This is a genomic window from Nocardia altamirensis NBRC 108246, from assembly GCF_001612685.1.
In the GTDB taxonomy this organism is placed as follows: Bacteria; Actinomycetota; Actinomycetes; order Mycobacteriales; family Mycobacteriaceae; genus Nocardia; species Nocardia altamirensis.
Map to the genome: position 1 here is coordinate 115,344 of NZ_BDAY01000007.1, position 57,671 is coordinate 173,014.

The window sequence follows — 57,671 nt, forward strand, 5'->3', positions numbered from 1 at the left end:
GGGTCGAATTGGCAAGGGCGCGGGTGCGCTTGCTCGGTCGCACCATCGCAGGGGTCGGCACCGGGATCGCGTTCGGTGTGCTCGGCCTGCTGCTCTACCTCGGTGCGCTGCCCCTGGCCATGGCGGGCGCCGCCGTGGTGGCGATGCGCATGGCGACGGCCGCGCTGTCGCAAACCATGGCCGGTGTCAACAACCTCTACGAGAACCTGCTCTATCTCGAGTTCTACGCCAACCTGCTCGAGCAGACCGAGCGACGCACCCGGCCGCCCGCAGTCACGCTGGCACCCGCTGATCCGCGCGAGATCACGCTACATTCGGCCTCGTTCACCTACCCGGGGCAGGACGAACCCGCGGTCCGCGGTGTCGATCTCACGCTACGCCGCGGCGAAGTGGTGGCGCTGGTCGGTGAGAACGGCTCGGGCAAGAGCACATTGGCCAAACTGATCACCGGCCTCTACCTGCCGACGCAGGGCGCGGTGTGCTGGGACGGCGTCGATCTCGCCACGGTCGACGAGCAGTCGATCTATCAGCACATCGCGATGGTCATGCAGGATCCGGCGCGCTGGCCGATGACCGCGCGGGACAACATCCGCATCGGCCGGTTCGAGCGTCCCGATCAGGACGGCAGGCTGATCGCCACGGCGGCAAGGGAATCCGGGGCCGATGCGGTCCTCGACGGGCTGCCCCATGGTGACCGGACCGTGCTGTCCCGCCGTTTCGCCAAGGGCCGGGATCTCTCCGGTGGGCAGTGGCAGCGCATCAGCGTGGCCCGCGGGCTCTATCGTGACGCGCCGATTCTGGTGGCCGACGAGCCGACCGCCGCGATGGACGCGCGCGCCGAGCACGCGGTGTTCCGCTCGCTGCAGCACCTCAGCCGCCACCACGGTCGTGGCACGGGCAATCGCACCACGATCCTGATCACGCACCGGCTGGCCAACATTCGGCACGCGGACAAGATCGTGGTGCTCGAGCACGGTCGGATCGTGGAGATCGGCACGCACGCCGAACTGATGGCGCTGGCGGGGAGCTACGCCCAGCTGTTCGACCTCCAAGCTGCCGCGTATCAGTTCGAGCCGAGCATCTGAGATCCGCTTTCCGCGAACGGTATTAATTTGCAATTCGAGCACGGTGTGCGAAACATACTTTGGTGGAACAGAACTCGTTATCAAAAGCGTCTTGCTCCGTTACGATAACGACGTATTTGATCTGTAACCACTTGTCCGACAATGCAATTCGTTGACACCGACCCCTCCTGAATTGTCATTAATTGACATACGTCGATTCCGGAGTTGCCGCGTCGTCGAATGGATCGGACGAGCTCGGCAATTGCGTGGAATTGGAGCTTCGCCATGCCCTTGTTACGTAGCCTGTCGATCATCGCGGCAGGCACCTTGATTTTCGCCGGATTGTCTTCGGCCACCGGGTCGGCCGCGCCGACCGAGGAGCGGGAAGTGTTCGCGCCGGACGGCACCATCAGCCGCGTTGTCGTGCCCGTCCCGCAGCAGCCGCCGGCCCAGCGGTCGGCCGTGCAGGCCGACGTCGTGACCATCCAGCAGACCGGGCCGTCCAGTGAGCGGTTCGATCTCGTCTTCGTCGGTGACGGGTACACCTCGAGTGAGCTCGGCACCTACAAGCAGCACGCGATCAACCGGTGGAACGAGATCGCCCAGCTCGAGCCGTTCAAGTCGCACAAGAACTCGTTCAACGTGTGGGCGGTCAACGTCGTGTCGCAGCAGTCCGGCGTGGACAACGATCCGCGCGGAACAATGCGAAACACCGCCTTGGACATGACTTTCTGGTGTGGCGGCACCGAGCGGCTGCTGTGCGTCAACGAGACGAAGGCGCAGCAGTACGCGCGCCTGGCGCCGCAGGTCGACCAGGTGATCGCGCTGGGCAACACCACGAAGTACGGCGGTGCGGGCGGCAAGGTCGCGACGTCGTCCGGCGGTAACGCGCAGGCGGGACAGATCGTGATGCACGAACTCGGGCACTCGATGGCCGGGCTGGCCGACGAATACGACTACCCCAACGACCGCTACACCGGCAGCGAGCCGCGCGAGGTCAACGCGTCGAAGTACACCGAGGCGCAGATGCGGGCCAACCGCACCAAGTGGTACCAGTACCTGGGCAAACAGTCTCCCGACGGTGGCGTCGTCGGCACCTACGAAGGCGCGGTCTACCACAAGCGCGGCGTCTACCGGCCGACGGAGAACTCGCTGATGCGTGCGCTCGGCCGGGAATTCAACTTGATCGGCCTCGACGCGATGAAGGCAGCGATCAAGCGCAAGAGCCCGGGGGTCGACGCCGCGGCTTCGGATCAGAGCACTGGGGCAGCACGATGAGAACCTTCCGACATGTCCAGCGCGCTGCCCTCGCGGCCGCTGCCACCGCACTACTGCTGACCGGCGTGCCCGCCGCGATGGCGGAACCGACTGCGGGGCAAGTTGTTTCCGGTGGCGAGGCCCAGCCTACGTTCAGCGCCGCCGCACCGGTCCGGCAGGATCTGTGGGTGCGCGCGCCGATCGACAGCGACGCTGACGGCAAGGATGACGAGGTCCACGTTCAGGTGGTCCGCCCGGCAGGCGCCACCGGCAAGCTTCCGGTGGTGTACCAGGCGAGCCCGTACTTCTCCGGCGGCAACGACGTCACCAATCATGGTGTGGACGTTGAGCTTTACGTGCCTGGCGGCGCCGATACGCGAATGGCCAAGCCGCTCGGTGTCACTCGCGGACGCGCGGCCGAGGAACTCGCCGCGGCGGGCATCACCCTGAACGCGGGCCAGATCAGTTGGGCCTACGAGGAGTATTTCCTGGCTCGCGGCTACGCCGTGATGTACGGGGAGTCGCTCGGCACCGGCACCTCGACCGGCTGCCCGACCTCGGGTGCGCGCAACGAGACGATCGGCGCGCGCGCCCCGATCGACTGGCTCAACGGCCGCACCAAGGCCAGGGACGCACAGGGCAAAGACGTTGCGGCGCAGTGGGCCAGCGGCAAGGTCGGCATGATGGGCGTGTCCTACAACGGAACGCTGCCCACCGCCGTCGCCAGCACCGGCGTGCCCGGTCTGGAAGCCATCGTGCCGATTGCCGCGATCAGCAGCTGGTACGACTACTACCGCGCGGCGGGCGCGGTGGTCGCGCCGGGCACCTACCAGGGTGAAGACACCGACGTGCTCGCCAAGTACGTCTACACCCGCTCCGATCGGGCGATCTGCAAGAAGGTCATCGACAAGCTCGAGCAGGACCAGGACCGGGTCACCGGCGAGTTCAGCCAGTTCTGGAACGAGCGCAACTACCTCAACGACGCGGGCAAGATCAAGGCCGCGGTGCTGGCCGTGCACGGGCTCAACGACTTCAACGTCAAGACCAAGCACGTCGACCAGTTGTACAGCGCACTCAAGAAGTCCGGTGTGCCGCACAAGATCTGGCTGCACCAGTCGGGTCACACCGATCCGATCGGGCTGCGTAAGGACGAGTGGCTGCGCACGGTGAACCGGTGGTTCAGCAAGTACCTGCTCGGCCAGAACAACGGGATCGACCGGGAGCCGAAGCTCACCATTCAGCGCGAGGACAAGTCGTGGGTGAATGAGCCGGACTGGCCGACTCCCGCCGCATCGAACGCGACCGCGGTGTTCCAAGCGGGCGGCAACAAGATCGGTGGCTTCGTCCCCGGCGGTAACCGTCCCGGTCCGGCGGTCACCGAGTCCTTGCAGGACGACGCGACCAAACTGGCCGCCGACTTGGTCGCCGCGCCCAGTTCACCGAACCGGCTTGCCTACCTCTCCAAGCCTGCCGCGACCTCACTCCGCGTGAGCGGCACCGTCGATGTCGACTTCCGCATGTCCTTCCAGCGCCCCGCCGCCAACGTCACCGCGTTGCTCGTTTCGGTGGGTCCTGACGGCAAGTCCCGCATCGTCACCAGGGGCTGGGTGGATCCGCAGAACCGCGATTCGCTGAACAAGCCGACCCCGATCACCCCGGGTAAGGAGTACGCGATCAAGGTGTCCATGCAGCCGCACGATTATGTGGTGCCGCGCGGACATCGCCTCGGTGTGGTCGTGCTGTCCAGCGACAACGAGTACACCCTTCGGCCCAAGCCGGGCCCGGGCTTCGCGGTGAACCTGAGCAGCACCCGCGTCACCCTCCCGGTGGTCGGCGGCCAAGCGGCGCTGAACGCCGCGATCTCGCCCAACCCGCGCTAGTTCCACGGGTAGCACTCGGCACCTGATCACCTCGGTGGTCAGGTGCCGAGCTGCGTCAGCCAGGCGCGAACGGCGTCGGCCAAGGCGACGGGCGCGTCGTATTGCATGAGATGGCCGGCGTTCTCGATCAGCGAAAGGGTGGAGTCCGGGATGAGCTCGTGCAGTCGGCGGCCGATGTCCGCCGGGATCCACGCGTCGTCGGCGCCCCAGAGGATCCGGACCGGGATCTCGATCGTGCCGAGGCGCTTCTCGTTGTCCACCAGATAGGTCTCGTCGTAGTCGGCGATCTGCCGGTAGAACGCAGGCCTGCCCTCGTCGCCGAGCCATGGTGCGACGAGTTCGTCCAGGTCGTCCGCGCGCAGGCCGCGGTGACTCGCGCCCTGAATATAGGTCCGCACGAGGGCGGCGTGGATGTACTCGGGAAGCTCGGCGAGCACATCGGGATGTGCCTGCACGAACTTGAAGAAGAGCGAGCCGCTCGGCGGAATCGCCACCACGTCGACCAGCAGCAGCGACGCGTAATCGACCTCGCCGAACAACAGTGCGTGCAGGCTGACCGCCCCGCCGAAATCATGGGCGACGACGTGCGGGCGCTCCAGCCCCCAGTGCGTGAGCAGCGCCTCGAAGGTGCGGGCCTGCGTGCCGAAATCGGTTGTCTGCCCTGGATTCTTGCTGGACCGGCCGTACCCGGGCATGTCCCACAGATACACGGTGAAGTCCGCTGCCAGCGCCTCGGCGAACGGTCGCCATACCGCCGACGAGAACGGTGTCCCATGACAGAACACCACCGCAGGCCCCGTCCCAGCCTTCCCCCAGGAAATCCGCCGCCCTTGCCACTCGAAAGTCTCAGTCAGCTCCATGATTTCGACGGTAGTCGCAACCACGAAGTGTCGGACGGTGGTTACGGTCGCGGTCTAACCCATAGGAACGTAAGCGGTTTGGATGGTTTCCTCGCTGATTCGATTCACCAGAATCCCGCGGCCGGGTGGCATCGGCTGCGGGCGCACCGCACCCCACAGCATGCCCTCGTCACGACTGCCACTCATGATCAGCGCGGCGGACCCGAGCTCGCGCATCCGTCCGATGATCGGATCGTAGAGTGCCCGGCTGGCGCCGCCCGAGCGACGGGTGAGGATGACATGGAAGCCGAGATCGCGGGCGTGCGACAGGTGTTCCAACAGTGGATGCATCGGACTACCACTGGATGTCGCCACCAAGTCGTAGTCATCGACGATGAGGAACATCTCGGGGCCGTGCCACCAGGACCGGTCTCGCAGTTGCTGAGGTGTGACGTCGGTACCCGGCTGCCGTTGCTCGAGCCACTTCGCCAACTCCGCGGCGGACTGGGTGAATGTTATTGCGGAACTGGCATATCCGGCGATGTATTCGTCCGGGAGATGGTCGAGCAAGGTGCGACGATAGTCCGCGACAAGGATCCTTGCTTGGTCCCGAGTATTCGACGCACAGATACTCTCGATCACCGATCGCAGCAGGGTTGTCTTGCCCGACTCGATGTCGCCGAAGGCGATGAGATGCGGGCTCGCCGTGAAATCGAGATAGACCGGCGCCAGCTCGGATTCGTTGATGCCGATCGGGAACCGCAGACAAGGCCGGTCGGAGTCCGGCGCAGGCGGCCAGTCTTCGACATCTTGCAACAGCGCTGCGCGGTGCAACCGCTCGGGCAACATGCGCACCGCCGGCGCACGGTGTCCTGCGGCAAACCGTTGCACGAGCGAAACAGCGTCGGCCACACCGTCGCGGAGTGTTGCCGGGTCGGACCGGCCGTCGATCCGCGGTAGCGCTGTCAGCATGTGCAGTCGGTCCGACGTCATGCCGCGCCCTGGGCGGCCTCGCGGCACCTGTGCTGCCACCTTTCGGTCCAGGTCCGAGTCCAGCGGGTCCGCCAACCGCAGTTCCACGCGGGAAGTGAAAGAGTCCTTCATGGCCGGGCGCAGCTCAGCCCACCGATTCACCGCGACGACAATGTGGATGCCGTAGGAAAGGCCTTGCGCTGCAAGGTTCATGATGTCTTGCTCGAGCGTCTCGAAGTCCTGCCGGATGGATCCGAAACCATCCACCACGAGGAAGACGTCGCCATACGGGTCCTGCTGCACACTCTCGGCGACCGTGTCGGCGGCAGGATCCGTCGCGCGCAAAACCCGGAACTGAGCCATGGATTCGATGCCGAGCTCAGCGAACTGGGTTTCGCGTCGACGCAGCAGCGCGGTCATCTCGGCGACTGTCCGCCGCACTCGATCGGTGTCCAACCGCCCGGCTATCGAGCCGGTGTGTGGCAGTTCGCCGAGTCGGCTCAACGAGCCGCCCCCGAAATCAAGGCAATAGAACTGCACTTGTTCGACGGTGTGGGTCAACGACATTGCCAGGATCAGTGTGCAGAGGAGTGTCGACTTGCCGGACTGGGGGCCGCCGACCACGGCCACATGTCCGGACGCACCGGCAAGGTTGAGTATGAGCGTGTCGAGCCGATGCTCATACGGCCGGTCGACGATGCCGACAGCTGCCAACAAGGGGGCGACAGTGCCGTAGCCGCCGGTCAGGATCGACGTCGACGGTTGGAAGAGCCGGTCCAAGGTCGGTGCGGCATCCAACGGCGGCAGCCAGATCGCGCGCGCTCGGCGACCGTGCTTACGCAGTTGTGCGACAACAGTTTCGAGCAGTGTGCGATCGACTGCGTCGGCCTCGGAACGCACGGTCCTGGATGGATCGGCCCGGGACGGATGGACTGCCTGGAATCGAATTATCTCGGAGCCGGTCCGCAGATATCCGGCACCGGGCGTGCTCGGAAGCAGGTAGGCATCCTTTGTGCCTAGTGCGGCCCGTGATTCCTCCGCCGAATGCACCCGAAGGGCGAGCTGGTACGACATGTGGGATTCGAGCGCACGCAACTTGCCGGTGTCGAGCCGCTGCGTGCTGAGCAACAGGTGCATCGCGAGCGATCGGCCCAACCGACCGATCATGACGAGCAGTTCCTCGAAGCGGGAACTTTCCGCCGCGAGGCTGGTGAATTCGTCGACAACGATCAGCAGGGTCGGCATGGGCGGCAGGGCAGCCCCGGTGGCTCGGGCCCGCTCGTAATCCGTCACATTCGCGAAATTGCCTGCTTCCCTGAGTACTTCCTGCCGACGATTGGCCTCACCGCTGAGTGCCTCGACGATGCGTTCGACGAGGGGAAGGTCTTGGGTGACGTCGGCAATGTTCGAGGACACGTGCGGCAGCGGACTCAGCTCCCGAAAGGTTCCGTGCCCGTTGACGTCGACCAGGAAGAAATTCAGCATCTCCGGCGAATGCGTGAGCGAAAGCCCGACCACGATTGCCTTGAGCAGCTCCGACTTTCCGGACCCGGTCGCGCCGACCAGCAGGCCGTGCGGTCCCATGCCGTTCGCAGCGGATTCCTTGAAATCCAGTTCCACCCGTTCACCGGTGGTAGGGACAGTCCCGATCGGAATACGCAGATGGTCGCGGCCATTTCGCGGCTGCCACAACGAGTCTGTGTCGAGCCGCACCGGCACATCGAGGCCGTACAACGCGGCGAAGTCGGGCGTGGTGTTCAGTGCCGCTCGACCAGCCGAATACCCTCCCGACGGCTTCGACCAGCCCTCGGCCACCTGTGCCACCAGATCAGCGGCGCCATCGGCCATATCCGACACCATCATCGACTCGTCGATGAATTCTCGAATGTCCGGCAGCGCAATGCGAAACGCCCGCTGATTGAGCAGCGCCCAACCAGGGCTGTCCGGCAGGCGCGCGGCCCGTTCCGGGTTGACTCGCGATTCGGCAGGACGGTGCAGCCGCAACTCGATATGGGCAGGGAGCAGGTCGGCCAGCCAGTCGGGCGCCTCACTCCAGTCGCGCGCCGTCGTCACCACGTGGACCGCGTATTCCGGGCCAGCGCTGGCGATGTGCCGGATCGTGTTCTCGAATTCCGGGAGCTGATTCGAGAAATCGGACCACCGATCGAGAATCAAGAACACATCCGGAAACGGGCCCTCGGCCAGCACCGAACGGACCGCGCGCAGGCTGGTCGGCGAATCGATGTTGTGTTCGCGATACAGCTTCTTCCTGCTGCGTATCTCGTCGACGATCGTCTGCAAGGTCAGCTCGACCTGCTCGAGTTCATCGTCTCCGACGACACCGACCAGATGGGGAAGACCACGCATCGAGCCGAGCCGGTTGCTCGACTCGAGTACATAGGCTCGCGCCTCTTCCGGCGTGTGGGTGAGGGCCATCGCGCCGACGAACGTGCGCAACAAGGTGCTCTTCCCCGACCCGGCCCGGCCGACAATCAGCAGGTTGCCGTCGGCACGCGCCAGATCGAGCCACATCACCTCGCCGGGGGTGCCGTCCGAGCGCCGTTCCTGGCCGATCGGTATCCGCAATTTGCCGGTGCCCCACCAGCTTTCCGCACGGAGGCCGGTGGCTGGATCGAGCTCGAGTCGCCCGAGCAGGTCGCCGAGTTGCACGCGGTCGCCGATCTCGACCAGGGCCGGGGTGGCGCGGCGGGCCCGCGCGACATACACCTCGTCGCGCAGCACACCGTAGTGACTCGGTGTTTGTCGAACGGTACGGCTGCGCACCTCGGTGCTCACGTACGTCCACAGGTCGTGGGTGCTGATTCGTCCGCTGCCGTTGTCGGCGAGCCCGGTGCCGATGCCCTTCACCATGGCTGCCGTGAATACCGACAGCGGCGCTGATCGGTCCGCGTTGCCGTCCTCGGCGATTTCGATCGCGGTCGACGCGGTCAGTACACAGATCCCGTCCCCGGTGGCGAGATCATGGCCGACATCGTCGAAGTTGGGCATCGCCTTGATGGCGTCGTTGCCGAGAAATGCCCCGCTGTAGCAGCAGTCGAGCAGGATGATCTTCGCTGCGGCGTCCGACTCCCGAATCAACTCCTTGATGAACGCGGACGACACAGCGGAGCTGCTGATCAGCGGCAGCTCGGTGTTGCTCGTTGCCAGATACAGGTTCTGTCGAGTCCGGATGCCGTGGCCGGAAAAGTAGAACAGCACAACATCTTCGGGTCCTGCGCCGCGGAACAACCGCTCGATGTTGCGTTCTATCTCCGCCTTTGACTCGTTGACCAGCAGCTCGGTCGGCTGGAACGCGCCGATTTCCGGATCGCGCAACAACTCTCGCAACTGGTGTGCGTCGGAAACCGGTGCGTGCAGGCGCGCGATTCCGGGCGAGTGGTACGTGTCGTTGGCTACGAAGAGCGCGTGGCGTCGTCCGGCCGGGTCAGTCATCGTTCAGGACGTCGCGCAGGCGTTCTACGACATCTTCTACCTGCTTGTCGGCGGGCCGCACGATGGTGACCTCACGGTCCCCGTTCTTCACCGTGATGGAGGTGGCGCGGGTGCGGTCCAGGAACTTGTAGATGACGTCCCGGATCACCCAGGCGGCCGTGCCGAGCGCGCCGCCCGAGGCGAGGAGCTGGCCGATCTCCACCGCCGCAGTCGATTTCGCGTCGCCTGCTGCGCTGGCCGGCTTGGTGATCACGAGGCCGTTGATCTCGCGTAGGTCGTCCGCCAGCTCGTCGGTGATCCGGTCCAGCCGCTCGGGGTCAACGCGGATGTCGCCTTCGATGGCCAGTAGTACCTCGGACATGCTGGTTGCCCCCTCCTCGATCGACCGCGCTCGCACCGTAGCAACACTGTAGTCGCGGCTCCGGCGCGCAGGCACGGAGTTGCGGCATCCCGCGGCGACCCGGAGTCTCGGTCAACTCCATGAATTCGACGGTAGTGGGGTGTGGTCGGGCATGTCGTGATCTTGTTCGTACTGGTCGGTCTTAGGATTGGGACGGACGTCTGGGTTTGATACGCGCGGAGCTGATCGACCCGTGCCGGGTGGTCTGCCGCGGTGGAGATCAGGAGACCGCTCATGACCTTGCGTGTGCAGTTCGGCCGACGGTTGCGTCGGGTGGGGATGCGGATCGGCGCGGTGGGGGCGGTGGCGGTGCTTGCGGTGGGGCCGATGGCGGCTTCCGCGGCGCCGGGGGAGGTGACGCTCGGACTGAAGACGCTCGGGTTGGGGAAGTCGTTGACCTTTCCGGGAGCGGCGCATGAGGTGTCGCTGACATTGCCGCTGTTGCCGGGGCTGGTGCCGACAGCGATCGTGGGGACGGTGCAACTACCGCCGCACGTGGGGCGCGGGGCAATGGAGGTGCATTCCGGGGAACGGCTGCTCGATCGGGTGGAGATTCCGGTGGCGCCGCGGGCGCCGATTCGGCTCGGGTTGGCCGGGGCGGAGGTCGTCGACAACGCGATTTCGGTGACGTTGGCGTCGTCGCTGATCTCGGATGCCGGGTTCTGTGTCACCGACTGGCTGGGGCGGCCGTTGGCGCTGACCGAGGTCGGCGTCGTGTACAGCGGCGAGGAGGTGCAGCCGACGACGGTGGCCGATTTTCTGCCGCCGGTATTGCAGCGGTTGACGATCTATCTTCCCGCCGATCCAGCGGAGGTCGAGAGCGCTGCGGCGATGACGTTGAGCGCCGCGGTGATCGCGCGGTACGGCAGTCAGCCGGTGACAGTGGCTGTTCGGCCGATCCCCGCGTCAGGGGAGATCCCCGACGACCCCCTGGATCTGCTGGAACGGCAGGTCGTGATCGGCGAATCACCCAATCCTGGACTGAGATTGAGCCCCGGTCCGAAGCCGAGGTTGACGATCAACGGTGAGAAGAAGAGCTTGCCGGACCAAATGCGGTTGCTCGTCAGTGATTTGACGAAGGTGGCGATCTCCTCGGCGGCGACGGCGGTCGCGCTACCGCAGGCACCGATCATCGCGCCGGAGCGCACTACGCTCGGCGAGCTCGGCCAGACGCAGCTCACCTCGACTGCGCTCGGCGCGGTCCGCGTCGATGTCGGCATCGATCAGTCCCGGCTGGGCAGGCCGTCCAAGGATGTGCGAGTTCGCCTGCACGGCAGCTACACCCCGCTGCCGAACACCTTGAACGGGCAGCTCACGGTGACCGCGGGTGACATCCACATCGACAGCTGGCCGGTGGATGCCAGCGGGCGCTTCGATCGGTGGATCTCCGTCCCGAACTCCGTACTCGGCCGGTTCACCACGCTGTCGGTGACCTTTCATCAGGCGGGTCTCACCCACGGCTGCGGACTCGAGCAGCCACTGACCTTGACCATCGACCCGAGCAGCGAAGTCACCAGCAACGCCGCGAATCCGCCCATCCCCTCGGGTTTCGGCGCACTACCGCAGGCGCTGCTGCCGGACGTCCAAGTCGGTTTGCGCACCCCAGGATTCGCTGACACGGCCCGGGCCGTCACGGTACTCACCGGGTTGCAGCGCTTGACCGCCATCCCGATGCGGCCGGAGCTGGTGCCGTTCGATCAGGCGGTGCAGAGCAAGACCCCTGCGGTCCTCATCGCGGCGAACGGTGATGTGCCCGAGTCGATCCGGTTGCCGCTGACCCAAACCGACGCCGGGCTGGCGCTGACCGATACCGAAGGGAAGCCGATCACCAGGATCACCATCGACCCGACCACCCCGTTCGCGTCGCTGCAGAGCACGTGGTCCGGTGGCCGCACGGTGGTGGTCGGCACGTCGAGCAACGCACCGGAGCACTTCAACCGCATCCTCGAATGGCTCGACGCCGACCTGGACCGGTGGTCACGGCTGCACGGATCGGTGCTGTTCCAGGCCGACAACCGCGCGCCGGAGTTCGTCGACACCGACACCATGGCGACGCCAGCGCCGTCGACCGCCGAAATGGACACCGTCGCACGGATTCTCACGGCGGCGGGCGCTGCCGTCGTCCTGGTCGGCGTGCTGGTCGGGATCGGCATCCTCGTTCGGCGCGGCAGGCGGTAGATGACCACCGAGCGGGAGCGGCTGCGCTGCATCGTCACCAGAATCGTGGCGCGGGCGGCGCTGGTTCTCCTCGCCACGGCGGCCGCGTTCTGGACGACATGGGTCCGGCTCGCGCACGACGCGTCGACCGGTTCCAGCATCGGATACGTCTACGTGCTCCCGATTTTGGCAATCTTCGCCGCGATCGGCATCACGGTGCGGCGCGGCACCGAGCTGCCCATCCACGACCGGCAGACCGATCTCATCGTCGGGTTGATCGGGCTCGGTCTGTCTGCATGCACCTTGGGCCTGCTGACCCCGCGCTATCGGTATCTCTACGAGATGCTGCACCTGGACATCTTGGCGGCGTGGCTGTTTCTGGTGTCGGCGTGCATCCTGATGTTCGGCTTGCGGCCGGTCTCGCGGTACTGGCCGTGCTGGCTGCTGCTGCTTGCCGCGTTCCCGCCCCCGTATCGAGCGCTGCGCGTGGCGCTTGGCGGCGACGCTGTCGCCGCGGGCGTGACGATGCTGGTGCTGGCGGCGTTCGCCGCGGCCATCGCGGCGGGGCGCACCCGGACTCGCGGCTTGGTCGGCGCCGCACTGGCATTCGTGATCGGTGCAGCCATCCTCGCGGTCATGCGGATCCGGTTTCCGGACGCCTCCGTCACCGCCTATCAGGCGATTCCGTCGATCGCCGCCGTCTGGGTCGTCGCGGCGGTGATGTACGTGGACTGGCGGCGCAGGCGCGGCCTCTCACTGAAACCGTTGGACCGCGCGGTCGATCCGCTCACCGCGGCCCAGTCCTGGAGTGCGGCGGCCACGGTGGCCCTCGCGGGCATTCTGATCGCGATCATCCCGATCCCACCCGACTACAACCGCACCTTTCCTGTCGTGCCGGGACTCGTTGTCACCCAACCGCATACCGTGCCACTCGGCTGGACGGAGCTGAGCGAGCATCGATACCCCTGGGTGCAACACTATTTCGGGCCTGGCACCTCGATGACCAGGCAGCTGCTTCGGGCCGATCAGCATGTCCCGGAGTGGGACAACGAATCCCGCCGTCGGCGCATCGTCGTCGACACCGTGGAATCCGACGACCAGTACTCGATCGACCGCTACCCGGAGTTCGTGCTCTACAACATGGCCCAGCCCCGCATCAGCCCGCCGACCCGAATAGACCTGGGCCACGGCATCTTCGCCCGCCTCAACACCGTCCTCGACGACCGCAGGCTGCTCAGCTGGACCTGGCTGACCTGGAACTGGAGCGGCGCAACGGGCGCCGAACGGATCAGCCTGATCGCCGCGGACAACCACGAATGGAACGCGGCCTTCCCGGAGCCACAACCCTCGATGCTCGGGATCTTCGAGAACGTCATGCATCAATTCCTGCGCGGCAGGGCGGTGGTCCTCGACTCCGAATCCACCGACGTCGACTCCGATTCCGAGCACAAGGATCGCGACATGCTGATCAAGGTCGCGCAGGCGATCGTGGCCGGGGTCGAGTCGTGACCGGCGGACCGTCCGGCCCGGCACCGGGATCGGCCAGCGCCGAGGCGCTGCACATCGCGGTGCACGGGCTGCGCGAGGCCGACCCGATGGCCTCGGCCTCGGTGGCATTCCTCCCGTGGCAACGCAATACGGCATTGGCCTGCCTCGCCATCGTGGTGGCCTGCGCGGTGTTCTTCCCGGTGCTCACCTGCACGGTGCTGGTCGCCCTCTGCACCGCAGGCTATCTCGCCGCGATGGCCGATCGGGTCTTGATCTTTCAGCGCGGCATGGCAAGGGACGCGATCATGACCGTCGCGGACGAGCGGGCGCTTGCGCTCACCGACGCGGAGTTGCCGCCCTACACGATTCTGGTTCCGGCCTACGGGGAACCGGAGGTGGTCGGCGACCTGATCGGCGCGATGACCGCGCTCGACTATCCGAAGGACCGGCTCCAGGTGTTGCTCCTGCTGGAGGAGGACGACACGCCGACCATCGAGGCGGCCAGGAGCGCGGGCATCGGGTCGAACCCCACCGTCGATCACGTCACCATCGTGCTGGTCCCCGAGGCGCAACCGCGCACCAAGCCGAAGGCCTGCAACTACGGACTGCGTCAGGCGACCGGCGGCATCGTCACGATCTACGACGCCGAAGACATTCCAGATCCGCTCCAATTGCGCAGGGTGGTGGCGGCTTTCGCCGAGTTGCCGCCGTCGGTGGTGTGCATCCAGGCCAAGCTCGCCTTCCACAACGGCCGCCAGAATCTGCTCACCGCCTGGTTCACCGCGGACTACGGCCTGTGGTTCGGGTTCCTGCTGCCCGGTCTGATGCGCAGCAAGGCGCCGATTCCGTTGGGCGGCACCTCGAATCATTTCAAGCGCGACATCGTGACCGATATCGGCGCGTGGGATCCCTACAACGTCACCGAGGACGCCGACCTCGGCGTGCGCATCGCGGTGTCCGGCTACTCGACCGCGGTGATCGACTCGACCACTCTGGAAGAGGCGAACCCCGACCCGATCAACTGGATTCGCCAGCGCTCCCGCTGGTACAAGGGCTACCTGCAGACCTGGCTGGTGCACACCCGCCGCCCGATTCAGTTGTGGCGCAGCATCGGCACCGTCAGCTTCATCCGCTTCACGCTGATTCTGGCGGGCACCCCGATCATCGCCTGCCTGAACCTGGTGTTCTGGTTCATCACGCTGTCCTGGATTCTCGGGCAGCCCGCCGCGATCGGGCAGCTGTTCCCCGCGTTCGTCTACTTCCCCTCGCTGATCGCGATGATCCTCGGCAACGGTGCGACCATCTACATGAATCTGCTTGCCTGCCGGGAGAACAACCGGTCCGACCTGTTGGTCGCGTGCCTGACGGTGCCGCTGTACTGGCTGCTGATGAGCATCGCCGCCGCCAAGGGCTGCTATCAGCTGGTGCGCAATCCGTCGTACTGGGAGAAGACCTTTCACGGCCTCGGCACCAAGGAGGCCGGCAATTGACCGCGCCGACAATGGACCGCCACCGCACCGAGCGCCTCCGCGCTGTCCGCCCTGCCGCCGGCCGACCACGGCCGGCCCGCTGGATCTTCGTTGCCGCGACCGTGCTGTACCTCGCCGTCGGCGCGTGGCTCGGTGCGGGACAGGGGTTTCTGATGGGCGATGCGCTCAGCCGCGTTGCCGCCACCCAAGCGACCCTGTTCAGCCGCGACCCGCATTTGTCCGCAATCGGCTTCGTCTTCACCCCGCTGACCTCGCTGGCCCAGTTGCCGATGGTCGCGCTCGCGCACTGGTTTCCGGCGATCACCACCTGGAGCCTGTCCGGCGCGCTGATGTCGGCGCTGTTCATGGGCGGCGCGGTCGTGATGGTCTTCGGGATCGGCACCGACCGTGGTGCGCCGCTGTGGCTCAGCGGGGGAGTGGCCGCGGTGTTCGCGCTCAACCCGATGGTGGTGTTCTACGGCGCCAACGGGATGAGCGAGGCGCCGTTCCTGTTCTGCCTGTGCTTGGCGTTGCGCAGGCTGATCCGCTGGGTACGCACCGACGACGCGAACGACCTGACGGCGTGCGGGATCGCGCTCGGGCTGGCCTACCTCACCCGCTACGACGCCTTGGCGCCCGCCGCGGCCGCGGCGGTCATCGTCGCCGTGCTCACCTATCGGCGCAGCCGCGGTGAGAGCCACCGGTGGCATTGCGCCATCATGGATTTCGTTCTCATCGTGCTTCCGGTCGCTGCGGCGTTTCTGGTGTGGGCCGCGACCAGCTGGCTGATCACCGGGCAGGCGTTCCAGCAATTCAGTTCGCAGTACGGCAACTCGTCGATCCTCCAGCAGTCCGGCGCTACCGGCACGACCGATGTCACTGCGGCGCTGGAGTATTCGACTGCAGCGACGCTGATCCTCGGCCCTGCGCTGCCGCTGCTCATCCCGATCGTCGGCGCGCTCGCGATCCGCAGGCGCGATGTGCAGGTGGCCGTGCCGATCCTGCTCTGCGGCGCGGTGCTCGCGTTCCAGGCGTTCAGTTATCTGAGCGGTTCGACCTTCGCGTTCCTGCGCTTCTATGTTGCGGCGATCCCGCTGGCCGCGGTGTTGGCGATACAGGTCGCGCCGGTGCGCGGGTTTCCACCGAGCAGGCGGCCCGGCAGGCATGCCGAGGCAACGCCGCCGGATCCGGTGCGCATCATCGGCAAGCACCGCGCGTCCGCGCCACGCGGCGGTCGGGCCGTCGGGATGGCGCTTGCCCTGGTCCTGCTGGCGGCATCGGTGCCGCTCACCGCGCTCGGCATGTCGAGCCAGGCCATCTCGGTGCAGGAATACTCGCTCGGTGCCGTGGTTTTCCCGGATCCCGACGACGCGTCGGACCGCAGTGCCGACCAGCGTCGCATCGCGGCCACCTTCTCGACCGAGCGCCGCTTGGCGAACTATCTCGACGCCCTACAACTGCCCCGTGGTGCGGTGCTGATGGACACGGTGTACGGCTTCGCCGTGGTCGTCGCCTCGCATCGGCCCGATCAGTTCGTGGTGCCCTCGGATCGCGACTTCGTGCGGGTGCTCAACCGTCCCGCCGAGCGCGGCGTGAAATACATTCTGGCGGTGCCGAATACCGGTCGCGGCACCTCGGACGCGGTCAACCGGCGCTATCCGACGATGTACGAGAACGGCAGCGGGATCGCGACGCTCGCCGTGGAGGCGCCGAACGACGGTGCAGGCCAGCCGCGGTGGCGGCTGTACCGGGTGCTCGGCGCGGGCTGAGGCGGTCAGCCGACGGTGGTGCGCTCCGCGACGAGCGCCCACAGGGGATCGTCCGGCCCGATGTCGAAGGTGCATTGGTCGGGCCGCGGATCGGGGACAAAGGCCCAGAACAGCGCGCCCGCTGACCCTGCGTTGCGCTGGGCGACCAGCTCCGCGTCGAGATGCGCACGCCTGGTCGCCACGCTGCCGCACGACCCGGCCTTCTCGCCGATCTCGGCCACCAGCAACGGCTTTCGCAGGGCGGCGGCTTGCTGCAAGCGCACCGCCAAACCGTTCCACTGATCGCCCGGCAACGAGGAATCGGTGGTCGAATAGTCGTGGTACTCGACCACATCGACCTGTGGCGATTCGCTGACGTACCGGAATTCGTCGCCCTGCGTACCGCATTGACCGCCGCCCGCGTATCCCGCGAAGATCAACCGTTTCGGGTCGAGTGCCCGCACGATCGCCCCCGCGTCGTCCATGAATGTGCGCAGCACCTGCGCGGCGTCCGCGGGGCAGGTGCGGGCAGGCAGATCGCAATGCCCGCCCGTGCAATTGCTCGGCTCCGGTTCACCGACCAATTCCCACCCCGCGAGCACCGGCACGTGCCGCCACCGGCCGACGGCGGTCCGCACCCACTCCTGGAAGCTCATTACCGCACGCCCGTGGATCGGCGTGACGATCTTCCAGCCGTCCACGTACCACTGCCGCTGCTTGAATTGCTCGTCCGCGCAACCACCATCCTGTGGGGACAGCACCGGAAGCACGAGCTGGTCGTGCTTCGCGGCGGCGGCGAACACCGCGTCGGCGGGCGAATAGTCCATTGCGCCGGTCTCTTTGTTCACCGCGAGCGCCTGGAAGAGATTGAATCGGGTGAGCGAATTGCGCGGCAGCGCACCGAAGTAACGGTCGAGATCGGTCTGCGCGCCACAGCCGAAATTCACCGACCAATTCGTGGCGAGCTGTGGTGCGTTGAATCCGACCGGCCACCATGGCTTGTCGCGCAGTCGCAGGCCGGTCGGCGAGGCGCTCACCACCGCGTCGGCCGATGGCGTCGATGGTGGCGCCTTCGAGTCGTCCGCGCACGCGCACAGCCCTGTCACCAGCAAGGCGGCCGTCCACACTGCGGCGAATCGCACCTGCGCCACGTTACGCGGCTTTCGCCTGTCACCGATGGCGACACGAACCGGAACTTCGAGTTGTGGTATTTGTCCCTTTCGGGTCGTAATCCACGTCACTGTTCTTGTCCGCCGAGTGTTGCGAAGCACGTGTGGAGGTGCGGGGCTACTGGTGGCAACCGGTTATAGTTGGGCGGCTGATTGGTTTTACTGACCTTGGATTCGGTCGAGGTTGCGGGTGACGGTTTGTCACCGATTGCGCGTTGTGCTGTCAATTAAGGGCGGTAACTCGATGACCGACAATCGATCGATGTTTCGAACCTGGTGGCGAGACCGGGTCGATTACCGCCACCTGGTCGAAACCTTCGAAGCGCACGGCGCACTCGGTCGATTCAAGTTCATGCTCGGCACCGGCGGGCTGGTCATGCTGCTGATCGCGGTGCTCGCCTCGATCGCGCAGGGTGACGTGGCCGGACCGGTCGGCGAGATACAGGGCATCGTCGAGGCCCTCGTCGCAGGCGCGTGGACCCTGCGCTGGTGGTTCCTGCCGTGGCCGCGTGAGCGCGAGTCGCTGCTCTGGATCGTGCTCTTCGACATCGACACCACCGCCAACGATCTGCTGGTTCACGACCGCATCATCGGGGTGCTCGGTGTCGTCCTGCTTGCCGCGATGGGCGGGTACGTCGCGGTGTTCCACGGCCCGCGGATCCTGGCGCTGCACATCGGGTGGACCGTGCTGTCCAGCGTGCTGCTCGCGGCGCTGATGGTCAGCGGCTCGCTGCCTGCCGGGCAGTCGACCGCCGGGAACACCGGCGAGGATCTCGCACTCGGCCTCGCGTTCATCCTGGTGATGGTCGTCGTTGTCGGCGTAATCCTGCCTTTTGTGCAGTTCAGCCACTGGCTGCTGCGCAGGGATGCGCTGTCGGACCCGCTGACCGGACTGTTGAACCGGCGTGGTCTCGACTCCTATCTGCCTTCGCATATGCGCCGTGCGCAGCACCGCGCGGCCTACGTGACGACGCTGGATCTGGACCGGTTCAAGGTCGTCAACGACACCTTCGGGCACCCGTTCGGCGACGAGGTGCTGGTTCGAACGGCGCAGCGCCTGCGCGCCGCGGCCGATCCCGACGCTTTGATCGCGCGCACCGGCGGGGAGGAATTCGTGGTCGTCGGTTTCCTGCGCGAGGATGCCGCCGCGGTGGGGGACGGTCTGCGCGGGGCGGTCGAGACGATGCCCGACCTTCCGGTGCTGATCACCGCGAGTGTCGGGGTGGCCGTGCTCGAGGCGGCGGAGTCGTACAGTGACGTGACCTACCGGCATCTGCTGCGCAGTTCCGATTCGGCGATGTATCGCGCGAAGCGCCGCGGTGGCAACGCCGTCGTTGTCGCCGAGCAGGACGAGCCGGTGCACCGCAGGCCGAGGCGCAGGCATGTCATCCGGCGCGGTAAGAACGCCGCCGCGACGCTGCCCGATGTGTGAAATTATTGCAGTTGTGCGGACCTGAATGAATCGAAATTCTGGACATGCCAATGGCGTTCACGATAATCGATTCGAATCAAGCAGTCACGGAATGGATTACTTGAACAAGACCGCCAATTATCTTCTCTGAGTTGGTATTTCGCGCCTTCGCAATGACATTTACAGTGGGTTGTCTCTTCTCTCTGTACCGGAGTATTGCGAGGAATCCCATGTACAAGAAATTCGCCGCCGTTGGCGCTGCCGTTTTCGCGCTGGCGTTGCCGTTAGCCGGCGCACAGGTTTCGGCGGCACCGGGCGGGTTCGAGCCCGTTCCGCCCGGCAAGATCACCATCGAGGTGGTGACGGTCAACGGATCCGGTTGCCCGAAGGACACAGCAGCCGTGGCGGTCGCGCCTGACAACACCGCGTTCACCGTGACCTACAGTCAGTACACGGCCGCGGTCGGACCGGGCTCGGGCCCGATGGACTTCCGTAAGAACTGCCAACTCAACCTGAAAGTGAATGTCCCGCAAGGCTTCACCTACGGAATCGCACAGGCCGACTATCGCGGCTTCGCGAGCTTGGCGAAGGGCGCGACCGCGCTGGAGCGGGCCAGGTACTACTTCCAGGGCAACTCGCCGACCGACTTCGTCGACCACACCTTCAAGGGTCCCTTCGCCGATGACTGGCAGGAGACCGACAAGACCGAGGTCAGTGCGATCGTCTACGCACCGTGCGGCGAGCGCCGCAACTTCAACATCAACACCCAGCTGCGGGTCGACGCGGGCAAATCGGACCCGAAGAAGGACACCAGCTTCATCACGATGGACTCCACCGACGGCAGCATCAACACCACCTACCACTTCGCGTGGAAGGAATGCCCCACGAAGCCCTGATGCTCTCGGCCCGACGATGAGGGGCTGAGCGGCACAGGCGCAGGGACTCTCGGCGACGACGGGGTGGTTGAACCCCGTTGCACCGGGAGTCCCTGTTTCGTGCCGGTTTGTTTTCTCCGTGTTCAGGTGGGGAAATCCCCACTGGTCGCCGGACCACCGGCGATAGGCAGCGCCTTTGCTACTCACGAGTTCGGCGTTTTCGCGCTGCGTTCGCAACAAGTGCTGGGCTACAGTGCGTTACGCACCGGACTGACGCCGCTGCCGACGACGAAAAATCATCGGCACGCTGCGTGTCCGTGGCACCGACCCTGATACCCGACTCGGCGTTCGGCCGCTGCGCACGTAGGCAGCCCGCGACCGCCGACCTACCGATGGATGGCTACTCTGCTGTGGATCCAGCTATGCGGCCCGCGTACTCGGCCTCCCACCGCCGGGAGCCGATCGCGCGGAAGACCGACGGCGCGCAGTGGTAGACAGGGTGTACGCGACCGTTCAACCCGACTATCGATGCGGTAATCGGTTCAGGACACCGATGCGGTGTCGTCCACAGCGACGTAACGGTCTGCACCGCAATCGGATACAGAGTTTCAGTATGCGCTCATCCGCGACGATGGGTACCGGTTACGGCTTCGGTTCCGTTGGGGGGACCCGCAGTCGCACGGTACGTGAAATGCAAAGCCGCCAAGCTCGCCTGTCGACCGGGCTACTGTTTTTGGAGAGGAAAGGTCTGTCGAGTGTTCAGCCGTATCGCAATCGTCAACCGTGGTGAGGCCGCGATGCGGCTCATACACGCCGTTCGGGACTTGGCCGCGGAAACCGGGCAAGCTATCGAAACCGTCGCCCTGCACACCGATGTCGACCGCACCGCCACGTTCGTGCGCGAAGCCGACATCGCCTACGACCTCGGTCCCGCGGCGTCGCGCCCGTACCTCGATCTGAAGGTGCTCGAGCGCGCGCTGGTGGCGACCAAGGCCGACGCGGCCTGGGTCGGCTGGGGCTTCGTCGCGGAGGACCCGGCGTTCGCGGAACTGTGTTCGGAGATCGGCGTCGCCTTCGTCGGACCGAGCGCGGACGCCATGCGCAAGCTCGGCGACAAGATCGGCGCGAAGCTGATCGCCGAGGAGGTCGGCGTTCCGGTGGCGCCGTGGAGCCGCGGTCCGGTCGAGACCCTCGACGCCGCCTTGGCCGCGGCCGAGAACATCGGCTACCCGCTGATGCTGAAGGCGACCGCGGGCGGCGGCGGGCGCGGCATCCGCGTCGTCACCAACCCCGGCGACCTCGCCGACGCCTACGAGCGCACCAGCCAGGAGGCCGCGCGCGCCTTCGGCAGCGGCATCGTGTTCCTGGAGCGCCTGGTCACCGGCGCCAGGCACGTCGAGGTCCAGGTGATCGCGGACGGCCAGGGCACCGCATGGGCACTCGGTGTCCGCGACTGCTCGGTGCAGCGGCGCAACCAGAAGGTCATCGAGGAGTCGGCCTCGCCGGTCCTCAGCGCGGAGCAGACCGCAGAGCTCAAGACTTCGGCCGAGCGGCTGGCCCTCGCGGTCGGCTACTCCGGCGCGGCGACCGTCGAATTCCTCTACCACCCCGGTGAGAAGCTGTTCGCGTTCCTCGAGGTCAACACCCGCCTGCAGGTCGAGCACCCGATCACCGAGTCCACCACCGGCTTCGACCTGGTCAAGGCGCAGCTGCATGTGGCGTCGGGCGGCAAGCTCACCGGCGAGCCGCCGGTCGAGCGCGGGCACGCCATCGAGGCCAGGCTCAACGCCGAAGACCCCGACCGCGACTTCGCGCCGTCCCCCGGCCGCATCGCGCTGCTGAGCCTGCCCGCCGGGCCTGGCATCCGCGTCGACACCGGCGTCAGCACCGGCGACACCATCCCCGCCGACTTCGACTCGATGATCGCGAAGATCATCGCCTACGGCCGCGACCGCGACGAAGCGCTCGGCAGGCTGCGCAGGGCGATGGCGCAGACCACGGTCATCATCGAGGGCGGCGCGACGAACAAGAGCTTCGTGCTCGACCTGCTCGATCAGCCCGAGGTGATCGACGCCAGCGCGGACACCGGCTGGATCGACCGCGTCCGCGGCGAGGGCAGGCTGGTCTCGCACCGGCACTCCGCCGTCGCGCTGGCCGCCGCCGCCATCGAGGCATACGAGGAAGAAGAACGCGTCGAGCGCCAGCGGCTGCTGTCGACGGCGTTCGGCGGCCGCCCGCAGGTGCAGCACGAGAGCGGCAGGCCGCTGGATCTCAAGCTGCGCGGTGTCGGCTACCGGGTTCGGGTCGCCAGGGTCGGCGCGCACCGGTTCCGCGTCGGCATCGAAACGGGTGACGACGTGCGCACCGCGGACATCGAACTCGATCGATTCGACCAGCACACCGGGCACATCGTCGTCAACGGCATCCGGTACCGACTGGTCGCGGCCACGCACGGACCGATCCACCTGATCGAGGTCGACGGCATCACCCACCGGGTCAGCCGCGACGAGGGCGGCGTCGTCCGCTCGCCTGCGCCCGCGCTCGTGGTCGCCACGCCGCTGGAGATCGGCGCCGAGGTCGAAGCAGGCGCGCCGGTGCTGGTGCTGGAGAGCATGAAGATGGAGACGGTGCTGCGTGCGCCGTTCAAGGCGCGGCTGAAGGAATGCGCCGTCTCGGTCGGCACCCAGGTGGAGACCGGTGCACCGCTGCTGCGGCTCGAGCCGATCGCCGATGACGACGACGCCGCCGAGGACACCTCGAACGGTGCGACCGTCGAGTTGGAACTGCCCGCGTTGACCGACGACGTCCCGGCCCGGCTGCGCACCACGCGCGGTCGGGAAGATCTGCGCAGCCTGCTGCTCGGCTTCGACGTCGACCCGCACGACGAGCGCAGGGTCCTCGACGACTATCTCGTCGCGCGTCAGGCCGCCATCGCCGACGGCCACCGGCCGCTGGCAGGCGAGCTCGAACTCCTCGAGGTGTTCGCCGATCTCGCCGAGCTGAGCCGCAACCGGCCCGCCGCCGAGGACGGTACGGGCACGGGCCACGTGCACAGCGCCCGCGAGCACTTCCACACCTACCTGCAGAGTCTCGATGTCGGGCGGGCCGGGCTGCCGGAGACCTTCCAGGCCAAGCTGGCCAAGGCGCTCGGGCACTACGGCGTCACCGAGCTCGACCGCTCCGCCGACCTCGAAGCCGCGGTGTTCCGCATCTTCCTCGCCCAGCAGCGCGCGTCCGCGTCGGCGACGGTGATCGCGGCCTTGTTGCGCGGTTGGCTGCGGGAGCCACCGCCGGACGACACGCTGCGCGAGTCCGTCGGCGTCGCGCTGGAACGGTTGGTCGCCGCCACCCAGGTCCGCTTCCCCGTGGTCGCCGACCTCGCGCGCGGCATGGCGTTCTCCTGGTTCGGTCAGCCCCTGCTGCGCCGCAACCGCGCCCGCGTCTACGCCGACGTGCGTAACCACCTGCGGCACTTGGATGCCCACCCGGACGCGGCGGACCGTGCTGAGCGCGTCGCCGAAATGGTCCGCAGCACTGAGCCATTGGTGCGACTGCTGGGTCAGCGGTTGATCCGTGACGACCTGGACAACACCATCATGCTCGAGGTGCTGACCCGCCGGTACTACGGCAACAAGGGTCTCACCGACGTGCGCAGCAAGGTGTTCAGCGGCTGCACTTTCGTTGTCGCGCAACGCGCAGGCTCGTGCGTGGTCTCCGCCGCGGTGAGCTTCGACGCGCTCGGCACCGCACTCGACGGGCTCGCCGAGCTGGCATCGGGTGGCGAGGATGCCATCGACGCGGACATCTACGTCGCGTGGGAGAAGCAGCCGGAGGACTTCGGCGCGATGGCCGCGGCCCTGCACGAGATCGTCACCGCGCACCCGCTGCCGACCCAGGTGCACCGGATCACCGCCACCGTCGCGGGCAGCGGCGGCGCGGTGATGCACCACCACTTCACCTTCCGCCGCTTGTCAACGGGCATGACCGAGGAACGGCTGATCCGCGGCCTGCACCCGTACATCGCGCAGCGGATGCAGCTCGAGCGGCTGAGCAAGTTCGACCTCACCCGACTGCCGTCCTCCGACGAAGAGGTCTACCTCTTCCGCTCGGTGGCGCGGGAGAACCCGTCCGACGACCGGCTCGTCGCGTTCGCGCAGGTGCGTGACCTCACCGAGCTGCGTGATCACGAGGGCAGGCTGGTCGCGCTGCCGACGGCTGAGGACACCATCGCCATCTGCCTCGACTCGATCCGGCGCGCGCAGTCGCAGCGCCCGTCGAAGACCCGGTTCAACACCAACCGGATCGTGGTCTACGTGTGGCCGCCGAGCAACATCACCCGCGCGGAGCTGGCGACGATCGCCGAACGGGTGCTGCCGACCACGGCGGGCGCTGGGCTCGAGGAGATCCTTTTCATTGCGCGCCAGCGCAATCCGCGGACCGACGAGCTGGTCAAGATCGCTGTGCGCATCTCGTTCGACGCCACCGGCACCCCCGAGTTGAAGGTCGGTGCGCCGCCGACCGAGCCGGTCGAGCCGCTCGACGACTACCGGCTCAAGGTGCTGCGCGCGAGCAGCCGCAACACCGTGTACCCGTACGAATTGACCAGCCTGCTCGGCAAATTCGTCGAATACGACCTCGACGACGCGCACAAGCTGGTTCAGGTCGACCGGCCGAAGGGACGCAACTCCGCGGCGATCGTCGCCGGCGTCGTCACCACGAAGACGCGGCGGCATCCGGAGGGCGTCAGCCGGGTCATCCTGCTCGGCGATCCGACGAAATCGCTTGGCGCGCTGTCGGAGCCGGAGTGCCGTCGGATCATCGCCGCGCTGGATCTGGCCGAGCAGATGCGGGTGCCGCTGGAGTGGTACGCACTCTCCTCCGGCGCCAGGATCTCCATGACGTCGGGTACCGAGAACATGGACTGGGTGGCGGCCGCGCTCAAGCGGATCGTCGAGTTCACCCAGGACGGCGGCGAGATCAACATCGTCGTCGCAGGCATCAACGTTGGCGCGCAGCCGTATTGGAACGCCGAGGCGACGATGCTCATGCACACCAAGGGCATCCTGGTGATGACGCCGGACTCGGCGCTGGTGCTCACCGGTAAGCAGGCGCTCGACTTCTCCGGTGGTGTCTCGGCCGAGGACAACTTCGGCATCGGCGGCTACGACCGGGTGATGGGTCCCAACGGGCAGGCGCAGTACTGGGCGCCGGACCTGGCGGCGGCGCGCGACGTGCTGATGTCGTACTACGACCACACCTACGTCGTGCCCGGCGAGGACGCTCCGCGGCGGGCCAGCACGACCGACCCCATCGACCGCGACATCTCCGACTTCCCGCACATCATCGAGGGCAGCGACTTCACCACCGTCGGCGAGATCTTCTCCGCCGAGGCGAACCGGGATCGCAAGAAGCCCTTCGATATTCGGACCGTCATGCGGGCGCTGTCGGACCAGGACCACCCGGTGCTGGAACGCTGGGCAGGCATGGCCGACGCGGAAACCGCGGTGGTGCAGGACATGCACCTCGGCGGCATCCCGGTCTGCACGCTCGGCATCGAGTCGCAGTCGGTGCCGCGCCGCGGCTTCCCTCCCACCGACGGCCCGGACACCTACACCGCGGGCACGCTGTTCCCGCGGTCGTCGCAGAAGGCGGCGCGCGCCATCAACGCGGCGAGCGGCAACCGCCCGCTGGTGGTGCTGGCGAACCTGTCCGGATTCGACGGTTCGCCGGAGTCGCTGCGCAAGTTGCAGCTGGAGTACGGCGCCGAGATCGGCCGCGCGATCGTCAACTTCCGTGGGCCCATTGTGTTCTGCGTGATCTCGCGGTACCACGGCGGCGCGTTCGTGGTGTTCTCGAAGGCACTGAACCCGAACATGACGGTGCTTGCCATCGAGGGCTCATTCGCGTCGGTGCTCGGTGGTGCACCCGCGGCGGCGGTGGTGTTCGCCGGTGACGTGAATGCGCGCACCGCGTCCGACCCCCGCGTTCGTGAACTGGAGGCGCGCGCTGCCGCGGCCTCCTCCGGTGCCGAACGTGGCGCCCTGCGGGCAGAGCTCGATGAGCTCCGCTCGTCGGTCCGCACCGAGAAGCTCGGCCAGGTGGCGGCGGAATTCGACGGAGTGCACAACATTCAGCGTGCCGTCGAGGTCGGCTCGGTCGACGCCGAGATCCGCGCCGCCGAACTGCGGCCGCGCATCATCGAGGCGATCGAGACGCATCTGCAGTAGTCAACCGCGTTGTGGTGAACAAGGCCTGGCACTTTGGTGCCAGGCCTTGTTTGTTTGTGCCGAATCGATTGCGGTGCATCGGTGCGAGGGAATCAAGCGGGCGCAGAGGGTAGATATGGCGCTGCTTCGCCCCTACAATCCAGGCACGAGTGATCGGAGCTTCCCGTGTCGACAATTCTGTATGTCCTCCTCGAACCACTGCTCGGTGCTCTCGGGGCCTCCTATTGGGCAACCATATTCATGATTGGTCCGCCGAACTGAGTTTTCTGCACTGAGCCTGTCTGCGCGGTAGCGCGGCAGGCCACACCCGTGACGGCGGGGTTCGCCCACCCACCGCGCCGCCCCGGGCGGGCGGCGTGTGCTGCGCAGGCGAGTCTTGGTGTCTGATTTGCCCGAATTAGGCTGTGGTGGTGAATGTAGAAATTACACCGCTGCCAGGGATCGGCGTACGCAAGGATTTTCCCCTCGCCAAGGTGCGTCGGCGGATCGGGGTCATCCATCATCGCGACGGCGCTATCGATCTGATCATGACGAAGCTCGATGATCCGGAAAGCACCGTGCAGATTCCGCTGACCGAAGAGGAAGCGGGTGTGCTGGCGAATCTGCTCGGCGCGCCGCAAGTGGTCGCGCGGCTGCGTGAGGAACACCGCGACATGGCCGGATTGAACACCAGGCAGATGTCGATTCGGCGCGGGTCGCCATTCGCGGGCCGGACTCTCGGTGAGACGTGCATGCGGACGCGGACGAAAACATCGATCGTCGCGGTCTTGCGGGTGGGACAGGTAATCGCCTCGCCGGGACCGGAATTCGAGTTCGGTGCTGGCGATGTCGTTGTCCTGGTCGGCACCGACGAAGGTCTCGATGCCGCCGCTCACGTGCTGACCGACGGCTGAGGCGATGGGGGAGAGCGGAACCGCGCTGGCGTTGATCCAGCTGGGGGCAGTGCTTTTCGGGCTAGGCGTGCTCGGCCGGATCGCGGCCAAGATCGGCATGTCGCCGATCCCGTTGTATCTGATCGGTGGGCTGGTCTTCGGGACGGGTGGGTTGGTCGAGCTGCGGCATGCGGACGACTTTCTCCACCTGGCCAGCGAAATCGGGGTGGTGTTGCTGCTGCTGTTGCTCGGCTTGGAGTACAGCGCTGCGGAATTGGTGACCGGGATGCGAAGATCCTGGCCCGCCGGGCTGCTCGACATCGTGCTCAACGCGACACCGGGTGTGCTGGTTGCGGTCGCCCTCGGGTGGGGGACGACCGGTGCCATCGCGATGGCGGGAGTCACCTACATCTCCTCGTCGGGGATCGTCGCCAAAGTACTGAACGACCTCGGCCGCCTTGGCAACCGGGAGACGCCGGCGATCCTGTCGATCCTGGTGTTCGAGGACCTGGCGATGGCCGGGTATCTGCCGGTGCTGACCGCCGTGCTCGCCGGGGTCGGCTTGGTTGCGGGCTTGCAGACCTTGGGGATCGCGCTGGCCGCGGTCACCGGGGTGCTCGTCGTCGCGCTGCGCTTCGGCAGGCAGGTGTCGGCGGTGCTGGCCAGCAAGGACCGTGAGGTCTTCCTGTTGAAGGTGCTCGGCGCGGCGCTGCTGGTGGCCGGTGTCGCGTCGGCCGTGCAGGTTTCGGCGGCGGTCGGCGCATTCCTGCTCGGCATCGCCGTGTCGGACTCGACCGCGCGCGACGCGACCAAGATCCTGGAGCCGTTGCGAGACCTGTTCGCGGCGTTGTTCTTCGTGCTGTTCGGGCTCAGCACCGACCCGGCGAGCATTCCGCCGGTGTTGTTGTGGGCCGTCCTGCTCGCGGTCGTCACCACGGCCACCAAGGTTGCCACCGGATGGTGGGCCGCAAAGCGGGGTGGCGCCACCCCGCTCGGCCGCGTCCGTGCGGGGACAGCCTTGGTCGCGCGCGGTGAGTTCTCGATCGTGATCGCGGGTCTCGCGGTCAGTGCCGGGGCGGTCTCCGACGAATTCGCGGCCCTGGCAACGACGTACGTGCTGCTGATGGCGATGCTCGGTCCGATCGCGGCGCGCGTCGCCGAGCCGGTCGTCCGGATCGTCAAACGTCAACCGCCCGTTCCGAAGAGCGAGGTCGGCGAATGAAGGTTCGGTCAGTCGGCGGCCGCACCGGTGGTGATCCGGTTGTCCGGCAAGCCGATTCGGCTGGCGATATTGCCGCGCAGCGGCAGGAAGGTCCCGTCGCGCAAGGACTGTTCGATGTCCTCGAGCGAATGACCCTTGGTTTCGGGCACGGCGAAGTAGACGAAAACGAAAGAAAGCAGGTTGAATCCGGCATACATGACGAATGCCGGACCGAGTCCGAGTCCGTCGATGGTGGACAGCGCGGTCAGCGTCAGCACCAGATTCGAACCCCATAACGCCACGGCGTGCAGGCTGGTTGCGCGGTCCCTGATGCTCAGGGGGTAGAGCTCGGAGCCGAGCAACCAGCCGACCGCTTGCAGCCCTGCGGCATTGCAGGCCATGTAGGCCAGCATCAAGGCAAGGGTGAGGTATCGGTTGGGGTGATCGGTGAGCACGAACATCAACCCGAAACCGAACAGGAACACGGTCGAGCCGGGAATCAACGTGAGCATCAAGCGCCTGCGCCCGACCACGTCGACCAGCCGCTCGCCGACGGCGGTGAAGATCAGATACACGGCCGCGATGCCGAGGCCGGACCACACGACCAGGCCTGCGTCGAAGCCTGCGGCGGTGCCGAGGATGGTGTGCGAGTAGTAGATCATCATCTCCAGCCCGGACAGCTGGGTGAAGGCCGCGATGCCGAGTCCGGCGATCAGCGCAGGCCTGGCCCAACGCTGGGTGAGGTTCGCCCAGCCGCCACGCGACTCCTTGTCCTCCTGCTGCGAAATCGCCCAGATCTGCAGGGTTTCCTCGACGGCGGCCGTCCGGTTGGGCCGCATCCAGCGCAGCACCACCCTGGCCTTGCCGACGGTGCCGTTCTCGATGAGCCAGCGTGGTGTCTCCGGCAGCTGGAGCATCGCTGCGGCGAGCACGAGCGCGGGGAACACCGCGATCCCGATCATCCACCGCCAGTTGCTGCTCGCCTCGGGACTGTCGCCCGCGGCCGCGACCACGCTGACGAGGTTGGCGAGGAAGATGCCGACCCCGATCGCGATGTTGAAGAACGTGACCATCGCGCCTCGGCGCTGCGGCGGCGCCAACTCGGCGATGTAGGTCGGCACGATCTGTGAGCAGGCGCCGACCGCGAGGCCGAGGAAGAGCCTGCAGAACGTCATCATCCAGGCGTCCACCGCGAGCGCGCAGGCCACCACGCCCACCGCGAACACGCAGGCGATGATGAAGATGGTCTTGCGGCGCCCGAGCCTCTTCGACAGCGAGCCGCCGACCAGCGCGCCGATCACCGCACCGGCGAGGATCGCCGCGGTCACGATTTCTTGCCGGGTGTGGTCGATGCCCCACTGCGCCGACATCTTGGGGAGCGCGCCGGAGATGATGCCGGTGTCGTAGCCGTAGAGCATGCCGCCCAAAGCGGCGAACAACGCCACAATAGCGACATTTCGCCCGGCGCTCTGCTTTTCATCCCGTGTCGGCTTTTCCGGCGGTGAGATGACCATTTCGTATCCGTCGAGGTTACGACGGCGCAGCCGAGGAATAAAACTTCTCCGCCTGCTTATTGTCGTGTTCTCGAGAGACATGCGCTCCAGTCGACCAGTGTTCGAACGCGCTGCGCAAATCGAAGGCGGTTATTTGTGAGTTGGCTAACCTTTCTGTTTATTTTTTGTGCTTATTTTCCGTACACCATTTTCCGGACAATGGTTACGCAACGGGCCGCCGGTGCTGCCGTGGTCGGCCGGTGCACGACACACGCATGTTTGGCCGACGCCTGCGTGAGTTGGTAGAAAGTCTTGGTGCCCAACATCATCACGAGATTCACGTCGTCCCTTCGGTATTCGCGGGTGGTGACGCGGTCGGTCTGCCTCGACCCCGAGCTGGACGTGGCGTGCTCGCTGGTCCGTGCCGGTGATCTGGCGGCAGGGCGGCAGCTGTTGGCGCAGACTCGGGACGATGCGGAACTGCGCTGCCTGCGGGTCAGCGAGGTCAGCGACGCGGCGGTGGACCGCGTCGACGAATTGGCCAGCCTGTCCGAATCGTCGCCCGATGATCCGGATCTCGCGGTGTGGCTGGGAACAACGCGCATCCGGCAGGGGTGGCGGGTGCGTGGCGCCAGCCGCGCCCAATACGTCAGCCGCGAGCAGTTCGAGCAGTTCTGGCAGATCCTCGGCGACGCCCGCGAACCGCTGATGCGGGCCGCTGAGCTCCTGCCCGGCGACCCGGTGCCGTGGGATTCGTTGCAGTGGTTGGGACTCGGCCTCGAATCCGACCGCGCCGAGCTCGACGACGTGTGGGTGCAGCTTTGTCGCCGGACGCCGAATCTGTACGCGGGTAACTACTCTCGCGGCCAGGTGCTGTGTGAGAAGTGGCTGGGCAGCAACGGGGAAGTGCTGGAGTTCGCCGACAGTTTGGCCGACCGGGTGCCGGTGGGCGATCCGATGACGGCGTTGGTGGTCGCTGCGCATCTCGAGGCCGCCAGCGAGGCGGACTGGCCGTTGGCGAGTTACTTTCAGAGCCCGGCGATTCGCGATCACCTCGTCGCGTTGGCGGACCGCTGGGCCGCCGACGAAACTGCCCATATTCGGACGCCGGAGGCGCATCATCTATTCGGCGCAGGTCTTTTCCTCGCGGGCGAACACGACCGGGCGCGACGGCATCTCGCACAGGTCGACGGCAAGGTGATGCCCGAGCGGTTGCCATGGGTGTACCCGCTCAACTACTGCCCCGGCTACGACTACCTGAGCGTGCGCAAACAGCTCCGGCTGAGCTGACCCGTCAGCTCCCGCGCAGGCCGAGGCCGCGCAGCTCCAGCGCGGCCAGCTCGCGCACCGTGTCCTCGTCGCCGTTGCGCCAGGCCGTCACCACATCCGGGTCGATCCGGTGCAACCGGCGCAGCGGTTGATGGGTGAGCGCGCGCAGCGCGAGCAGATCCTGCCCGGCCGGATCGGCCCGGAGACCGACCGCCGCCCCGGCCCGGCGCATCCAGCGCACGCGAAGCGGCAGCCAGACGAACACGACCAACCCGATCGGGACGAGCACCGACCCGATCGCCAGGGCGAGGGCCAGCTGGTGCACGAGCTCCTGTTGGTCGTGCCCGGCCTCGGCCATCGATCGGGCCGCGGTGGCGGCCCGCTCGAACGGCGCGGTCAGATCGTCGCCGACCACCGGAACCCGCCCTACCTTGCCGCCGACGGTGCCGAGGTTGTCGGCCAACCCGCTGCCTGCGCCCTCCAATTTCTGTCCGGGCACGGCGAGCTTGCCCACCAGCTCGTGTAGCCATAGCGCGGTCCAGATCGTCGCGTACACCCATGCTGCGACCAGCAGATCGGTGACGACTTGACGAAGGGCGACAGGTGCGCGATCGGCATAAATCTTCACCAGCCCAGAATCCCCCCGGTCGTCGCGCGAAAACTCGAAAAGCGGCACTCGACCACAGAATTCGTCGCGCCCGTCGCCATTTCGGTCGGCTCAGGTACTGAACGGGCGTGACCCTCAGCGGGCGCGGTCGTAGATCGTGGCGATCTCGCCGAGCTCGCCGACTTCTTGATGTGTGAGCGTCCATGTCGAACCCGGCAGGCCGTCCTCGAACAGTCGCAGCCCGCCGCCGGCGATCTCGGGGGTGATCAGGAGGAACAGCCGGTCGACCAAGTCCGCGGCGAGCAGCGGTTTCAGGATGCTGGGGCTGGTGTTGACGAGGATGTTGCCGGTTCCGGTGGCCTTCAGTTCGGTAACGACATCGGCGGCGGGCGCGTTGACCACGCGGGTGCGCTCCCATGGCGCTTCGGTCAAAGTGGTTGAGAGAACGACCTTTTCGGTGTCGACCAACCATTTCGCGTAGCCGCGATCGCGGGGATCGGCGTTCTCGTCCGCGGCGACAGTCGGCCAGTAGCCCAGGAAGCCTTCGGCATTGGGCCGGGAGAGCAGTGCCGTCGTCGCGCCGTCCCAGATCTGGGTGAGATGGTTTCGGGCGACCTCGGTGGTCGCGTAGCGAACGATGGCGCCGAGGTCGCCGGGTCCGCCGGGTCCGTGGTAGCGCCCGTCGAGGGTGATGGCGATGTTCGCGGTGACCTTGCGGCCGGTGGTGTTGGTCATGACGTTTCCTTTTCGGTGCCGACGGCGTCGGCGAGGTTGTCGAGGACTTGGCCCCAACCGGTTTCGATTCCGGCGATGGCGGGGACTGCCTCGACGGTTGTCTCGGTGATGCTGAGGTCCAGGTGCAGTCGGGTGCCTTCCGGGACCGAGGTGAGGGTCAGGTCGTAGCGGCCGGTGAACGCGACCGCACCCGCGGGGTCGAGCACCGAGAGGTCGAATTCGAGATGCTCGGGTTCCTGCGCGGCGTTGACCCGTCCTTCGGAGCGATACCGTCGCTCGGCATCGCGGAACTCGAGGACGGCGCGTCCGCCCGGCGTCGGCTCGAGGACGCAGTCGGTGACCGTCATCGACGGCGGCGCCCACCAGGTGGCGAGCAGATCCGGGTCGACCCAGTACCGCCAGAGCACCTCCGGCGGCGTGCCCAGCACGCGTTCGAACGTGAAGGTCCGTCCGTCCGCCCAGCGATCCTGGTCCGCGAGTGCGGATTCCGTTTCGATGGCTGCGCGATACCTGGCGACGACATCGCGCTCGTCCGCATGCGCCTCGATGAGCTCGATCAGCCCGCGGACCCGATGTTCGAGGTCGTGCAAGGGTGCCGCCTCGACGGCATAGACGCGCCGTTGCCCGAGCGGGAAGACCGTGACAAGCCCTGCGCGAGCGAGGGTTTGGAGGTGCTTGGTGGTCTGCGGCTGACGCAGTCCGGTCAGCTCAGCGAGCTCACCGACGGAGCGCGGCCGCTCGGCGAGCAACTCGACGATGCGCCACCGGGCGCCGTCGCCGAGCGCTGATGCGATCTGTTCCATGTCGCAAAGTATTCACCGTTGAGAATATTCTTGTCAAGGAATATTTTAAGCGAGCGGTTCCGGCAGGTCAGCGGCGTGCACGATGTGCAGCGTGCTGACGGCTCGGGTCAACGCGACGTAGAGGCGTTGCAGGCCACGCTGTTCCGCCTCGGCGATGCGGGCGGGCTCAACGACCACCACGGTGTCGAACTCCAGGCCCTTGGCGAGGGTGACCGGCGCCAGCGTGAGGGGAGTGGTGTCGGGGCTCGCCGTCTCGGCGCCGAGGACGGTGTGCGGTAGGCCCGCCTCCATGAGTGCGTCCTGCAGCCAAGGGATGTCCGCGTCGGCGGCGATGAGGCCGATGGACCCTTCCTCGGAAAGAGCGGTGGCACAGGCGTTGACGACCGCGGCGGTCAGTTCCGCCGGTGCGGTTTCGGTGAGGCGGAGCGCGTCGTCGGACTGCCGAAACGAGGCGGGGCCGCGCAATTCCGGCGCGATGTGCGGCAGCAGTCGTGCGGCGAAGTCGATGATCTGAGCAGGCACGCGGTAGCCGCGCGTCAGCTCTTCGATCTTCCCGTCGGGCTTGTCGAGATGCGTGAGCAGGGTGGACCAGTCGCGGACCGCGGCGGGGCCGGTGGCCTGGGCCAGGTCGCCGAGGACGGTGCACGAGCCCGCGGCTCGACGGGCGATCGCGCGGATCTGCATCGCGCTGAGGTCCTGGGCTTCGTCGACGACGATATGGCCGAGCCTGGCGGGCCGCTCGACCAGCGCCGCGGCCTCATCGAGGAGGGCGAGGTCGGGGCTGCTCCACGTCATCGCTTTGACGCTGCGTGGACGCGGAATGCGCAGCATCGCTTGCTGTTCCGCCTCGGTCAGGATGCCGTCCGCCGCACGGCCGAGCTGGTCCTGGTCGGTGAGGAGTTCGAAGATCAGGCGAGCGGGATCGACCTTGGGCCACATCAGGCCGACGCTGTGTCGAATTGCCTTGGCGCGACCGAGTTGTCGGAGCGTATCGGCGCCGGTCGAGTGCCCGGCCCGCTCCATGTGGCGCAGCACCAGATAGGCCAGGCGCTGGGTCAGCAGCTCCAGGCCCGCGTGATAGCTGGTCCCGCGGCCGCGCACGGCATCGAGTTCGTCGGCGAGCTCCTCGGGATACAGCCGCCAGGTGCGATGCTGATGCTTGACCTCCAAGGTCTGCTCGCTCGGTTGGACACGCGACCACAGATGATTGCCGATGACCTCGGCCATTCGGGTATCGCCTTTGATCCGTGCCACATCCGGATCATCGATGCGGTCGACGATGCGCTCCGGATCGATCAGCTCGTCGATGGTGGTCTGGGAGACCTCCACCTCGCCGAGCGCGGGCAGCACGTTGCGGACGTAGGCGAGAAAGGAGCGGTTGGGGCCGATGACGGCGACCCCGCCGCTCGTTCGTAATCGCTCCCGCTCGCTGAACAGCAGATACGCCAAACGGTGCAGGCCGACAGCGGTTTTCCCGGTGCCTGGCGCGCCCTGGATGCACAGCGTGCGCTCCATCGGCGCACGGACCAGGCTCATCTGCTCCGGCTGGATGGTGGCGACGATATCGCGCATCGGGCCCTTGCGCGGCCGCTCGATCTCCGCGGCCAAGAGTCCACTGGCCGAGGCGATCTGGTGCGCGAGTGACTCGTCCTCGAACGCGCTCAGCATGCCGTCGCGGTCGAAGCCGTACCGGCGTCGAACCCGGACTCCTCGCGAATCCTGGTGGCTCGCTTCATAAAAGGCACTCGACAGCGGCGCCCGCCAATCGATGACCATGAGCTCGCCTGCCTCGTCGCTGACGCCGCGGCGGCCGATGTAGACCCGATCGCGGTCGGGATCGCTTGCCGGTGAACGACTGTCGCGCAGCTCGTCCGGCGGATAGTCCAGGCGGCCGAAAAACAAAGGAACGCCCTCGATATCGGACAGCTCCTCGACCTGGTTGGCCCGCCACCGGCGCATCGCGGTGTTGGTCACCTTGTCCTCGATGGCATCGCCGTCGGCTGCGCCCGTGCGCAGCATCCGCTCCACCTCCCCGCGCATCCGGGCGAGTGCGGCACGGCAGGCGACCATATAGTCACGCTCCGCACGTATTTCGGGCTCGACGAATTCACGGTCTGCTTGATTCATGATGAGGGTCCCCGATATCGAAGGGTGACGAGGTCGAGCGCTCGACCCTACGCGGGTATCAAGGTGCGTACCAACAGGTTTTCGGCGGTGCGGATGACCCCCGATCCTCCCTTCGGCCGATGCCTGGCACGGGCGATCGAGCCTACGGTTGGGTCATGGAATCGCTGCTGGATTTCGTCCGCGCCCGCATCGCCGAGGACGAGACGGGGGCTCATGCCGATCGGGGCAACGGTGGCTGGTCGGGGCGCCGGATCCTCGACGAGTGTGCCGCCAAGCGTGCGGTGCTTGCGGCGTTGGAACGCGACCGGAAGAAGAAGTCCGAGGAGGACGCCTGGGATTGGCTGGACGAAGACTCCGCGATGTCATGGCTTTTCGGCGACTCGAAGGAGGACCAGTCCAAGCGGCTCGCGCGCGAGATCCTGCTGGCGATGGCGCTGCCGTACGCCCGGCACGCGGACTATCGGCAGGAATGGTCCGCGCCGCCGCGGCGCAGCCGCAGGTTCTGGTAAGCCCGCCTGGCGAATCCGGTTCGGACGCAGCGGGCCCGGCCGCACGTGCGGCCGGGCCCATGTCGGTGTCTCTTAGTTGCTTACTTCGATCAGGCGCTTGCGCAGCCAGGTCAGCGCGGTGGCGCCACCACCGACCGAGTACCACGGGTAGCTCTGGTGGATGCCGGACTTCAAGAAGTCGTCGACCTGCTTCTTGCGCTCTTCGTACGCCGAGTTGTTGAGCTGGTCGGACAACAGGCCGAGCCCGCCCGCCGCGAGGGCGTCGCTGATGAGTTCGTTCGCTTGCGCCTGGTAGGAACCGAGCTGGCCCGGGTCCGGGTTGGAGATCTGCGCGAAGAAACCGGCGATCCGGGCGGCGTAGTCGCCGTCAGGGGTCGCGCAGTACAGATCGCCAGGGGCACAGAAGGTGTAGGTCTGCGCCGAGAGCCAGCCGAAGCCGCCGATGCGCGGGCCGCCTGCGCCTGCACCCGGGACGGGCGGGCCGATCAGGGTGTCGGTCGGGGAGCGACGGGGATCGGAGATGAGTCCGACCAGGTCGACCCGGTCGGGGGACACCACACCGAGTCCGGTGCCGATCTCGGCGGCGAGGTCGCCCGCCGCGTCCGCGCCCTGGCTGTAGCCGAGCAGCGCGAAGTGCGTGGAGTCGCAGCGCTGTGCCACGTCACGGACCAGGTTTCTGGCATTCGCGACGGCCTCGTGTTTGGAACGACCGTACACATCGCCTTCCCAAGGGAAAGCGGTGGCCGGGTAGGCGACATAGCCGGTTTCGACATCGCCGGGCAAGTTGTCGGCGACCGCGGCGAGCATCCCCTTGCCCGGGTCGGCGGTCGAGGTTTCCCAGGTTCCGGGAACCGCGACAACATACATATCGGGGCAACCCCGAGGAGCGGCCTGCGCGGTCGACGCGACACCGACCGGTAGGACGGCGGTCATCGTCGCAGCCGCACAGGCGGCGGTGATCTTCCATCGCGAAAACATCGTTGTACTCCGTGTACTCACTGCCGGGCGGGTGCCCGGTCGGCGAAGGCGCTCGGTGTCCGGTTGAGCGCCGAAGGCTGTCTTTTCTTCAGTTGGATACCACGTGCGCCGGGGATGTCCCCGCAGATGGGAACAGTGTCCCAGAAAGTTCCCCCCACGCATGCTGTTCTATCCAGAGCGTAGTTGTTCATCTGGGCGCGCCTGGCGCGGATGAGTCCTCGACTTCGGAACCTACCGGATGAGATCGAACTTTGCCCCGCACGCTGGTTAACAGCAACCCGCGTGCCGCGATGAGCCTCGACGCAGCCGAGCGGAAACCGGCGCGAGATGGTCTCCTGTTCTCGTGCGGATTCCACGCGCCCTCGCGGCGTTGCTGTTGCTGCTCCTGGCTATTGGGTGTGCGACTGGACCCGCGCCCGTGGACTGGACGGCGGTCTGGATGACCGCACCCCACTTGCCGAGCAAGACCGCCACCCCGAATTGGTCGGTCGCCGGGTTCGCTGATCAGACACTGCGACAAGTGGTCCGGGTCAGCGACGGCGGAGCAACCACGCGGGTGCGCCTCACCAACCGTTACGGCACAACGGCGCTCGAGGTTGCCGGGGCAACCATTGCCCGCAGCGGCCACAACGGCAGCATCCTGCTGGACACCGTGCGCACCCTCGCTATGGACGAGAGTCCGTCATTTCGGATCGCGCCTGGCGCCGAAGTCGCGACAGATCCAGTGCCCTTTGCACTCGCGCCGCTGGAATCGATAACCATCACCCTCTACTTCGCCGAGCCGACCGGTCCGGCGACCCAGCACGCGCAAGCACTCGCCACTACGTATCGGGCCGAAGGCGATCATCGCGCGGACCCGACCGCCGACGCCTTCACCGAAACCACCCGGTCCTGGTACTACCTGGCCGGTGTTGACGTGCAGAACGTCTACCCACCGCGGGCCGGCGTCGTCGCCTTCGGCGACTCGATCACCGACGGCGTCGGCTCGATGCCGGACTCCGACAACCGATTCCCCGACGAACTGGCCGAACGGCTCGCCTTCGCCGGAGCGGCCCGCCCGATTCTGAACGCGGGCATCAGCGGCAACCGCATCACCGTCGACTCCACCACGCTCGGCGACGCGGGCGTACGCCGCTTCCGCCACGATGTCCTCGACCAACCCGGCGTCGGCACCGTGATCATCTTCGAAGGCATCAACGACATCGGACTCAGCCGGGATGTCCCCGGCGCAGGCGATCCCGCGGTGCCGGTCTCGACTGCCCAACTGATCGCAGGCCTCCGTGATCTGCTCGACCAAGCTCGTTCTCGCGGCCTCCGAGTAATCGGCGCGACGATCCTGCCCTACCTCGGCTCGCCCTACTCCAGCGCAGGCGAACCGACCCGTGACGCCGTCAACGACTGGATCCGCAGCTCCGGCGAATACGACGCCGTCCTCGACTTCGACAGACTGCTTGCCGATCCCACCGACCCCGACCGCATGAACCCCGCCTTCGACAGCGGCGACCACCTGCACCCGAACGATGCAGGCTACCGCGCCATGGCGGCAGCGGTGCGCCAAGCAGATCTGCGCCAGTAGGTATGCGGGACAGGGGGATTGCTAGGGTGCTGGGGTGGCTGCCGGGGATGGCTCCGGTGGTGGGGACGGATCGCTCACTGGGCTGAGGACGGGTATGAAGCGAGCAGGTGGGGCGGGTAGTGTTGCGCGCCTTGGTATGACGGTGTTGGTCGCTGGCCTTTTCGCGGCGACCGCAGCGTGTGGCGGCAAGGACGCGGCGAGTTCGGCAGGGGAGCCGAGCAGTTCGGCTGCGGCACCGTCGGCGGTGGTCGCGCCGTTCGAGGAACACGCCATCGAGAACGAGTGTGTGCTCAGCGCGGCGGAGATCAGTGCGCTCGCGGGCGTCGGTCTCGGTGCCGGGCAGGACACCGAGACCAAGCGGGCCGATGGTTCGTCCGGTCGTAGCTGCAAATACCACCTGACCGAGGGCGGCCCGCTGTCGTTCACCGCGACGATCAAAGTCATGCGCCCGCACGAGGGTCCGGTCACCGACGCGATGATCACGCGACTCATCAAGCCGAGCACCCATCGGGTGCCCGGCGTCGGGCGGGCCGTGCTGATCGAGACCAAGAGCGACTTCCCGCAGGCCTGGGTTTTCACCGACAAGCTCATCACCAGTGTCGTCCTGGTCGGCAGCAACGTGCCGACGCTGCCGACGGACGAGCAATGGACCATCGCGGCACAGCAGATCGTCGGCAAGCTCCCGACATAAGTCACTGCGTGAAGTCGACGACGCTGCCGTCGACCCAGCGGGGCAGCCGGTCGGCGACGAAGGGATCCAGATCTTCGGAGTCGATCGGATAGATCTGAAGATGCATTTACCGCGCGACGGCAGGGGCCGACAATAGGACCATGCCCGCCTATGCCGGGCCGGACGCGGGGGCGGCCAGGCGTCTTGGATCGAATCGGGCATTCGCCTCTCCCGGTGTCCGAAATCGCACGGAGGCAGCTCATGAACGTGTCCACTTGGCTGAACCGAGAGAACTCGATCGCCCGCGGCCGGCCGGACAGCGACCACAGCGCATCGGCGGCCCGGCAAACCGCTTCGCCGACAGTTGGAATCGACCTCACCGCCGTCCCGGCTGTCGCACCACCGATCGTGCGTGACGTGCTGCGCGATGCGGGCCAGCCGCTCGACGGCGCAACACTGGCCGCGATGAATTCCCAGTTCGACACTGACTTCAGCCGCGTGCGGATTCACACGGGGCCGCAGGCGTCGGCATCGGCGGCAGCCGTTGCGGCGCAGGCCTACACGGTGGGCAGGCACGTGGTTTTCGATGCGCGCGGATATCGACCTGGCACCGAGGACGGTCGGCAGCTCCTGACCCACGAACTCGCCCATGTGGTGCAACAATCCGCGCGCGATCCGTCGGACGGGGCGACGCTGCGGATCGGTGACACGGATGCTCCGGTCGAAGCCGCCGCGGCAGGTGCGGCGGCGGGTGGGCGTCACTCACTCGGCACCGACCACGGGCCGGTGCTGCGGCGTCAACCCGTCCAAATGTCCATGGGCGACACCGGGATATCCACCTCGACCACCCAGAAAACGCTGAGCGGGTTCGCCACCGGTTCGGCCGAGCTGACCGATGCGCATCAAGAGATCATCGCGCGCGTCGCAGCGGATCTGAATGCTCATCCGTTGATATTCGGCGGGTTCGTCACGCTGGTCGGTCAAGCCGATCGCCGCGGCGATGCGGGCGAGAACAAGGCGTTGGGTCAACGTCGCGCGGAGGCGGTGCGGGATCGGTTGCGCCAGTTGGTCACCGACAACGACACCGCGCAGCAGATCGGGGCCTACTCGCTGGGTGCGCCGACGGAGGGTCCGGTCCGCGACGAGCCGATGCTCCGCAAGGTCGATATCACCGTCACGCGCCGCATGTACAACATGGACACTCCGGCCGTGCAGCTCACGCGGCCGAATCAGGTCACGCCGCCGAATCAGCTTGCGCGGCCGAAGCAGACCGGCCCGCAGCTGCACCTCGACGTCGACCTAATGCGTACCCCACGTCCCCCGGGGATCAAAGAGAAGGACTGGCCATGGGACGCGGAGGGGTGGCGGAAGGTGGCCATTCTCCCGGAGTGGTTCTGGAAAGCGTTGCCGCCGCGCCCGCAGGACCCGGAGGTGCTCATGCGTCTGCTGACCGAACTGGTCACCGAGGTGGACAAACTCGTGCAAACCCAAGACCTGGCCAACGGATTGGCCCGCATCGCAGCCGAGGTGGCGAGTGGCCTTGGCATCGGCCACCGCGCCGAGGTCCATCAGTTACTGATGGATGCTTACAAAGACGGGAAGGAAGCGGGAGTGAAGGAGCTGCTCAAAGCGATGATCGAGGCTGCGGCAGGCTCACCGACCGGTGCTCAGGAAAGCCCATACGGGCCTCCCACGGAAGGGCCCCCTGTTCCTAAGGCGTACGAGACCCCGGAATTCAAGATCCCGTAGGCGTATTCAGGATCGTCGGCGCGAGGGAGAGCGGTCGCGCGGACCTGTCGCGTTACTGGGCGCGTTCGCGAACGACGCGGGCGATATCGATGCGGTTCACCAGCCGTGCGGCAGGGAGCTGGGAGAGTGCCGCGGCGGCTAGGACCGCGCCGACCGCGAGCAACGGGAGCAGCCAACCGGTGGACAGCTCGATGTCGAACATGTCGCTGCGGAACGAGCGGAGGAATGCCCAGGCGGTGAAAATCCCGGCGGCGAGTCCGATCGGCACCGCAAGCAGTGTGGCGGTGAGGTTTTCGATGGCGAGGGTGGCGGTGAGCCTGCGGACCGAGACGCCCGCCGCGCGCAAGGTGGCCAGCTCGGTGGTTCGTTCGGCCAGGTTCACCGTCATGACGACGTAGATCACGGTGAACGCCAAAATCGCGCCGAGCGTGAGCATCACGCCGATGAAGATCCAGAGCAGGCCGAGGAACTGGTGGGCTTGATCCGCCAGGGCGTGGGTGTCGGTGTAGGCGACGACGCCGGAGAGCCCGGTGACCTTGGCACGCAGACTGTCTCGGTCCGCGTCCGGTGCGAAGCGGAGCAAGTAGCCGGTTGTGCCGAGACCCTTGATGTCGCGTGCGGTAGCGGTGGTCGCGTAGGCGAAGGTGCCGAAGGGTTCGTCGACGAACCCGGCGAGCGGCACCTGCTGCGGGCTGCCGAAAGCCGGTGTCACGGTGACGGTGTCGCCGACCGCGAGGTCGAGCTTCGACGCCAGCTGCGCACCGGCGAGGATGCCGGTGTCGGGCAGGTCCCTGGTGCCGCCTGCCGGAGTGCGGAAGCCGTGCATCGTTGTGTCGGTTGGCAATCCGGTCAACGTCGTCGAGTACGACTTGTCCCCGGCGCTGATGGTGACCGGGGTGAATGTGCCCTCCTCGACTGCGGCGACGCCGGGGATTGCCCGCAGCTGTGCGACGAGATCGCTACCGCCCTTGGTGACAAGGACCGTGGCGTCCTCGCGCTGCACCTGCCCGAACTGCACGTTCAGCATGTGCTGGATGCTGGTGAACATCCCGAGCGAGGCAAGGATCACCACCAGCCCGAGCACGGTGCCGACCATGGTGGCCACGGTGCGACGGCGGCCTCTTGCCAAGGAACGCAACGCCATTCGTACGACCACCGGCAGCCGATGCCAGCGTGCGGTGAGCCGTGCGAGCCGACCGGCGCGCACCGGTTGGGCGCCGTCGCCGCGCATGGCCTCCGCCGGTGCCGTGCGGGCGGCGGCGATCGCGGGCGCTGCTGCGGCGATGATGCCTGCGAGCAACCCGAGCGCGAATCCGACCAGCGCAGTGGGGATTCGGTGCTCGACGACGGTGTCGGGTATCCCGATCTCTGCGGTGTACACCGCGGTGATCGCGGATGTCGCGACGAAGCCGCAGGCAACGCCGAGTAACGCGCCGATGCCCGCGATGCCGACGCCGTAGCTGATGTAGTGCCCGACGACGCTGCGCCTGCGCGCGCCCATCGCGAGCATGGTGCCGATGATCGGGCGTTCGGATTGGACAAGCCTGGTCATCAACACGTACTCGGCGATCGCCGCGGCCAGCAGGAACAGTGCGGGGAAGCCGATGGCGAGGGTGGAGAAGCCGTTCAGGTCTTCCTGCAGCGCCGCGTGCGAGGGCTGCTCGCGCTGTGGCTCGACGGCGGTCGCACCGGCCGACCGCAGCTGCGCCGCGACCTCGGCTCGATCCGCTGCGGTTGCGGCGGAAGACATTTCGATCAGCGTCTGATTCGGCTTCGGCTGACCGGCCAGGCGCAACGCTTGTGCCTGCGGCGCGAACACGACAGCGAAGGAGTGTGGGTCGGCGACCACCTCCTGCCTGCTCCGGGCAGGCCACAGGTACTCCGCGGATCGCGCGACACCGCTGACTGTCACCGGCCGCCAGGCGCTGCCGTCGAAGATCTGCAGCGTGCTGCCTGTCTTCAAGCCGAAGGTCTGTGCAGCGTGGTGCTCGATCACCACCTGCTCGGGACGCGCCGGGTCGGGCAGCGCCCCCTCGGTCAGGTCGAGTTCGTTCACGCTCGGCGTGCCGGGTTGGGGGAGTCCGGCGACCCGGCCGACCAGCTTGGTGCCGTCGATGGTCATCGGGACATCGGCTTGGGTACGCACCGCGACCCGGCCGACCCCAGGCGCTGCGCGCATCACGGTGGCGATGGTCGCCGGATCGCCACCGGTGGCGGTGAAATCGGCGAGGTGCAGCCGGGCATAGGTCTGTCGATACGACGTGCCGAGGTTGCGGAACGAGTCATAGCTGGCGACGAACAGCAGGACACCGAGCAGCACCGTCGCGGTGATGGCGGCGACCTGCGCGGTGCGCCGCCGCAGGTCGCGCAGAATCTTCTTGGCCAGCACCGGTTTCGCGGACATCAGCATCGCGGCGTCACCACCTGATCGACGCCGCGTCGGCGGGGTTGGCGTTGCGGTCGCTGGACAGGACCCGGCCGTCGCGCATGCGGACGACCCGGTCGGCGATGTCCGCGGCGGCTTCGTTGTGCGTGACCATGACGACGCCGCGGCCGGCTCGGCTGGTCTGCTGCAACAGTTCCAGCACGCCTCGGCCGGTCGCGACGTCCAGTGCGCCGGTCGGTTCGTCGGCGAGGAGTAGATCCGGATCGGTGGCCAGGGCGCGGGCGATCGATACTCGCTGCTGCTGGCCGCCGGACATCTGCGCGGGGAAGTGGTCGATGCGATCGGAAAGCCCAACGGCGGCAAGCAGTTCGGGGACCTGGTTCCGGTCGCCGCGTCCGGTCAACTCGATGATGACCTCGACGTTCTCGCGGGCGGTGAGGCTCGGTATCAGGTTGAAGAACTGGAAGACGAATCCGACGTGCTCGCGCCGGAATTCGCCGAGGGCGGCGGGGTGTTTGCGGGAAATATCCTGCCCGGCCACGACGAGGGTGCCGCTGTCGGCGGATTCGATGCCGCCGATCACGTTGAGCATGGTGGTTTTTCCCGAACCGCTGGCGCCGAGAATCGCGACCAACTCTCCGGGTTGGACATCGAGGTCGATCTCGGTGAGCGCGTGGACGGCGGCTTCCCCTTCGCCGTACGTCTTGCTGACGCCGTGCAGGGTGATGCCGCCCCGCATGCGGTCAGCTGCGGGCGCGCTCACTCTCGGCTGCTCGGTCATCGGAAACTCCTTCGTTCGCAACGCGTTCGGCTATTCCGGCCGCGCGGAGCAGCGGCCCGGACACGTCCACCGCGCCAAGGGTGGGATCGATCATTCGATGCAGAATCAGCCCGTCGATGGCGGCGAGGGTGAACACGGCGGTGGCCTCCGGATCGGCCACGCCTTGGTCCCGTAGCCAGTCGGCCAGGCGTGTCCGCGCCTCAGCGACCAGGCCGCGTAGTTCGACCTTGAGTCGTTCGAGTCGCGTTGCGGCGAGCAGCATTTCGCTGACTGCCACCGTTGCAGGATCGGTCGAGCCGTAGGCGGCGATGGCGCGCAGCATCTGGGCCATCGCTTCCGGGCCGGCCATCGCCGTGATCCCGGCCATCACAGTCTCGAATTCGGTGCGCGCCACCTGCATCGACGCGTCGATCAACAGATCGGTGACCGATCGAAAGTGATAGTGCACCAACCCGGGCCGCAGCCCGGCACGCTCGGCGACCATCCGCGTGGTCACCGCACCCCAGCCGTGCTCGACGATGAGCTCCACCGCCGCCGCCATCAACCGGCCGCGAGTTTCGCGACCTTGCTCCGATGACGTCACCACGAGACTTCTCCTGCCGATCAGATTGGACGATCGCCTTGGGCGTATGACCAAACTATCGGCCACCACGCCGCAGTGCAATAGTTCCTCGGCTTACTGCCTGTCTGAGAGTCGGCGAGTCAGCGGAGGTGGGTGAGGATTGCGGTGGCGACGGCGATGGCTTTGGTGCAGATGTCCCAGTCGACGCCGGAGGTGATACGGGGTGTGGCGATGCCCAGGTAGAACGAGCCGCCTGACGGGACCGCGACGCGGATGTCGCAGCCGCCGCGGCGGCCGTCGGGGCGAAGGCTTGGTGTCAGGGTGGCCTGTTGGTCGGCGATCGTGATCTGTTGTTCGAGTGGGTCGTGCCCGCCGCGCGGCTCGAGTGGGCTGGTCTGTGGGGCGAAGCGGACAGTGTGGCGGGCCGACATCGAGCTTTGGATGGAATGCCAGGAACAGGCGGGGAGGTGGGTCGGGGGTGTCGTCGGCTGGCCTGCGGTGTCGAGGACGAAGTGCGCGATGTCGTCCGGTCCGAGCACGCTGCACGGGCGGTAGGTGAGGTCGGCGAGCGTCCATGGTTGCGGCGGCAAGGCCGAAGTCGGCGCGGCGACCCTGCTCGCCGACGACAGCACCGGCTTCGCCTCGGTCCCCGTGTCGCACCCGGAAACAAGCAGGGCCGCAGCCGATCCGACCAGCAAGGTCACCCGGCCACCCGACGATACCGACGTCATTCGTTCCTCCCGCCACAGATCACACCAGACCGCGCCGCAGGCTGTCGAGCTGAGCGGTCGGCTAGTTCGGCAGCAGGTCGGCGAGTGCGGAGACCGGCGCGCGATGCAGGTGCTCGATGATGTTGCGCGGCTTGTTCTTCGGATCCTTGCGGTAATACGCGGCACCGGATTCGTACGCCACGTAGACGTGCGCGTCGTAGAGCGCGAGACCTTCCGACATGCTCGGCGCGCGGAAGCAGTACAGGCGGGCCTTGTCGAGGTCGGCTGCGTTGGCGTCGCGTTTGACCACGTAGAGGTTGCTGCGGTTGGCCCTGCCGTAGGACGTGCTGTAGACGAAGAGGTCCTTGGTGACCATGAGGCCCTGGGTCTTCTTCGGAACCTGCCACGGACCACCGGTCTTGGTCAGGGCACCATTGTCGGCGACCCGGTACGAGAACATCTCACCTCTGCTGTCTTCCAAGAACTTTCCGGTCCACAAGGTGTCGCCCGGTTCCTCGGCAGCGAGGAACGACGCACCGCCCGACACCGATTGGGCGTCACCGTCTTCGGCGAGGTAGGTGGAATTCGCGATCGCCTGCCGTAGCCGATCCAACGCATACCGACGCACCGTGTTCGCCTTGTCGCCTTGAACGAAGGCCCACCCCTGCCGTTCGAAGATCGCGACACCGCCGACGTGCGAGGCGTCGATCGCCGCGGAGCCGACGTGGGCTCCGGTCCGTGCGTCGATGCCGATGAGGTGTGCGCGCCCGCCATCCGGCGCATACGAGGAGACGAGCAGCAGATCGTCGGAACCGTTCCATTTGGACCAGCGCGCCAAGCCTTGCGGCACATGGGTACCAAGCTCCGGCACCTGGTGCGACGCGGAAAAGTGCTTGTCGTAGACGTCGGAGGCCCGCGGTCCCGAGTAGAACGCATGGTTGTCGGTGACGACATCATTGCAGCTGATCGCAGCATCGGGCTCTGCCGCCGCAACAGGCATGGCCACCAGCATGATCACCACGCCACCGACAAGAAGAGCACGTACACGCGACCCGAACGACATCGTCACATCCTCGGCGTAGGAAACCGCCGACCCGATCGCCCGGCCGGGCAACGAACGTCGATACCGCGGACCGGACCAAGGAATCGGAGGGCGGTGGTACGCGCCAACTGTAGGCAGGATCGACCATCACCGCACGGCCGGAACGGGACCCGGTCGCAATTCTGTGCGACGGAACCAGCAGTCAGCCCCGAGCTCGTGCACCGAGCCGAATCGGCTTGTGCGGGCAGACCGCCGAATCGGTGTGCCATGCACGTCCTTCCGGCCGTCAACGTCGGGCCGAGCCGTCCACCTGCGGAACCGCCGCATCGGGATCATCGAACATGAACACCCACATGAGCAGGTAAACCGGGCTCGGCAATGCCGAAAGGCCAAGCGCAACAAGCGCGCCGACCCCGAACGCGACCTCACCACGATGGAGAGACCACAGTGCGGCGGCCAACGTTACGAACCACACTGTCACCGGCACGATCCCGACCGCGTACAGCCAGCCCATGAGCCCTGCCACCACGACGCGGCGCCCGACCAGCCGAACCATCGTCGTACTGATCAGCATTCGCAATGGCCCGAACTGAAATACCAACATGGCCACCAGCACGAGGAGCGGACCGCCCCCCATCAACAACCCCACCCCGAAATCCGGCACCCCACCAGCATCCCACCAAGCACCGAACCAACCCCGCCACTCGACGCTATTGCACTGGTCTAGTACATGACTGAGCTGTCCCACTCGTGGAGCCGCCGCATGCAATCAACCAGCGGCGACGGTGACCTTCTGTCAAACCCGGCCCGGCCCGCCTACAGGCCTGAGATCTCGGTATACGGGATTGGTGGGGTGGTTCCTCGTCGAGGGGGTACTGGTGCAGGTGGCTTCTCGTGCGATGCCTGCACCAGTACCCCATGATCTTGAACTCGACTCCGCTACAAGGGATTGTGCGGCGGGTGGGTGGTGCGCACTGCCTGCGCCGCAGAACATTAGGCGACGAGGGTGAGGTGGGTGGGTTTGGGGGTGGCGCCGGTGCGGGTGAGGAGGCGGGACAGGGCTTCGGCGACGTGGGTCGGCTGTTCGAGGATTATCGAATGGCCTGCGCCGTCGAGGATGACGAGGTCGGAGTATTCGACGGCGGTGGCCATGGCGACGGAGTGCGAGGGTGGGGTCATCAGGTCGGCGGCGCCGCAGAGGATGAGGGTGGGGATCTTGGAAAGGGCTGGGAGGGTAGCGGTTTGGTCGTAGGCCATGAAGCTGGTCAAGAAGGTGGCCATGGTGACGATGGGGGTTTCGTTGTGCATGGCATTGGCCAGCGCCAGCACTCGGGGGCTGATCTTGCGGTTGCCGAACTCGGCGGTGCGGACGATCGGGGCGAAGACCTTGCAGGCGAGGCGTTTTGCGTGCTGCATGGTGCGGGGAGCGCAACGGACGGCGGCTTGGAAGAGCGAGATGATCGGGTGGCGAAGCAGGCGTCCGAAGCCCGCGTCGGCGAGACCGCTTGCGGCCGTGGCGAGCAGGGCGACGCCGACGATGCGAGTGCCGATCTGATGCGGGTGCTGGCTCAGGTAGGTGAGTGCGGTCATGCCGCCCATGGAGTGACCGACCAGGATGAGGGGGCCGGTGGGGGCGACCGTGTCGAGCACGGTGTGCAGGTCGCGACCCAGCTGGTCGAGGGTGTAGGTGTCGCGCGGGGCCGCAGTGGAGTCGCCGTGGCCGCGGTGGTCGTAGCAAACGACCCTGGCGTGCGGGAATTGGCGCATCAAGGAGTCGCGGACGTCGGTCCATGATTCGGTGCGCAGGCAATGTCCGTGCAGGAGAACGACGGTGAGGTCGGCGCTGCGCGGTCCGTATTCGCGCACCGCGAGTGCCACACCGTCGGCGGTCGAGATCGTGGCACGACGTTCGGCCGAGGTGGCGCGGGTGCTCGAGATCGACATCGGTGGCTCCGGTCGGGTTGCGGTGGACTTGTCTAACTGTGCGCCGGATGTGCTGCCGGTTTTAGGGACCCGAGTGCTGAGGTCTTGCCCCACGGGGGTGGGCCGATCGCCACCAAGGGTGTGGGTGCCCCTGATGTTCGGGGCGGTAGTTATGGGGTCTAACCAGGCCGAATGGACTAAATGGACTAATACGTCGGACGACTGCCGATCTGGGTAGCTTGATTTTCAACCTCGCTGAAGTTCTCGATCGACCGGCGGAGGAGGGAATCGGCATGGCGGATCCGGACATCGGTGTCGCGGGGGAGACGACGCTGGTGACGCTGTTCGAGGCGCGGGTGGCGCGGACACCGGCTGCGGCGGCGGTGACGTTCGAGGGCGTGACGTTGTCGTATGGCGAATTCGCTGCTCGGGTGAATCAACTGGCGCGGCATTTGATTTCGCTGGGTGTCGGCCCGGATATGTTGGTCGGCTTGGGAATCAGCCGGTCCATCGACTGGGTCGTCGGCATGTATGCGGTGGTTGTCGCCGGCGGTGGGTGTATGCCGCTGGATCCGGAGCATCCGGTGGTGCGTAGCCGCTACATGCTCGAGACAGCGGGTGTCGGGTGTGTGCTGACCACGGCGCAGGACAGCTTCGATGTGGGCGGGTCGGACGTGGTTGTGGTGGAGATCGATCGGGTCGATGTCTCGGGTCGCGCGGTGACGTCGGTCGATGATGCGGATCGGCTGGTGCCGCTTCGTTCTTCGAATACGGCGTACGTGATGTTCACGTCCGGTTCGACGGGTCAGCCGAAGGGCGTGGCGATTTCGCACGCCGCGATCGTCAATCGGTTGGCATGGATGCAGGCGCACTACGAACTGACGGCAGCCGATGTGGTGTTGCACAAGTCGCCGACCACCTTCGACGTGACGGCGTGGGAGCTGTTCTTGCCGTTGCAGATCGGTGCACGGATGGTGGTTGCCGTGCCCGGTGGGCATCGTGATCCCCGGTATCTCGCTGATCTGATCGTGCGCGTAGGGGTGACGGTCGCGCATTTCGTGCCGTCGATGATGGCGGTGTTCGTTGCCGAGCCGAAAGCTGCCGAATGCATAGGGCTCCACCATGTTTTTGCCTCGGGTGAAACCTTGCCTGCGTCGACGGCGCAGCGGTTGGTGTCGTTGACCGGCGCCAGGCTGCACAATTTGTACGGCCCGACCGAGGCTGCGGTGGAAGCCACCTATCACGAGGTGCGCCCGGCGGACACGCTGTCGGTGCCGATCGGTCGGCCGATGGACAACACTCGGGCTTACGTTCTCGACGATCGGCTGCAGCTGGTCGCTGCGGGCGTGGTGGGTGAACTGTATTTGGCAGGTGTGCAGCTGGCGCGCGGTTATGTCGGGCGCCCGGACCTGACCGCTGATCGGTTCGTGGCCAACCCGTTCAGTACGGGCGAGCGACTGTATCGCACCGGCGATCAGGGGAAGTGGACGACGGATGGAGAGCTGGAGTATCTGGGTCGCAATGACTTTCAGGTGAAGCTGCGCGGCGTGCGGATCGAACCGGGTGAGATCGAAGCGGTGTTGTCGTCGCATCCTGCGGTGACTCGCGCCGTTGTCACCGTGGCCGTTCGGCCGGTTGCCGAGGGCGATAAGCAGTTAGTCGGGTATGTCACCGTCGATCCGGACAGCGTCACCGCCGCCGCCGAGGACACCGTCGAAACCGAGATGGTCGACGACTGGCAGCGCCTCTACGACGAGCTGTATCTGGACGATGCGGACGCAGCGGTCGAGGGCGACTTCACCGGCTGGAACAGCAGCTATACCGGGGAACCGATTCCGGTGGCGGACATGCGGCAATGGCGGGACGCCGCCGTCGACCGAATTCGCGCGCTGCGTCCTCGGCGCATTCTGGAGATCGGCGTCGGATCCGGTCTGCTGTTGTTCGAACTCGCCGGAGTGTGCGAACAGTATTGGGCCACAGATTTTTCCGAGGCAGCGATCCGAAATCTGGGCCGGGGGTTGCCGGGATACGAGTGGGCCGACCGTGTCGTCTTGGAGACGCGCACCGCGCATGACATCGCAGGATTGCCGCGCGAGCACTTCGACACCATCATCGTGAACTCGGTCGCGCAGTACTTTCCGAGCGAAAGCTACCTGCGTCGAGTCATCGATGGCGCATTGGGGTTGCTCGCACCGGGTGGGGCGATCTTCTTCGGTGATATTCGCAATCAGACTTTGCTGGAAGAGTTTTCGACCGCTGTGAAGGTTGTCCGACATGGTGATGCGGATGCCGTGCAGGCCAGGGCTCGCACGGCCGTGCGCACGGAACAGGAACTGCTGTTAGCACCCGAGTACTTCACGGCTCTTGCCCGAGGAATGGACGAGATCGGCGCTGTCGATATCCAACTGAAACGTGGGCGGGTAATCAACGAACTGACCTGCTACCGCTATGACGTCGTGCTGCGCAAACGACCGACGGATGCCCGATCGGTGGCCGATGCGCCGAGCCTCCGGTTCATCGATCGTGATGCGTTGCGAGCGGCCCTGCGCACCAAGGATATTCAGTCGCTCCGGGTCATCGGCGTTCCGCACGAGGGGATCCGCCGCGATATCGACACCATCGCCGCGGTCTACGGTGGCTCGCGCCTGGCCACCCGCGGGATGCTGCCCGAGGATCTCTACCTGCTCGGACACGAGCACGGCTATACGACGGCGGTCACCTGGTCGCCCCGCAACGGCTACCTGGATGCCGTATTCGTGGATGCGGCCGACCAGAGACCGCTCACCGATGTGTATCAACCGCGGGAACACCTCGGCGCGCCCGGCGGATATGCGAGCAACCCCAGCGCTCGATTGCTGGGCGCTGCACTACGCCAGTACCTGATGGATCGGCTGCCCGACTTTCTGGTGCCTGCCGTCGTGATGGTGCTCGCCGAGTTCCCGTTGAGCCGCAACGGCAAGCTGGACATGCTTGCTCTGCCGGTCCCCGAACTCGTTGCGCGGGAGGACTATCGGGCGCCGGATACGGTGCGGGAACAGGTGCTTTCCGGGCTGTTCGCCGAGATCCTCGGCGTCGGTCTCATCGGTGTCGACGACGACTTCTTCGATCTGGGCGGGCACTCGCTGCTGGTGACGCGCCTGGTGAACAGGATTCGTGTCGCCATGGGGTTCGAGGTGCCGGTCCTGACCGTGTTCGATGCGCCGACGCCGGCATCGTTGGCGGGCCGTCTCGATGCGGATGTGTCTGTGCGGCCTGCGTTGGAGGTTCGGCCTCGGCCGGAGCGGATTCCGTTGTCGTTTGCGCAGCAACGGATGTGGTTCCTGCATCGGCTGGAGGGACCGTCGGCGACGTACAACGTGCCGTTGGCGGTCAGATTGTCTGGCCGGGTGGATGTCGATGCGCTGGTGTCGGCACTGGGGGACGTGGTGGGCAGACACGAGAGTCTGCGGACCGTGTTCGTCGAGTTCGACGGGGAGCCAGTTCAGCGGGTGCTCGATGCCGCGAATGTCGAAGTGCCGGTGTCGGTCTCCGACGTGCCGGATGTCGAGGCCGAGGTACGTGCTGCTGCTCGTCATCGGTTCGATCTGTCCGCGGAGATTCCGCTGCACGCCACCGTGTTTCGTCGTGGTGGTGAGCATGTTCTGGTGCTGGTGATCCATCACATCGCCGCGGACGGTGGCTCGCTGCCCGTGCTGGTCCGGGATCTGTCGGCGGCGTACGCCGCGCGGTGTGACGGATGTGAGCCCCAGTTTCCGGGACTGCCGGTGCAGTACGCGGACTATGCGTTGTGGCAGCGGGAGTTGCTTGGGGAGTCGACGGATCCGGACAGCGTGGCGTCGCGGCAGTTCGAGTATTGGCAGAAGGAGTTGGCGGGTCTGCCTGAGCAGTTGGTGTTGCCGTTCGACCGCCCGCGTCCGAAGGTGTTGAGCTTCAAGGGAAACGTTGTCGAGTTCACCGTTGACCCAGGGTTGCGCACGGCGGTCGAGGCATTGGCGCGGCGCGAGGGTGCGACGGCGTCGATGGTGTTGCAGTCGGCCTTCGCGGTGCTGTTGCACAAACTCGGTGTGGGGGAGGACATTCCGATCGGGTCGCCGATCGAGGGTCGTACGGATGCGGCTTTGGCTGATCTGGTCGGGTTCTTCGTCAACACGTGGGTGTTGCGGGTCGACGTGACCGGTGGTTCCCGGTTTGTGGATGTCTTGGACCAGGTTCGCGGTAAAGCGTTGGCGGCGTACGACAATCAGGATCTGCCGTTCGAGCGCCTGATAGAACTGCTGAATCCGGTGCGTTCGACCGCATATCACCCGCTGTTCCAGGTGATGTTCGCGTTGCAGAACAACCTGTCACATGATTTCGACCTCACCGGGGTCGACGTCACACCGATGCGAGTCAGCACCGGTACCGCCCGATTCGACTTGTTCCTCGCACTCGAGGAGCAGGGTCCCGATGGCTATGCGGGAGCCGTGGAGTACTCCACCGCCCTCTTCGATCGACCCTCGATCGAGTTGCTGACCGAGCGATTTCTCCGCGTGCTCGAAACCGCGGTCAACGATCCCGCAGCGATAGTCGGGGAGATCGGTGTCCTCGATCCGGTTGAGCGGATGGTGGTCCTGGAGTCGTGGAACAGCTCGGCGCACGAAATCGACGGTGCGGCGACATTGGCGTCGATGTTCGAAGCGCAGGTGGTGCGAACTCCGAATGCCTCGGCGGTGACGTTCGAGGGCGTGGTCCTCTCGTATCGAGAGTTCGCCGGTCGGGTGAACCGGTTGGCGCGACACCTGATTTCGCTTGGGGTCGGCCCGGATACCTTGGTGGGCTTGGCACTCGGTCGGTCCATCGACTCGATGGTTGGAATATATGCCGTGGTTGCGGCAGGCGGCGGATATGTGCCGCTCGACCCGGAACATCCGGCCGGGCGCAGCCGCTACGTCCTCGACACGGCGCACGCGGTCTGTCTGCTGACTACGTCGCAGCAAGCCTTCGACGCCGATCCCGATCTGGTGGTGGTCGAAGTCGATCGCGTCGACGTGTCGGCCTATTCGACGGACCCGATCACGAACGCGGAACGTTCAGCGCCGCTGCGTGCGTCGAACACGGCGTACGTGATCTTCACGTCGGGCTCGACCGGCCGCCCGAAAGGCGTAGCCGTCTCGCATGCGGCGATCGTGAACCGTCTGGTGTGGATGCAGGCGGCGCACCGGCTCGACGAGACCGATGTGGTGTTGCAGAAGACACCAACTACCTTCGACGTGTCGGTGTGGGAGTTGTTCTGGCCGTTGCAGACCGGTGCGCGGACGGTGCTGGCCGCGCCGGGCGCGCACCGTGATCCCCGGTATCTGGCCGAGCTGATCGCGCGGGAAGGTGTGACCGTCACGCATTTCGTGCCGTCGATGCTCGCGGTGTTCGTTGGCGAACCGAAGGCCGCCGAGTGTGTCGGCCTGCGTGCCGTTTTCGCCTCCGGCGAGACCTTGCCCGCACCGCTCGCGCAGCGGTTCTGCGCATTGACCGGTGCGCGGTTGCACAATCTGTACGGTCCGACCGAGGCAGCTGTCGACGTCACCTACCACGAGGTGGTCGCGGCGGACGTCGTATCGGTGCCGATCGGTCGGCCCGTGTTCAACACTCGGGCCTATGTTCTCGACGATCGGCTCGGCGTGGTGCCGGTGGCTGTCGCCGGCGAACTGTACCTGGCAGGCGCTCAGCTGGCACGCGCCTACGAGGGGCGGCCGGATCTCACCGCCGAGCGTTTCGTGGCCAATCCGTTTGCCACGGGTGAGCGCATGTATCGCACCGGCGACCGGGTCAGCTGGAATCGGGATGGTGAGCTGGAGTACTTGGGCCGCACTGACTTCCAGGTGAAGCTGCGTGGCCAGCGCATCGAGCCCGGCGAGATCGTTGCGGCACTGGTCGCGCAAACTGTTGTCGCGCAGGCTGTCGTCGTGGTCCGCTCCGATGAGCACATCGGTGACCAGCTCGTCGCGTATCTGGTTGCCGAGACGGGCTGCGTCATCGACACCGAAGCCGTCTACGACCACCTCGTCGAGGAACTGCCGCCATACATGGTGCCCGCAGTGCTGATGGTGCTCGACAACGTGCCGTTGAGCCGCAACGGCAAGCTGGATACGCGCGCCCTGCCTGCCCCAGAGTTTGTCGGGCGGGGATATCGGGCTCCCGGGTCCTGGCAGGAGCAGGTGCTGGCCGGCCTGTTCGGCGAGATCCTCGGTGCGCGCGGAGTGGGTGTCGACGACAACTTCTTCGATCTCGGCGGGCACTCGCTGCTGGTGACCCGTTTGGTGAGCAAAATTCGGACCGCCATGGGGTTCGAGGTGCCGGTCCTTACGGTGTTCGATGCGCCGACCCCTGCGTTGCTGGCGCGTCGTCTCGATGCCGGTATATCGGTGCGTCCCGCATTGCAGGTGCGGCAGCGACCGGAGCGTGTCCCGTTGTCGTTTGCGCAGCAGCGGATGTGGTTTCTGCATCGGCTGGAAGGCCCGTCGGCCACGTACAACATGCCACTGGCTGTGCGATTGTCCGGGCAGGTGAATGTCGAGGCGCTGACGTCGGCGATCGAGGACGTGATCGAGCGGCACGAGAGCCTGCGAACCGTGTTCGTCGAGTTCGACGGTTTCCCAACGCAACGGGTGCTCAATATCGCGGATGTCGAGGTGCCTGTTGTGGTCTCCGATGTCGATGATCTGGGCGAGGCGATCATCGCCGCTGCACGCTATCGATTCGATCTTTCGGCCGAAATACCACTGCGCGCCAGTGTCTTTCGGCATGATAACGGGTTGGTCCTCGTGCTGGTGGTCCACCACATCGCTTCCGACGGTGCGTCCTTGTCGGCGTTGGCTCGGGATCTCTCGGCGGCCTACACCGCCAGATGCGAGGGGTGCGCACCGGACTGGCCGGAGTTGCCGGTGCAGTACGTGGATTACGCACTGTGGCAACGAGAACTGCTGGGGGAGTCGACCGATCCGGACAGCGTGGCGTCGCGGCAGTTCGAGTATTGGCAGAAGGAGCTCACAGGTCTGCCTGCGCAGTTGGTGTTGCCGTTCGACCGGCCGCGGCCGAAAGTGTTGAGCTTCAAGGGAAACGTTGTCGAGTTCACTGTGGATGGCGAGTTGCGGTCGGCAGTGGACGGTGTGGCTCGGAGCCGTTCCGCGACGGCATCGATGGTGTTGCAGACCGTTTTTGCACTCACCTTGCACCAACTCGGTGCGGGGGAGGATATCCCGATCGGGTCGCCGATCGAGGGTCGTACGGATGCGGCTTTGGCTGATCTGGTCGGGTTCTTCGTCAACACGTGGGTGTTGCGGGTCGACGTGACCGGTGGTTCCCGGTTTGTGGATGTGCTCGATCAGGTTCGCGGTAAAGCCTTGGCGGCGTATGGCAATCAGGATCTGCCGTTCGAGCGCCTGATAGAACTGTTGAATCCGGTGCGTTCGACCGCATATCACCCGTTGTTCCAGGTGATGTTCGCGTTGCAGAACAACCACTCACCCGAGTTCGGCCTTCCTGGCATCGATGTCGCACCGATGTCGGTGAGTACCGACACGTCTCGATTCGACTTGCTCCTCACGCTCACCGAAGTGGATTCCGGCTACTCCGGTGTCATCGAGTACGCCACGGATCTGTTCGATCACCGCACTGTCGAATCATTGATCGAGCGTTTCGTGCGAGTACTCGAAACAATGGTGCACGACCCGACAACGATCGTTGGTGACAGCGAACTCCAGATCGACCACCCTCCCATCGATCCCACGCCGTTGCGCGGCAGCCGCCCGCGCCGTTCGCCATACCGCGAACCGAGAACATCGCGTGAGCGGGCCTTGGCGGGGTTGTTCGCCGAGGTGCTCGGCATGGATGCCATTGGCGCCGACGACGGCTTCTTCGACCTGGGCGGGCATTCGCTGCTGGCGACCCAGCTGGTGAGCAAGATCCGCGTGGTCATGGGATTCGAGGTGCCGATCCTGACGGTCTTCGACGCGCCGACCCCGGCGTTGCTGGCCGATCAGCTCGACGCCGAGGTGTCGGTGCGCCCGGCGCTGACTGCCCGATCGCGTCCGGCGCAGGTCCCGTTGTCGTTCGCGCAGCGGCGCATATGGTTCCTGCAGCGGCTGGAAGGATCATCGGCCACGTACAACGTCCCACTGGCGATCGGATTGTCCGCGCAGATCGACATCGAAGCGCTGACCTCGGCCATCGGCGACGTGGTCGGCAGGCATGAAAGCCTGCGGACAGTATTCGTCGAGTCCGAGGGAGAGCCCGCGCAGCAGGTGCTCGAGGCCGCCGACATCGCCGTCGAGGTGTCGGACATCGACGAACCAGCGGTCGCGATCGCCGCAGCGGCGCGCCACCGATTCGACCTCGCCACCGAAATTCCGTTGCAAGCCAGCATCTTTCACAGCCGTAAGGGCTCCGCCTTGGTACTGGTCCTTCACCACATCGCCTGCGACGGTGGCTCGCTGGCGCCCTTGGCCCGGGACCTTTCGGCGGCCTACGCGGCGCGCTGCGCCGGGCGAGCGCCGGATTGGCAGGCCCTGCCCGTGCAGTACGCGGACTATGCGTTGTGGCAGCGGGAGCTGCTCGGTGACCAGGCAGACCCGGAGAGCTTGGCGGCCCGGCAGTTCGACTACTGGCGCAAGGAGCTGGCAGACCTCCCCGAACAGTTGCCGTTGCCCTTCGACCGGCCGCGACCGAAGGTTTCCAGCTTCCGAGGCGACAGCGCCGAGTTCACTGTTGACGCCGAACTGCGTTCGGCGATAGAAGAATTGGCGCGACGCCGGGGTGTCACCGCGTCGATGCTGCTGCAAACCGTCTTCGCGATCGTCCTGCACAAAGTCGGTGCGGGCGACGATATTCCGATCGGGTCCCCGATCGCAGGCCGGACCGACGCGGCACTCGCCGATCTGGTCGGATTCTTCGTCAACACCTGGGTGCTGCGGGTCGGATTCGCCGGGAACTCGCGATTCGAGGATCTCCTCGATCAGGTTCGAGGCAAGGCTTTGGCGGCGTATGGGCATCAGGATCTGCCGTTCGAGCGGCTCATCGAACTGTTGAACCCGGCGCGTTCAACGGCATACCACCCGCTGTTCCAGGTGACGTTCGCGCTGCAGAACAATCTGTCGCACGAATTCGCTCTTCCCGATGCCGTACCGATACCGGTCAGCACCGGCACGGCGAAAATGGACCTCTTCCTCTCGCTCGAGGAGCAGCCCGATGGTGGTTACGCCGGGGCCATCGAATATGCCACCGATCTCTTCGACCGG

Annotated in this window: 34 protein-coding genes and 1 pseudogene (2 of these 35 cut by a window edge); 18 read left to right on the forward strand and 17 right to left on the reverse strand. The window is 66.4% G+C overall.

The annotated features are described in order from the left end of the window. From NA11_RS04050 to NA11_RS04060, 3 genes are all read left to right on the forward strand, one after another. Nucleotides 1–1,085, forward strand: the 3' portion of a protein-coding gene (locus NA11_RS04050) for an ABC transporter ATP-binding protein (protein ID WP_069160357.1). 844 nt of this gene lie to the left of the window's left edge; 1,085 of the gene's 1,929 nt are visible here — the last part of the coding sequence; its start codon lies off the left edge, out of view; it ends in the stop codon at nt 1,083–1,085. Between the two features lie 264 nt (nt 1,086–1,349). Then, on the forward strand, nt 1,350–2,342 hold the full coding sequence (locus NA11_RS04055) for a M64 family metallopeptidase (RefSeq protein WP_069160439.1): 993 nt from the start codon (nt 1,350–1,352) through the stop codon (nt 2,340–2,342). Beyond that, on the forward strand, nt 2,339–4,201 hold the full coding sequence (locus tag NA11_RS04060; protein ID WP_069160358.1) for a Xaa-Pro dipeptidyl-peptidase: 1,863 nt from the start codon (nt 2,339–2,341) through the stop codon (nt 4,199–4,201). The genes NA11_RS04055 and NA11_RS04060 overlap by 4 nt, the downstream gene beginning before the upstream one ends. Nucleotides 4,202–4,239: 38 nt before the next feature. Here NA11_RS04060 and NA11_RS04065 read toward each other — a convergent pair whose 3' ends face one another. From NA11_RS04065 to NA11_RS04075, 3 genes are read right to left on the reverse strand one after another with little or no spacing between them, the layout of a single operon-like run. Then, a complete protein-coding gene (locus NA11_RS04065) occupies nt 4,240–5,061 on the reverse strand; it encodes an alpha/beta fold hydrolase (protein WP_069160359.1) in 822 nt (273 codons plus the stop codon). Between the two features lie 54 nt (nt 5,062–5,115). Beyond that, the gene (gene eccCb, locus NA11_RS04070; protein ID WP_069160360.1) at nt 5,116–9,465 is read right to left on the reverse strand and encodes a type VII secretion protein EccCb; all 4,350 of its coding nucleotides are present in this window, start codon (nt 9,463–9,465) and stop codon (nt 5,116–5,118) included. Next, a complete protein-coding gene (locus NA11_RS04075) occupies nt 9,458–9,826 on the reverse strand; it encodes a hypothetical protein (RefSeq protein WP_069160361.1) in 369 nt (122 codons plus the stop codon). The genes eccCb and NA11_RS04075 overlap by 8 nt, the downstream gene beginning before the upstream one ends. A 273-nt stretch (nt 9,827–10,099) precedes the next feature. Here NA11_RS04075 and NA11_RS04080 point away from each other — a divergent pair, with 273 nt between their 5' ends. The 4 genes from NA11_RS04080 to NA11_RS04095 are packed head-to-tail and all read left to right on the forward strand — an operon-like array spanning nt 10,100 to nt 16,748. Continuing rightward, complete coding sequence (locus tag NA11_RS04080) at nt 10,100–12,043, forward strand: cellulose biosynthesis cyclic di-GMP-binding regulatory protein BcsB (RefSeq protein ID WP_141717394.1); 1,944 nt, start codon at nt 10,100–10,102, stop codon at nt 12,041–12,043. After that, nucleotides 12,044–13,531 (forward strand): exosortase/archaeosortase family protein, encoded by a 1,488-nt coding sequence (locus NA11_RS04085; protein WP_069160362.1) that lies wholly within the window; start codon nt 12,044–12,046, stop codon nt 13,529–13,531. Next, the gene (locus NA11_RS04090; protein ID WP_069160363.1) at nt 13,528–15,000 is read left to right on the forward strand and encodes a glycosyltransferase; all 1,473 of its coding nucleotides are present in this window, start codon (nt 13,528–13,530) and stop codon (nt 14,998–15,000) included. Before NA11_RS04085 ends, NA11_RS04090 begins: the two co-directional genes overlap by 4 nt. 11 nt (nt 15,001–15,011) lie before the next feature. Then, nucleotides 15,012–16,748, forward strand: a complete 1,737-nt coding sequence (locus NA11_RS04095; RefSeq protein WP_174567656.1) for an ArnT family glycosyltransferase — start codon at nt 15,012–15,014, stop codon at nt 16,746–16,748. A gap of 5 nt (nt 16,749–16,753) precedes the next feature. Here the strand turns inward: NA11_RS04095 and NA11_RS04100 are convergent, their stop codons facing one another. After that, entirely contained in the window at nt 16,754–17,878 is a 1,125-nt protein-coding gene (locus tag NA11_RS04100; protein ID WP_439957042.1) for a glycoside hydrolase family 5 protein, read from the reverse strand. A 280-nt stretch (nt 17,879–18,158) separates the two neighbouring features. On the opposite strand from NA11_RS04100, the gene NA11_RS04105 reads away from it, so the two are divergent. From NA11_RS04105 to NA11_RS04125, 5 genes are all read left to right on the forward strand, one after another. Beyond that, entirely contained in the window at nt 18,159–19,328 is a 1,170-nt protein-coding gene (locus NA11_RS04105) for a GGDEF domain-containing protein (protein WP_069160364.1), read from the forward strand. A gap of 209 nt (nt 19,329–19,537) precedes the next feature. After that, on the forward strand, nt 19,538–20,203 hold the full coding sequence (locus NA11_RS04110) for a DUF4360 domain-containing protein (protein WP_084654088.1): 666 nt from the start codon (nt 19,538–19,540) through the stop codon (nt 20,201–20,203). 734 nt (nt 20,204–20,937) lie between these two features. After that, nucleotides 20,938–26,409: an ATP-binding protein gene (locus tag NA11_RS04115; protein ID WP_069160365.1), complete on the forward strand. Its 5,472-nt coding sequence runs from the start codon at nt 20,938–20,940 to the stop codon at nt 26,407–26,409. Between the two features lie 410 nt (nt 26,410–26,819). Continuing rightward, nucleotides 26,820–27,302 carry a cation:proton antiporter regulatory subunit gene (locus NA11_RS04120; RefSeq protein ID WP_069160444.1) on the forward strand — a complete coding sequence of 161 codons (483 nt, stop codon included), beginning with the start codon at nt 26,820–26,822 and terminating at the stop codon, nt 27,300–27,302. Between the two features lie 4 nt (nt 27,303–27,306). Continuing rightward, nucleotides 27,307–28,503 carry a cation:proton antiporter gene (locus NA11_RS04125; protein WP_069160366.1) on the forward strand — a complete coding sequence of 399 codons (1,197 nt, stop codon included), beginning with the start codon at nt 27,307–27,309 and terminating at the stop codon, nt 28,501–28,503. Nucleotides 28,504–28,511: 8 nt separating this feature from the next. Here NA11_RS04125 and NA11_RS04130 read toward each other — a convergent pair whose 3' ends face one another. Beyond that, a complete protein-coding gene (locus NA11_RS04130) occupies nt 28,512–29,996 on the reverse strand; it encodes a sugar porter family MFS transporter (RefSeq protein ID WP_245745714.1) in 1,485 nt (494 codons plus the stop codon). A gap of 294 nt (nt 29,997–30,290) precedes the next feature. Between NA11_RS04130 and NA11_RS04135 the strand changes: the two genes are divergently transcribed. Further along, nucleotides 30,291–31,265 carry a ferritin family protein gene (locus tag NA11_RS04135; protein WP_141717395.1) on the forward strand — a complete coding sequence of 325 codons (975 nt, stop codon included), beginning with the start codon at nt 30,291–30,293 and terminating at the stop codon, nt 31,263–31,265. Between the two features lie 4 nt (nt 31,266–31,269). On the opposite strand, the gene NA11_RS04140 is transcribed toward NA11_RS04135, so the two are convergent. From NA11_RS04140 to NA11_RS04155, 4 genes are all read right to left on the reverse strand, one after another. After that, the gene (locus tag NA11_RS04140) at nt 31,270–31,872 is read right to left on the reverse strand and encodes a hypothetical protein (protein ID WP_069160445.1); all 603 of its coding nucleotides are present in this window, start codon (nt 31,870–31,872) and stop codon (nt 31,270–31,272) included. A 114-nt stretch (nt 31,873–31,986) separates the two neighbouring features. Beyond that, entirely contained in the window at nt 31,987–32,586 is a 600-nt protein-coding gene (locus NA11_RS04145; RefSeq protein ID WP_069160369.1) for a dihydrofolate reductase family protein, read from the reverse strand. After that, nucleotides 32,583–33,389: a metalloregulator ArsR/SmtB family transcription factor gene (locus NA11_RS04150; protein ID WP_069160370.1), complete on the reverse strand. Its 807-nt coding sequence runs from the start codon at nt 33,387–33,389 to the stop codon at nt 32,583–32,585. The genes NA11_RS04145 and NA11_RS04150 overlap by 4 nt, the downstream gene beginning before the upstream one ends. Before the next feature lie 45 nt (nt 33,390–33,434). Beyond that, nucleotides 33,435–35,516: a HelD family protein gene (locus NA11_RS04155; RefSeq protein WP_069160371.1), complete on the reverse strand. Its 2,082-nt coding sequence runs from the start codon at nt 35,514–35,516 to the stop codon at nt 33,435–33,437. A gap of 155 nt (nt 35,517–35,671) precedes the next feature. Here NA11_RS04155 and NA11_RS04160 point away from each other — a divergent pair, with 155 nt between their 5' ends. Beyond that, nucleotides 35,672–36,025 carry a DUF6221 family protein gene (locus NA11_RS04160; RefSeq protein ID WP_069160372.1) on the forward strand — a complete coding sequence of 118 codons (354 nt, stop codon included), beginning with the start codon at nt 35,672–35,674 and terminating at the stop codon, nt 36,023–36,025. 72 nt (nt 36,026–36,097) lie between these two features. On the opposite strand, the gene NA11_RS04165 is transcribed toward NA11_RS04160, so the two are convergent. Beyond that, complete coding sequence (locus NA11_RS04165) at nt 36,098–37,003, reverse strand: cutinase family protein (RefSeq protein WP_084654090.1); 906 nt, start codon at nt 37,001–37,003, stop codon at nt 36,098–36,100. Between the two features lie 439 nt (nt 37,004–37,442). Between NA11_RS04165 and NA11_RS04170 the strand changes: the two genes are divergently transcribed. From NA11_RS04170 to NA11_RS04180, 3 genes are all read left to right on the forward strand, one after another. Next, nucleotides 37,443–38,579 (forward strand): SGNH/GDSL hydrolase family protein, encoded by a 1,137-nt coding sequence (locus tag NA11_RS04170; protein WP_084654117.1) that lies wholly within the window; start codon nt 37,443–37,445, stop codon nt 38,577–38,579. A gap of 136 nt (nt 38,580–38,715) precedes the next feature. Beyond that, nucleotides 38,716–39,270 carry a hypothetical protein gene (locus NA11_RS04175; protein ID WP_069160374.1) on the forward strand — a complete coding sequence of 185 codons (555 nt, stop codon included), beginning with the start codon at nt 38,716–38,718 and terminating at the stop codon, nt 39,268–39,270. 240 nt (nt 39,271–39,510) lie between these two features. Further along, a complete protein-coding gene (locus tag NA11_RS04180; protein ID WP_167837560.1) occupies nt 39,511–40,998 on the forward strand; it encodes an eCIS core domain-containing protein in 1,488 nt (495 codons plus the stop codon). Nucleotides 40,999–41,050: 52 nt separating this feature from the next. Here the strand turns inward: NA11_RS04180 and NA11_RS04185 are convergent, their stop codons facing one another. The 7 genes from NA11_RS04185 to NA11_RS04215 all read right to left on the reverse strand — a co-directional run bounded on the left by NA11_RS04185 (nt 41,051) and on the right by NA11_RS04215 (nt 48,423). Next, entirely contained in the window at nt 41,051–43,408 is a 2,358-nt protein-coding gene (locus NA11_RS04185) for an ABC transporter permease (protein WP_141717396.1), read from the reverse strand. Between the two features lie 7 nt (nt 43,409–43,415). Beyond that, the gene (locus NA11_RS04190) at nt 43,416–44,165 is read right to left on the reverse strand and encodes an ABC transporter ATP-binding protein (protein WP_069160376.1); all 750 of its coding nucleotides are present in this window, start codon (nt 44,163–44,165) and stop codon (nt 43,416–43,418) included. Continuing rightward, nucleotides 44,128–44,751, reverse strand: a complete 624-nt coding sequence (locus tag NA11_RS04195) for a TetR/AcrR family transcriptional regulator (RefSeq protein WP_069160377.1) — start codon at nt 44,749–44,751, stop codon at nt 44,128–44,130. Before NA11_RS04195 ends, NA11_RS04190 begins: the two co-directional genes overlap by 38 nt. A 116-nt stretch (nt 44,752–44,867) precedes the next feature. After that, nucleotides 44,868–45,458, reverse strand: a complete 591-nt coding sequence (locus tag NA11_RS04200) for a DUF3558 family protein (RefSeq protein WP_084654094.1) — start codon at nt 45,456–45,458, stop codon at nt 44,868–44,870. Nucleotides 45,459–45,519: 61 nt separating this feature from the next. Next, nucleotides 45,520–46,500, reverse strand: coding sequence for a hypothetical protein (locus tag NA11_RS04205; protein ID WP_069160448.1), 981 nt, complete (start codon nt 46,498–46,500; stop codon nt 45,520–45,522). Between the two features lie 265 nt (nt 46,501–46,765). Continuing rightward, entirely contained in the window at nt 46,766–47,227 is a 462-nt protein-coding gene (locus NA11_RS04210; protein ID WP_141717397.1) for a hypothetical protein, read from the reverse strand. A gap of 245 nt (nt 47,228–47,472) precedes the next feature. Continuing rightward, entirely contained in the window at nt 47,473–48,423 is a 951-nt protein-coding gene (locus NA11_RS04215) for an alpha/beta fold hydrolase (RefSeq protein WP_069160380.1), read from the reverse strand. Nucleotides 48,424–48,725: 302 nt separating this feature from the next. On the opposite strand from NA11_RS04215, the pseudogene NA11_RS04220 reads away from it, so the two are divergent. Further along, nucleotides 48,726–57,671: pseudogene (locus tag NA11_RS04220) on the forward strand (amino acid adenylation domain-containing protein) (its annotated part continues 1,860 nt past the right edge of the window); the annotation flags it as partial.

Bases quoted from the DNA above. Each gene is read 5' to 3' on its own strand.
- NA11_RS04055 (WP_069160439.1), top strand. From the start codon at position 1,350: ATGCCCTTGTTACGTAGCCTGTCGATCATCGCGGCAGGCACCTTGATT.
- NA11_RS04060 (WP_069160358.1), top strand. From the start codon at position 2,339: ATGAGAACCTTCCGACATGTCCAGCGCGCTGCCCTCGCGGCCGCTGCC.
- NA11_RS04065 (WP_069160359.1), bottom strand. From the start codon at position 5,061: ATGGAGCTGACTGAGACTTTCGAGTGGCAAGGGCGGCGGATTTCCTGG.
- eccCb (WP_069160360.1), bottom strand. From the start codon at position 9,465: ATGACTGACCCGGCCGGACGACGCCACGCGCTCTTCGTAGCCAACGAC.
- NA11_RS04075 (WP_069160361.1), bottom strand. From the start codon at position 9,826: ATGTCCGAGGTACTACTGGCCATCGAAGGCGACATCCGCGTTGACCCC.
- NA11_RS04080 (WP_141717394.1), top strand. From the start codon at position 10,100: ATGACCTTGCGTGTGCAGTTCGGCCGACGGTTGCGTCGGGTGGGGATG.
- NA11_RS04085 (WP_069160362.1), top strand. From the start codon at position 12,044: ATGACCACCGAGCGGGAGCGGCTGCGCTGCATCGTCACCAGAATCGTG.
- NA11_RS04095 (WP_174567656.1), top strand. From the start codon at position 15,012: ATGGACCGCCACCGCACCGAGCGCCTCCGCGCTGTCCGCCCTGCCGCC.
- NA11_RS04105 (WP_069160364.1), top strand. From the start codon at position 18,159: ATGTTTCGAACCTGGTGGCGAGACCGGGTCGATTACCGCCACCTGGTC.
- NA11_RS04110 (WP_084654088.1), top strand. From the start codon at position 19,538: ATGTACAAGAAATTCGCCGCCGTTGGCGCTGCCGTTTTCGCGCTGGCG.
- NA11_RS04125 (WP_069160366.1), top strand. From the start codon at position 27,307: ATGGGGGAGAGCGGAACCGCGCTGGCGTTGATCCAGCTGGGGGCAGTG.
- NA11_RS04130 (WP_245745714.1), bottom strand. From the start codon at position 29,996: ATGGTCATCTCACCGCCGGAAAAGCCGACACGGGATGAAAAGCAGAGC.
- NA11_RS04145 (WP_069160369.1), bottom strand. From the start codon at position 32,586: ATGACCAACACCACCGGCCGCAAGGTCACCGCGAACATCGCCATCACC.
- NA11_RS04150 (WP_069160370.1), bottom strand. From the start codon at position 33,389: ATGGAACAGATCGCATCAGCGCTCGGCGACGGCGCCCGGTGGCGCATC.
- NA11_RS04155 (WP_069160371.1), bottom strand. From the start codon at position 35,516: ATGAATCAAGCAGACCGTGAATTCGTCGAGCCCGAAATACGTGCGGAG.
- NA11_RS04160 (WP_069160372.1), top strand. From the start codon at position 35,672: ATGGAATCGCTGCTGGATTTCGTCCGCGCCCGCATCGCCGAGGACGAG.
- NA11_RS04165 (WP_084654090.1), bottom strand. From the start codon at position 37,003: ATGTTTTCGCGATGGAAGATCACCGCCGCCTGTGCGGCTGCGACGATG.
- NA11_RS04170 (WP_084654117.1), top strand. From the start codon at position 37,443: ATGACCGCACCCCACTTGCCGAGCAAGACCGCCACCCCGAATTGGTCG.
- NA11_RS04175 (WP_069160374.1), top strand. From the start codon at position 38,716: ATGACGGTGTTGGTCGCTGGCCTTTTCGCGGCGACCGCAGCGTGTGGC.
- NA11_RS04180 (WP_167837560.1), top strand. From the start codon at position 39,511: ATGAACGTGTCCACTTGGCTGAACCGAGAGAACTCGATCGCCCGCGGC.
- NA11_RS04185 (WP_141717396.1), bottom strand. From the start codon at position 43,408: ATGCTGATGTCCGCGAAACCGGTGCTGGCCAAGAAGATTCTGCGCGAC.
- NA11_RS04190 (WP_069160376.1), bottom strand. From the start codon at position 44,165: ATGACCGAGCAGCCGAGAGTGAGCGCGCCCGCAGCTGACCGCATGCGG.
- NA11_RS04200 (WP_084654094.1), bottom strand. From the start codon at position 45,458: ATGACGTCGGTATCGTCGGGTGGCCGGGTGACCTTGCTGGTCGGATCG.
- NA11_RS04205 (WP_069160448.1), bottom strand. From the start codon at position 46,500: ATGTCGTTCGGGTCGCGTGTACGTGCTCTTCTTGTCGGTGGCGTGGTG.
- NA11_RS04215 (WP_069160380.1), bottom strand. From the start codon at position 48,423: ATGTCGATCTCGAGCACCCGCGCCACCTCGGCCGAACGTCGTGCCACG.